The organism is Sphingobium limneticum (assembly GCF_008710165.1).
GTDB lineage: Bacteria > Pseudomonadota > Alphaproteobacteria > Sphingomonadales > Sphingomonadaceae > Sphingobium > Sphingobium limneticum.
Genome location: NZ_VYQA01000013.1, coordinates 55576 through 110356, shown reverse-complemented (window position 1 = coordinate 110356; position 54781 = coordinate 55576). Strand labels below are relative to the sequence as shown.

Below are 54781 nucleotides of genomic sequence, written 5' to 3'. Positions count from 1 at the left end.
GCGGACACACCCGGACAGGACCAGGCGGGCGAGGACTCGCGGATCGCTTCTTTGGAGGAGCGGATCGCGCAGGCCGAGCATGTCGAGAAGGTCAGGCAAGGCGCCACGGAACAGGCAGCGGACGATGGTTCGCGGCTGGGCAACCGGGTGCTGGCGGAACTGATCGGCGGTCTTGTCGGTGGTGCGTTGATTGGTTGGGTTCTTGACCGGCTGTTCAACACGACACCCTGGCTTCTGCTGGTTTTCCTCGGTCTTGGGATCGTGGCGGCCTTCAGGAACATCATCAGATTGACGACGACGAAGCCGCCCGAACGATAAGGCGCTTCGTTCCTAGTCCTAAGATATTAAGCGTTACAGGGGTCAACGTGGCAGAATCCGGCAAGATCGATCCGATGCACCAGTTCGCTATCGAACCCCTGTTCGGTACGGATCACTGGTCGCTGGGTAGCTTCAACATCGCCTTCACCAACAGCGCGCTCTATATGGTGCTCGCCGCTGTGGTGCTGTGGGTCTTCGTGATCGGCGGCATGAAGCGTGAACTGGTCCCCGGTCGCTGGCAGATGGCGGTCGAATATATGACCGGCTTCATCAAGAACCTGCTGATCGCCAATATCGGTGACAAGGGCCGGAAGTACATCCCGTATGTCTTCTCGCTCTTCATGTTCATCCTGCTGGCGAACTTGCTGGGTCTGCTGCCGCTGGGTCTGGTCGGGCTTCACCCCTTCACCTTCACCAGCCACTTCACGGCGACCGGCGTGCTCGCCATCATGAGCTTCTCGATCGTCCTGATCGTCGGTTTCTGGAAGCATGGTTTTCACTTCTTCTCGCTGTTCGTGCCGCATGGCACGCCGATCGCGATGGTGGTGCCGCTCTTCTTCATCGAACTCGTCTCCTTCATGGTGCGTCCGTTCAGCCTTGGCCTGCGACTGTTCGTCGCGATGACCGCTGGCCACGTATTGCTGAAGGTGCTGGCGGGTTTCGTCATCAACAGCGCCAACGCCTCGCCGGCGCTGGGTCTGACCGTCGGCACCGCCAGCTTCATCCTGATGATCGGCATCAGCGCGCTGGAAATGCTGGTCGCGGTCATCCAGGCCTATGTGTTCGCGCTGCTGACCTCGGTCTATCTGAACGATGCCGAGAACCTGCACTAAGTTTCACCTGAGATTTTCCTCAACTTTTATCTGATCTGACAAGGGAGTTTACGACATGGACGCAGAAGCCGCAAAGCTGCTCGGTGCTGGCCTGGCCGCAATCGGTGCGGGCATCGCCGCCCTCGGTGTGGGCAACGTGTTCAGCGCATTCCTCGAAGGCGCGCTGCGCAATCCGGGCGCTGCTGATGGCCAGCAGGGTCGTCTGTTCATCGGTTTCGCCGCGGCGGAACTTCTGGGTCTGCTGGCGTTCGTTATCGCCATGATCCTGGTGTTCGTGGCCTAACACACGAAATTAGGAGCGGGCAGGGCGGCTTCGTGCCATATCCTGTCCGCTTCCCTTATTGACCGCCCTCTGATCGGACGGACCGTATAATGCCTCAAATCGCGCAAATTGCCGAAACCTATTCCAGTCAGATTTTCTGGTTGCTGTTGACGTTCGGCTTCGTCTTCTTCGTCATCGGCCTCGGCATGGTGCCGAAGGTTCAGGGTACGGCGGACGCGCGCGACGCGAAGATCAGCGGTGATCTGGACGCGGCGAAGGCCGCCTTCGCCCGCGCCGACGAAGCGGAAGCGGATTACCGCACCCGCGACGCCGCAAACCGCGCCGCCGCTCAGGCGACGCTGGCCAAGGCCAAGAGCGAAGCCGCCAAGGCTTCCGAAGTCCGTCTCGCCGCTGCCGATGCAGAGGTCGCGACGAAAATCGCCGCCGCCGAAGCCCGTATCAAGGGTGCCAGCGACGCGGCCATGGCAGAAATCGAAACCGTCGCCGCCGATGCGGCGCGCGACATGGTGGCTCGTATTTCCGGCGTGGATGCGTCGGACGATGCAGCCCGCAATGCAGTAAAGGCGGCACTGGCCCATGGCTGAGGCAGCATCCCACAGCGCAGCGGAGGTTCCGCACTTGAACCAGGCAATTCACAGCGAAGGCATGGAACCTGTCGGTACCGTTGCCCATGAAGGGGTCGTGCCCCATACCGATCCCAAGGCGGTCGGCATGGACGCCACCGCCTGGGTCAGCCTGGCGATGGCCGCGTTCATCGTCATCCTGCTGGTCAAGAAGGTGCCCGCCCTGATCGGCGGCACGCTGGACGGCCGGATCGCCCAGATCAAGGAACAACTGGCCGAAGCGTCGAAATTGCGCGCCGAAGCCGAAGCGCTCAAGGGCGAATATGAAGCCAAGCTGGCCGCTGCGGCCGGTGAAGCCGACGCCATGCGCAAGGCGGCCGAGCATGAAGCCGAAGGGCTGATCGCCGACGCCAGGGTGAACGCCGAAGCGCTCGTCGTCCGTCGTCAGAAGATGGCGGAAGACAAGATCGGCGCGGCCGAACGCACCGCCATCGCCGGCATCCGCGCCAAGGCCGTGAACGCAGCCACGGCCGCTGCCGCCACGCTGATCGCGCAGGGCCATGATGCCAATGCCGACAAGGCTCTGGTCAACAGCGCGATCTCGGGTCTCGGCACGATCAACTGATTGGTTCGGACTGAAACAAAAAGGGCCGGTGCGCATGTCGCACCGGCCCTTTTTGTTTGCTCGGCATACCGTTCGATATCGTTCCCCGGCGAAGGCCGGGGTCCAGTTGGAAACGTGGGGCCAAACCCCGGCTGTATCCTGAAGCACTGAAAAAAATCGGGCGGCCCATTCAAGCCGCCCGCTCTTTGCCTCAACCCGCCAGCGTGGCGTTGTCGATCACGAAGCGATATTTCACATCGCTCTTCTGCATCCGCGCATAGGCGTCTTCGATATCCTGCGCCGCGATCATCTCGATCTCCGCGACGATGCCCTTCTCGGCACAGAAATCGAGCATCTCCTGCGTCTCCGCGATGCCGCCGATCAGCGACCCGGCGATCGACCGGCGCTTGAAGATCAGCGCCGCGACATTGGGCGACGGGTGCGCATGTTCCGGCACGCCCACCAGCGTCAACGTCCCGTCCCGCTTCAACAGCGCGGTAAAGGCGTCCAGGTCGTGGCTCGCCGCCACCGTGTTCAGGATGAAGTCGAAGCTGCCGGCATGCGCCGCCATCTCGTCCGCATTGCGCGACACGATGACCTCGTCCGCGCCCAGCGCCAGCGCATCCTGCCGCTTGCTCTCCGACGTGGTGAACGCCACCACATGCGCACCCAGCGCATGGGCCAGCTTCACGCCCATATGGCCCAGGCCGCCGATGCCGACGATGCCGACCTTCTTGCCGGGACCAGCCTGCCAGTGGCGCAGCGGCGACCAGGTGGTGATGCCCGCGCACAGCAAGGGCGCGACCGCCGCCAGCTGTTCCGGCGCATGGCTGACCTTCAGGACGAAATCGTCCTTCACCACGATGCTCTGCGAATAGCCGCCCAGCGTATGGCCGGGCGCATCGTCGGTCTTGCCATTATAGGTACCGACAAAGCCGGTTTCGCAATATTGCTCCAGCCCTTCGTCGCAGGAGGCGCAGCTCTGGCAGCTATCGACCATACAGCCGACGCCGACCGTGTCGCCGACCTTGAACTTGCTCACATGGTCGCCGACGGCCGTCACATGGCCGACGATTTCATGGCCCGGAACGCAGGGATATTGTGTGCCGTCCCATTCGGAACGAACCTGATGCAGGTCCGAATGGCAGACGCCGCAAAAGGCGATGGCGATCTGCACGTCATGGGCGCCAACGGCGCGGCGTTCGATGGTGATGGCTTCCAGCGGCTTGTCGGCCGCATAAGCGCCATAGGCTTTTACGCTCATTGGGTTGTCCCTCTGATGCTGATTGTTTGTGGATCGTGGAAAGGCCGCCATCTTTTGTGCGGTGCGGCATAGATAGGGCGCATCTTCTTTCCATCAACCCCGGCCATTGCGAAAGATGGCGCGCACGCTATCTCTGCCCTCATGTCCGGCCCCCAATCCCCCGATCGTTTCAACGAAGACAAGGCAAGCTTCACCATCACCGGCAGCCAGCCGGATATCGATACGGGCGTGGAGGCGATCCGCACCACGCTCAAGACGCTGCCGATCCGCCCCGGCGTCTACCGCATGCATGATGCGCGCGGTGACGTGCTTTATGTGGGCAAGGCCCGCGCGCTGAAGAACCGTGTCGCCAACTATACCCAGGTCGATCGTCTGCCCCGGCGGCTGCAACGCATGGTCGCCCAGACCCGCAGCATGACCATCGTGACTACCAACAGCGAAGCGGAAGCGCTGCTGCTGGAAGCGCAACTGATCAAGCGCTACCGCCCGCCCTACAATGTCCTGCTACGCGACGACAAAAGCTTCCCCTTCATCCTGCTGCGCGACGATCACGCCTTTCCCCGCGTGCAGAAGCATCGCGGCGCGCGCAAACATAAGGGCCGCTATTACGGACCCTTCGCCAGCGCCGGTTCGGTCACGCGCACCATCAACGCGCTGCAAAAACTGTTCCTGCTGCGCTCCTGCACCGACAGCTTCTTTTCCAACCGCTCGCGCCCCTGCCTTCTCTATCAAATCAAGCGCTGCTCGGCCCCCTGCGTCGATCGCATCGATACGGACGGCTATGCCGAACTGGTGAAGGACGCGCAGGATTTCCTCGGCGGCAAATCCACCGCCGTGCAAAAGAAGCTGGGCGCGTCCATGCAGGCGGCGTCCGACGCGATGGATTTCGAGCAGGCCGCCGTCATCCGCGACCGGCTGAAGGCGCTGACCTTCATTCAGGGCAGCCAGGCGATCAATGCCGAAGGGCTGGGCGACGCCGATATTTTCGCGCTAGCGGAAAAGGGCGGATCGATGTGCATCCAGGCCTTCTTCATTCGCGGCGGCCAGAATTGGGGCCATCGCAGCTTCTTCCCGGTTCACACCGCCGACGTCGCGACGGAGGAGGTGCTGGAAAGCTTTATGGCGCAATTTTACGAGGAAGTGCCGCCGCCGCGTCTGATCCTCACCGACCGCGAGCCGGCCGAATGTGAATTGATGGCGCTGGCGCTGGCCGAACGGGCCGGTGGCAAGGTCCGCATCGAAGTCCCCCAGCGCGGCGACCGCACCCGCCTCATCAAACAGGCGCAGCGCAACGCGGTGGAGGCGCTCGACCGCCGCCTTGCCGAAACCACCAGTCAGGGCCGGATCATGGACGACATGGTCGAGGCTTTCGGGCTGGAGGGCGTGCCCGACCGCATCGAAATCTACGACAACAGCCATATTCAGGGCGCGCACGCCTTGGGCGCGATGGTCGTTGCCGGGCCGGAGGGCTTCCGCAAGAGCGCCTATCGCAAGTTCAATATGAAAGATCCGGCGATCAGCAACGACGATTTCGCGATGATGCGCGAAATGTTCGAGCGTCGCTTTGGGCGCGCGCAAAAGGAAGATCCGGATCGCGACAGCGGAGAATGGCCCGACCTGGTCCTGATCGACGGCGGCAAGGGCCAGCTATCGGCCGCGCGCACGATGCTGGAGGAAATGGGCATAGAGGATGTCACCATGATCGGCGTGGCCAAGGGGCCGCATCATGGCCGCGACGGGCGGGAAGTCTTCCACATGCTCGACGGCCGCGAAATCAGCTTCCCGATCAACCATCCGGTCCTCTTCTATTTGCAAAGGCTCCGCGACGAAGCCCACCGCTTCGCCATCGGCGCCCACCGCGCCAAGCGCAGCAAGGCGATCACCGTATCGTCGCTGGACGAAGTCCCCGGTATCGGCCCCGCGCGCAAGAAGGCGCTGCTGATGCACTTCGGCACGGCGCGCGCGGTGCGAGACGCCGCACTGGACGATCTCGCCAAAGCGCCCGGCGTGTCGAAGGCCGTGGCGCAGCAGGTCTATGACTATTTCCATGGCTGATGGCGAGTTTGCGCAATAGGCAAACGCGATAACGCTCTCCGTTCCCCGGCGCAGGCCGGGGTCCAGTTCGGAGCGTGGGACTAGCCCCTTGATCGAAGGCACATGCCTTCCATCAACGAAGCCGGAAAACGCTTCATATCAGCAAGCCCTATTACGCACCCGCGTTAATCAGAATTTCAAGCTTGTCTGCCAGCGTCCCGGCGGGGTCTTGAAGGGGAATCATCATGCGTCGTCCGCTTGCTTTTCTGGTGCCGCTTTTGCTGCTCGCGCCCACGGCGCAGGCTCGGCAGGTGCGGGCGATCCAGCCTTTGACCCTGATCGCCGGTCAACCTGTGCGCGTGACGGGCATGGATCTGGAATTTACCGGCCAAATGCTTGCCGAGATGGTGGAAAGCGATGCCAAGGCCGCACGCAAGCGGGCTGAGGACGGTCTGCCCGCGCTAGATCCGACCAGTTACCCGGCCGGCCCGCCCGATGGTGCGCGTTACGCGACCATGCCCTTCAAGCAGATGTTTCCGCTGGTCATGCGGGATGTGACTCGCGACTGGAAATTGGATAGCGGCACGCCGATTTTCCTGCGCGTCACCATCGACCGCCTGCATACGGCCGATGCGGCAATGGCGATCATCATCGGTGCCAGTTGGGACATATTGCAAGGCAATGTGGATGTGATCGACGCTGCCAACGGCGCATCGTTGGGCTCTTTCCGGGTGGAGGTACAGAACAGCCATGGCGGTTGGGCCGGCATGCTGATCCGGGGCGGTGGTATCCGCGAAGAACTGGCCGAGGAATTCAGTCTGGAAGTGTCCCGCTATATCGCTGGCCGCAAGAAGAAGGGCTGATCCGCGCGGCGACGGGAGGGCTGAGGCCCTGGCGCCTTTTCCTGTCAAAGTAGGATAATCTCTGATCTATCCTGCACGATGACCCGCTCCGCACCGCTGCCACCCCAATCCTTTCCCCGAAAACCGGAACCTGACGGTGACCCACCCGGCGCGTCCCCGTGCCCCAATTGTCGCTTCGGTGGCGCGTTGCAGACGCGCCTTCATGGCCTGTCTGTCGCCTATCCGTCGCATCGGCGTCGATTTCCCCCATTTTTCGTTCCGATCGACGGTGTGAACTTCGCTCCCGTGACTTCGTTGTGACCCGGGAAGGGCATCCCCATATGCCTTCCCATCCCGAATCATTCCATCCGGAGCCGACCATGAAAAGCATCAACCCCGCCACCGGAGAAGAGATCGCCACCCACACGGAGCTGACCGAAGCGCAAATCGACGCCGCGCTGGACCGGGCCACAGCGACCTTCGCGACATGGCGGGAAACGGACATAGCGGAACGCACGGCGCTCCTGTCGGACCTCGCCGACGCCTATCATGACCATCGCGACCGGCTTGCCCGTATGGCCACGCTGGAAATGGGCAAGACGCTGAAGTCGGCGCTGGTCGAAGTCGACAAATGCGTCGCCGCCTTCCGCCATTATGCGAAGGAAGGCCCGGCGATGCTGGAGGGTGGCAGCATCCCGCTGGCCTCGGGCGGGAATGCCGATCTGGTCTGGCTCCCCATCGGCCCGGTGCTGGCGGTGATGCCGTGGAACTTCCCTTATTGGCAGGTCGCCCGCTTCCTCGCCCCCTGCATCCTCGCCGGCAATGTCGGCCTGCTCAAACATGCCAGCAACGTGCAGGGCGTCGGCGCGCTGATGCAGGAGATGATGGCGCTGGTCGGCGCACCCGATGGCCTGTTCCAGAATCTCCCCATCCGGTCCGGCGCGGTCGCCGCGATCATCGCCGACAACCGCGTCGCGGCGGTCACGCTGACCGGCAGCGAGGATGCCGGCCGCGCCGTGGCCGAGCAGGCGGGCCGGGCGCTCAAGAAGGTCGTGCTGGAACTGGGCGGGGCCGATCCCTTCATTGTCATGCCCTCGGCCGATCTCGACGCGGCGGTGAAGCAGGCCGTGACCGCGCGTATCCAGAATACGGGCCAGTCCTGCATCTGCGGCAAACGCATGATCGTCCACGCCGATATCTACGACGCCTTCCTCGAACGCTATGCGACGGCGATGGCGGCGGTGAAGACCGGGGATCCCTTCGATCCCGCCACCGACATGGGGCCGCTCTCCAGCGAAGAACAGCGCCGCACCGTGCAGGAACAGATTTGGAAGATGAAGGCCGCCGGTGCCACCCTGATCGGCGGCGAAACGCTGCCAGGGCCTGGCGCCTATATCGATGCCGGCATATTGACCGACGTGCCGACCGACCCGGCGCTGATGGGGGAGGAGATTTTCGGCCCCATCGCCATGCTCTTCAAGGCGGCGGACATCGACGACGCCATCGCTATCGCCAACGCCATTCCCTTCGGCCTCGGCTCCTCGGTCTGGACCACCGACCCGGCGGAAGAAGCCCGCTTCGTCCGCGACGTTCAGGCCGGCATGACCGCCGTGAACCAGATGCTCTCCTCCGCCCCCGAGGCTCCCTTCGGCGGCGTGAAGCGCTCGGGCCACGGCCGCGAACTCGGCCCCTATGGCCTCCACGAGTTCATGAATTTGAAGAGCGTCTATCGAAAATGAGCATAGCTCTCCCGCGTCACCCCGGACTTGATCCGGGGGGCCCGCTGCCTTTCAGGACAGGGATTGGTTGTAATGGGCAAGGATGCAGAAGAAGCGTGATCCCGGCTCAGGGCCGGGATGACGCAGTAAGCGTTATTTCCAGCCTTTCGCTTTCGCAGAGGGGTACCCCACGGTACAGACCTGACCCATGCCCAGCCTCACCACCACCGCGATCGTCTGCGCCGTGCGCCACCATGGCGAACATGGCGCGATCGCGCGGTTGCTGACGCCGGATCATGGCCTGTTGCCGGGCTATGTCCGCGGCGGGCGGTCCCGGACGATGCGGCCGGTATTGCTCCCCGGCAATATCGTGAAGGCCGATTTCCGGGCTCGGACCGAGGATCAACTGGCGGGCCTGACCGTCGAACTGGCCCAGAGCCGCGCGCCTTTGCTGGCCGAACCGCTCCCCGCCGTGGCGATCGACTGGAGCTGCGCCCTGACCGCCGCCGCCCTGCCGGAAGGCACGCCCTATCCGGCGCTGCATCAGGCACTGGAAGCGGTGCTGGACGCGGTGGAAGCAGCCCCGGCGGCGCGCGGCTGGGCCGTGGCGCTCGTCCGCTACGAACTGCTGCTTCTCGCAGAACTGGGCTTCGGCCTAGACCTCACCCGTTGCGCGGCGATGGGCGACGCGACCGACCTCGCCTATGTCAGCCCCCGCAGCGCCGCCGCCGTCAGTCGGGCCGGGGCATTCGGCTATGAAAATCGCCTGCTCCCTCTGCCGCCCTTCCTGCTGGAAGGCGGCATGGGCGACTGGACCCAGATATTGGACGGCCTGCGCCTCACCGGCTTCTTCCTGGAGCGCTCCGTGCTGACTGACAGGCGTGCCGACATGCTCGCCGCGCGCGAAAGACTGGTCGATCGTCTCAAAAGGGCGGTTGCGTGAAACCTCCTGTCTCCATAAGGGGCAGCCACGCAATATAAGGAGTCTCGCCATGTTGATCGCCCTGTTCCCCGGAGACGGCATCGGCCCGGAAATCGTCGCTCAGGCAAAGCGCGTACTGGATGCGTTGGCGATTCCCGGCCTCACCTATGAAGACGGCCTCGTCGGCGGCGCAGCCTATAAGGCGGTCGGCCATCCGCTTCCGCCCGAAACGCTCGAAACCGCCAAGCGCGCCGACGCCATCCTGTTTGGCGCGGTCGGCGATCCCGACTGCGACTCGCTGGAACGCCATCTGCGCCCGGAACAGGCGATACTGGGCCTGCGCAAGGAACTGGGCCTCTTCTCCAACCTGCGCCCGGCCAAGGTCTTTCCGGAACTGGCGCATGAAAGCGCCTTGAAGCCCGAAGTCGCCGGCTCGATCGACCTGCTGATCGTCCGCGAAACCAATGGCGACGTCTATTTCGGCGAAAAGGGCTTCCGCACCACCGCCGACGGCCTGCGCGAAGGCTATGACATCATGTCGTACAACGAAGCCGAAGTGCGCCGCATCGCCCATGCCGGTTTCCAGGCCGCCCGCGCCCGTCGCGGCAAGCTCTGCTCGGTGGACAAGGCCAATGTGCTCGAAACCAGCCAATTGTGGCGCGACGTGGTGATCGAGGTATCGGCCGATTATCCCGATGTCGCCCTGACCCATATGTATGTGGACAATGCCGCGATGCAGCTGGTCCGCAACCCCGGCCAGTTCGACGTCATCGTCACCGGCAACCTGTTCGGCGATATCCTCTCGGACCAGGCGAGCATGTGCGTCGGCTCCATCGGCATGCTGGCGTCGGCCACGCTGAACGGCAGCGGGCAGGGCCTGTATGAGCCGATCCATGGTTCTGCCCCCGACATTGCCGGGCAGGGCAAGGCCAATCCGCTGGCGACCATCCTGTCCGCCGCGATGATGCTGCGCTATTCGCTGAACCTGCCCGAACAGGCCGACCGGATCGAAACGGCGGTGGCCAAGGCGCTGGCCAACGGCGCGCGTTCGCCCGATCTGGGCGGTACGATGAACACGGTGGAGATGGGCGACGCCGTGCTGGCGGTGCTCTAAATTCTTCACTTCGTCGCATAAGCGACGGAAAGATTTAAGTTTTGCGTCCCCGATCCGATTTAATCGGAAAATGGGGACGCAAAAATGCAGATGATATTGACGCAGGGCCATGACGACCTGCGTGCCGCCATGCGCGATTTCGCACATGTCATGCAGGCGGCCAATGCCGATGACATGCCGGAAGTCGCTCGCCGCCGAACCCGTTTCTCGCAACTGTTCCGCGAACATATGGGGCAGGAGGATGCAATGGTCAGCGCGCTGCGCCAAAAGCCGCTGCCGCCGCATGCCGATACGATATTGCGGGACCATAGCCGCGCCATGGTCGCTTTATTCCTGTCCTACAGCGACCATATCAAATATTGGACCCCGACGCAGATCGCCCAGGACTGGCCGGGCTATCGCCACGCCGTGCTGACCCTCCAGAATGGACTCTACGACCGGATGGAGTGGGAGGAGCAGCATCTCCATCCGCTGTTCACCGGCCCCAGCTTGCGCGCCGCCTGAACGGTCCAATTTGCGGCTATCGGTCCTGTCCTACTGCCTGCCCGGCGGATAAGGGCAGATCATGACCGATTTCTCCCTCGCTTCCCTTCGCGCCGCCGCTGCCATGGTCCATGCTCAGGTGCCATCGACCCCGCAATATGCCTGGCCGCTGCTTGGTCGGCGCAGCGGTTGCGACCTGTGGGTCAAGCATGAGAACCACACGCCCACCGGCGCCTTCAAGGTGCGCGGCGCGATCACCTATATCGACTGGCTACGCCGCACCCATCCGGACGTCACCGGCATCATCACCGCTACGCGCGGCAATCATGGCCAGGCGCAGGTTCGTGCCGCCACCGCCGCCGGCCTCTCCGCCACCATCATCGTCCCCCATGGCAATGCGCTGGAAAAGAACGCGGCGATGCGCGCTTTCGGCGCGACCCTCATCGAACATGGCCATGATTTCGACAGCGCCAAAGCGGAGGCGATCCGCATGGCGCAGGAGGAGGGCCTGTTCATGGTCCCCGCTTACCATGACGAACTGGTGCGCGGCGTCGCCAGCTACGGTCTGGAACTGTTCGACGCGGTGCCCGACCTCGACACCGTCTATGTGCCGGTCGGCTGCGGATCGGGCCTGTGCGGCACGATCGCCGCGCGCGACGCGCTGGGCCTGAAGACGAAGGTGGTCGGCGTCGTCTCCGCCCATGTCGATGCGGCCAAGCGCAGCTTCGAGGCGGGCCGCCTCATCGCATCGCCCACCGCCCATACTTTTGCCGACGGCGTGGCGGTCTGCACGCCGGTTCAGGCGGCGCTCGACTATTTCGGGCCGCGCGCCGACCGCTTCGTCGCCGTGACGGACGATGAAGTGGCGGAGGCGATTCGCATCTATTGGCAGGACACGCATAATCTGGCCGAAGGCGCCGGCGCGGTCGCATTGGCCGCCTGCTTGCAGGAAAAGGCGCAAATGCAGGGCAAGAAGGTTGCGGTTATCCTCTCGGGCGGTAATGGCGATATGAGCCAGATGGCCGAGATATTGAGCGGCGCCACGCCGCGGGTAGAATTGCGGAAGGCGATATGAAGCGTAAGAGCGGTCAGAACCCGGAAATCACGAAGAATTGGAAGCCGGCGACGCTGGCCATTCGCGGCGGCACGGCCCGCAGCGAATATGGCGAGACGTCCGAAGCGCTCTTCCTGACCAGCGGCTACAGCTATGATCGGGCGGAGGATGCCGCCGCGCGCTTCGCCGGCGATCAGGTCGGCATGACCTATTCGCGGCTCCAGAACCCGACCGTGGAAATGCTGGAACAGCGCATCGCCTTGCTGGAAGGGGCGGAGGCCTGCCGCGCCACCGCCACCGGCATGGCCGCGATGACCGCTGCCCTGCTGTGCCAGCTGTCGGCCGGCGATCATGTCGTCGGTGCCAAGGCCGCTTTCGGCTCATGCCGCTGGCTGACCGACACGCTGCTGCCGCGCTTCGGCATCGAAACGACGACCATCGACGGCAGCGACACCGCCGCCTGGGAAGCGGCCGTTCGCCCCAATACGAAGGTGTTCTTCTTCGAAACGCCGGCCAATCCGACCATGGACATCGTCGATCTGGCGGCGGTCTGCGCCATTGCCAAGGCGCGCGGTATCACCACCGTCGTCGACAATGCCTTCGCTTCGCCCGCGCTTCAGCGCCCGATGGAATTCGGGGCGGATGTCGTCGCCTACAGCGCGACCAAGATGATGGACGGGCAGGGCCGCGTGCTCGCCGGCGCTATCTGCGGCACGCGCGACTGGATCGACAATGTCCTGCTGCCCTTCCACCGCAACACCGGCCCGACGCTCAGCGCCTTCAACGCCTGGGTCGTGCTCAAGGGGCTGGAAACGCTGGACCTGCGCATCCGCCGTCAGAGCGAAAATGCGCTCAAGGTCGCCCAATTCCTGGAAGGGCGCGTGGCCAAGGTCAATTATCCCGGCCTGGAAAGCCATCCGCAGCACGCCCTGGCGATGCAGCAAATGGATGCGGCTGGGCCGATCTTTTCCCTCTATGTCGGCGGTGGCCGGGCGGAGGCGCATGGCCTGCTCAACGGATTGGAGCTGGTCGATATCAGCAACAATATCGGCGATTCGCGCTCGCTCATGACCCATCCCGCCTCGACCACGCATTTTGGCATGTCGGAAGAAGCACGGCTGGAAGTCGGCATTACCGAGGATATGCTGCGCCTCAACGTCGGGCTGGAGGATCCGGACGACGTCATCGCCGACCTCGATCAGGCCCTGCGCACGATAGGGCGTTGACGCAAGAGGGGGTTAGGGCGCATTTCTGAGACATGACTGTACTTGCGCTCTTTCCCTTTCACGCGACCACGCGGGACGTCACCGTCCATGTCGCGGTGACCTTCCTGCCCGAACAGTCGGAGCCGGACCGGGGCCGCTGGTTCTGGGCCTATCATATCCGCATCGAAAATCAGGGCGACCAGCCGGTGCAGCTCCTGACCCGCCACTGGATCATCACCGATGGGCGCGGCGCTCAGCATGTGGTGGACGGTGATGGCGTGGTCGGTGAGCAGCCGGTGGTGCAGCCGGGGAAAAGCTATGACTATGTATCGGGTTGCCCTCTCAATACGCCGACCGGATCGATGAAGGGCAGCTATCGCATGATCGGTGCAGGCGGCGAGACGTTCGATGTCGCCATCCCCCATTTCGCCCTGATCGCACCGCCGGCGGTGGCCGAATGAAGCGGACTCATCTGCCGTTGAATGGTCTGCGCGTGCTGGATGCGGCGGCACGGCACCTCTCTTTCACCCGTGCGGCGGACGAACTGGCTGTGACGCCGGCGGCCGTCGGCCAACAGATTCGCGCGCTGGAGGATATGCTGGGCGTCGTCCTATTTCGCCGCACGCCCAAGGGGCTGGAACTGACGCCGGAAACCGAAGCCGGCCTGGATGCCCTGCGTGCCGGTTTCCTGGAATTTGAGGAGGCGGTTCGCGCGATGCAGGCGGGCCAGTCCAGCAATGCGTTGACCATCGCTGCCCCGCGGGACATCACCGCCAAATGGCTCCAGCCGCGTCTTGCCACTTATGCCGCCAGCCAGTCGGACCTGACCTTCCAGCTGATATCGGCCGATGAGGCACTGGATTTCACAGAAGCCAATCTGGATATCGCCTTGCGCCTGAGCGATGGCGCGGGCGAGCATGAGGGCATCAAGATCGGCGAAGCAGCCTATGTCACGGTCGAGGCGGCGGCGGGCGGTCCCGACCATCGCATCGACTGGCCCGGATGCCCGTCAGGGGACAAGCCGGCGATCATCCGCGTCGCCGATGGCGGTCTGGCGATCGAGGCGGCAGCAAACGGCTTTGGCCGCGCGCGCGTGCCGTTATTACTGGCGCAGGCCGATCTGACGGCAGGCCGCGTGCGGCAGGTGGGCGATACCGTCCCGACCCTGCTCGCCTATTGGTTGATCGCTCCGCTGCCCCAATGGCGGCAAAAGAAGGTCAAGGCGCTGGTGGAAGCCCTGACTGCATAAGGCAGCTGTAACTGGACCAGCATGTTGGCGAGCAAGACAGGCCGGCGGCATAACTACAAATTTGCATCTCGGGAATCTGATGTTTCAAGTCGATTATGATCGCACGACCAACCGGCTGACCATCAAAGTTGCGGGCTTCTGGACAGCGGATAATGTGGTCGCGCTTGCGGCGCAAGTAGGGTCGAAAGCGCGTGAAGCCAGCGCCATCCGCGACGATTTCAACGTCATAGTCGAATCGTTCGATTTCCCGGTGCAGGCAAATGACGTGGCCGACTTGCTCGCCAACATCATGCGCGGGGGCATGACCTTCACCAGCGGGCGGACTGCGGTCGTAGTGGGCAGTCAGTTGAACCGGGCGCAGGCGGAAAGAACGTTGGTCCATCCCAGAGTGCGCATATTCATGGGAATGGACGAAGCATTGGAATGGCTGAACCAGCCGCAAGCGCCTGCTATTCCGCCAGCAGGTTGAGCGCCCGCGTCATCAACGTCAGGAATTTGCCTTCCTCGACCCGCGCGGCACTGTTGTTCCAACTGCCGCTGACCGCATACCAGGCCCCGTTTCTGCCCTGCGCCAGCATGTTCATCGCCATGACGCCAGGCTCGCTGCCGCCTTTATAGCCCAGATAGCGCCAGCGTTTGGCATCGGCCGGCGCGATGCCGGGATTGACGGCCATGATGGGCAGGGCATCGCCACCATGGCGCCGCAACCAGTCGAGCAGGCCGATCATGTCCTGTGACGAGGCAAACCATTCGATACTGTCGATCGCGGTCGGCATTTCGGCGACGCTGCCCACATCGACCTTGTCTGCGGTCAGCCGCGCCGCCGCCGTGCGCAGCAGCGTCCGGCGCATGGCTGGCGCGGCTTCTTCATAACGGCGGCGCAGGTCCGCATTGGCCGGCATCTTCAACGCAAACGCTTCGGCGGTGGTCAGGATCGGCAGCGCCTTGTCCACATCGGCATGGCCGGTCGCCGCCATCATAGCATCGACCTTCGCCCGGCCGAGCGCGAAGAGCAGCGTGTCGCTGGCACTATTGTCGCTTTCGGCGATCATCGCCGTGGCCAGACTGTGCAGCGTCATCGGCGCATGGTCGGGCCAGCCCATCAAACGCCCGGAAAAACTTTTCGGGCCAAGCGGCACGACATCGCCCCAGCGCCGTTCCCGCGCCGCCGCCGCGCGGGCGATTTCGGCGAGCAGATAAAGTTTGAAGCTGGAGCCGGTCGCCATCTGCACATCGGCCCGATGGGCGTGCAACAATGCAGGCGCTCCGTTGCCCAGCCGGGCAATGGCAAAGGCAGTGGTGCCAGGCAGGGCCGCGATCTCCGCCATGACTTTGTCAAAACTGTCATCGGCGGTGCGTGCGCCGACGATATGCAGGCCAACGACCAGATTGGGCGCTTGCGGCGCAACCACCAAAGTAAAGCCCACCGTGGCGCGCTCATAGCGTATCTCGACTTGTCCTGCGGTCGGACTGTCGGTCCGCACAGCGCCCAGGCTCAGCGGCGCGCCATGTTGGGTGCGCAAATCCGCGGCAATGGCGCGCCAGCGATCCACCGGCACCGCATCCAGGAAGAGGGTGGAGAAGAAATCCGTTTCTCCACCGGGCGCCGCGAGCATATGCAGCAATTGTGCGGCACGGCTTTGATAGGGCGGGGTGGTGCCGGCGGATGTCTGCATGGGTATTGCCGTCAGGATCAGGCTGAGCAGGATCGACCAGAGGCGCACATCTACATCCGTTCGGTATGGATCGTCATGCGTCGATCGCTTCCTCGTCCACTGCCGCCGCATTTTCCTGGATGAAGGCGAAGCGATGCGCCGGATTGGTTCCCATCAACCGGTCCACCAGATCGCGGACCTGCTGCCGATCCTCGATATCGTCGGGCAGGGTGATGCGGATCAGCATGCGCGTCTTGGGGTCCATGGTCGTTTCGCGCAACTGCATCGGGTTCATTTCGCCCAGGCCCTTGAAGCGGCTGATATCGACCTTCTTGCCCTTGAACTCCTTGCGCAGCAGCTCTTCGCGATGGGCGTCGTCCTTGGCGTAAAGGCTCTTGCCGCCCGCCACCAGGCGATAGAGCGGCGGCTGGGCGAGATAGAGATGCCCGCGCCGCACCAATTCCGGCATTTCCTGGAAGAAGAAGGTCATCAGCAGCGTGGCGATATGCGCCCCGTCGACATCGGCGTCGGTCATGATGACGATACGCTCGTAGCGCAGATGATCCGGGTTGCAATCCTTGCGCGTGCCGCAGCCCAGCGCCAGGATCATGTCGGCAATTTCCTGATTTGCCAATATCTTCGCGTTGTTTGCTGAGGCGACGTTGAGGATCTTGCCACGCAGCGGCAGGATCGCCTGGGTCTTGCGATCGCGCGCCTGCTTGGCCGAACCGCCGGCGGAATCGCCTTCGACCAGAAAAATTTCAGCACCTTCCGGGTCGTCGTTCGAACAATCCGTCAGCTTGCCAGGCAGGCGCAGCTTGCGGCTGTTGGTCGCGGTCTTGCGCTTGACCTCCTTCTCCTGCTTGCGCTTCAGGCGCTCGTCCATCCGGTCCAGCACATAGGCGAGCAGCGCCTTGCCCCGGTCCATATGGTCGGTCAGATAATGGTCGAAATGATCGCGTACCGCATTTTCGACAAGGCGCGCGGCGTCCGGGCTGGTCAGGCGATCCTTGGTCTGGCTCTGAAATTGCGGATCGCGGATGAAGACGGACAGCATGATCTCCGACGACGTCATGATGTCGTCGGCGGTGATATCCTTGCCCTTTTTCTGCCCGACAAGGTCGGCAAAGGCGCGGATACCCTTCACCAGCGCCGCGCGCAGGCCCGCTTCATGCGTACCGCCATCGGGCGTCGGAATGGTGTTGCAATACCAGCTATAGCTGCCGTCTGACCAGAGCGGCCAGGCGACAGCCCATTCGACGCGCCCGGCTTCGCTCGGAAAATCCTGATTGCCGGAGAAGAAGACGCTGGTCGCGCAATCGCGATCGCCCACCTGTTCCTTCAGATGGTCGGCCAACCCGCCGGGAAATTGGAAGACGGCTTCGGCGGGCGTATCGTCGCTGATCAGTTCCGGCGCGCATTTCCAGCGTATCTCGACGCCCGCGAACAAATAGGCCTTCGACCGGGCCAGTCGATGCAGCCGCGCAGGCTTGAATTTCTGTTCCCCGAAAATTTCTGTATCGGGCACGAAGCTGACCAGCGTACCGCGCCGGTTGGGCGCCGCGCCGACCTTCTCCAGCGTCGTGACGGGAAGTCCCTGCGAGAATTTCTGCCGGAACAATTCCTTGTTCCGCGCCACTTCGACGACAGTGTCGGTCGACAGCGCGTTGACCACCGAAATGCCGACGCCATGCAGGCCGCCCGAGGTGGCATATGCCTTTCCTTCGAACTTGCCGCCCGAATGGAGCGTGGTCAGGATAACCTCCAGCGCTGACTTTCCGGGAAATTTGGGATGGGGATCGACCGGAATACCGCGGCCATTGTCGGTGATGGTCAGCTTGTTGCCGGCCTCCAGCGTCACCTCGATCCGGGTCGCATGGCCCGCCACCGCTTCGTCCATGCTGTTATCCAGCACTTCGCTGGCCAGATGATGCAGAGCGCGCTCGTCGGTGCCGCCAATATACATGCCGGGGCGGCGCCGGACCGGCTCCAATCCTTCCAGCACCTCGATGGTCGAGGCGTCATATTGCGTCGTGGCGGGGGTGTTGGCAGCGAACAGGTCTTCGGACATGTTTCAAGCTATAAGCGGACGGGCGGCGGGTGCAAGCGTTGCACAAGAGCCACAGCCGCAATCATATGTAACAAAGTGCGCTGCAACAAAGTGGAGGTCCGGGTCGTTACTGCCGGGAATGTGGAGCGTATCTCTCCACATCTGGTGAGGAGACATACACTTGAAATTGACCCTGATCGCGCCGCTTGGCGCCACCCTTGCGCTCGCCCTGGCGATGCCGGCCGCCGCGCAGGACAGCGCGCCCGTCGATTGGACCGGTCCCTATATCGGCGGTTCGTTCGGCTATAATTGGCAAAAGAAGGATGGCGGCGAACATATGCGTTTCGACGCTGACGCCGATGGCGATTATGACGATGTCATCCGCACCTCAACCGGCGCCAATGCCTTCTCGCCCGGCACTTGCGGTGGGGCGGCCCGTGGATCGACCCCGGCCAGCGGTTGTAAGGGCGACAAGAATGCGATCGGCTGGATGGGCCATGTCGGCTATGATCGCCAGTTCGGCAACATCGTTGCGGGCGTCGTGGCCGAAGCAGGCCAAGCCTATATCGACGACAAGGTGACCGAATATTCGACCACGCCGGCTTTCTACACCATGCGTCGCAGCATCGACTATAATGCCAATCTGCGCGCACGGCTCGGCTACACCACCAGCGGCGGCATCATGCCCTATATCACTGGCGGTCTGGCCTATGCGAAGGTGAAGAATAATTTCAGCACCAGCAACGGCGCCAACAGCTTTACCGAGGTCGATCGGAAGGAAGATGGCTGGGGCTACACCATGGGCGGCGGCATAGAAGCCAAGGTGTCGAACAATTTCTCGATCGGCGCTCGCTATCTGTGGACCCGCTATAATGTCGGCGACTATCGCGTCGATGTGGGTGCGGGCACCGCGCCGGCCACCAATCCCTTCCGCCTCACGCCGTCGGGCGGCGCCAGCATCAATCGCGGCGACAAGTTCGATACGCAAAGCGTGATGGTCACCACCAGCTTCCGCTTCTAACAAAAAAGGCCCGGTTTCCAGAAGGAAACTGGGCCTTTTTTTATCTGTTCGAAGCTGTCAACGCACGCGCGGGCCACCGAAGGGCAGCGGCGGGGGCGGGCGGCGCGTGCCGCGCGGCAGTTGGGCCTGATAGGCGCGGCCGCAATGCTCCACGCAATAGGGGAAGCCGGGGTTCACCGTTTCACCGCAGAAATGGAAATCCGCTTCGCCCGGATGACCCATCGGCCATTTGCAAATCCGCTCGGTCAGGTCGAGCAGGCTGGTCTTGTCGGCAATCTCGGCGCTCGGCTTGGCCGGCACCAGGCGGCGCGGCGGCGCGGGCGGGATCGGCGCCTGCTGATCGCCCGGACCCTGGCGCAGGAAGCCGCCGGGACCGACCGAAATGATACGCGGCTGGGGTGCAGGCGTCGGCGCGTCGTCGCCAGCAGCTGCGGCCGGTGCGGGCGCCGGAGCGGCAGGTGCGGCCGGCGCAGCGGCAGCGGGTGCGCGAACAGGTGCGGCCGGCGCGGGCGCCACCGGTGCGGCGGCGCGGGGCGCCTCCACTTCCGGCGTCGGTGCGGGCTTGCGCGGGGCAGGGGCGGCCGCCTTCTTGGGCGTCTCATTCGCCTTCACGGGCGAAGGGCGGGACTGCAGGCCCAGGCGGTGCGCCTTGCCGATCACCGCATTACGGCTGACCCCGCCCAGTTCGTCGGCGATCTGGCTGGCGGTCAGTCCGCGCTCCCACATCCCCTTGAGCTGGTCGATACGCTCGTCGGTCCAGGACAATGAAAAACTCCTCACAAATCTCGTCTGGCTTCCTATATGGGAAGCGAGCGCCGCAGGTTCAAATCCTTGGACCTTTCCCCTTGCAGCACAACGGACCAGCCGATAGTCGATCCGACCATGAACGACCAGCCCAAAATTCATGCCGCCCCTGCGGTTCAGCCCCCCTTTGCCGAACCGGGCGTGCCGCAGATCCGCAATATCAACTGGGCCGGCACCTGGGCGCTCTATGCCAAGGAAGTGCGCCGCTTCATGAAGGTGCAGCTTCAGACGGTCTGGGCGCCGGCCATCACGACGCTGATGTTCCTCATCATCTTCATCGTTGCGCTGGGCGGCAGCGGGCGGACGGTGACGTTGCGTGGGGAGGCGGTGCCTTTCGCCGACTTCATCGCGCCCGGCCTCATCATCATGGGCATGATCAACGCCTGTTTCGCCAATGCCAGCTTCGCGCTGATGGTGGGCAAGGTGCAGGGGACGCTAGTCGATTATCTGATGCCGCCTATCGCCGTGGGCGAATTGCTGTTCGCGCTGGTCGCCTCGTCAGTGACCCGAGCAGTGTTCGTCGGCTTCGCACTATGGGGCGCCATGGCGCTATGGCCAGGCGTTCATGTGACGCCGGCGCATCTGTGGGCGGTGCTGTGGTTCGGCCTGCTCGGCACCAGCTTCATCGCCTTTCTTGGCGTACTGACGTCGATCTGGGCGGAGAAATTCGATCATGGCGCGGCAATCACCAATTTCGTGATCAGCCCGCTCGCCCTGCTGTCGGGTACCTTCTATTCGATCGACCGCCTGCCGCCGCTGTTTCAGGCGATCAGCCACGCCAACCCCTTTTTCTACATCATCTCCGGCTTCCGCTATGGCTTCGTCGCGGCGGCGGACGTGAACGTGCTGGCGGCCAGCAGCGTGCTGCTCGGCCTCAACCTGGTGCTGGGTGGTCTGTGCTACACGCTGTTGCGGCGCGGGTGGAAGATCAAGGCCTGATCTGCGGTCGTCAGATGAAGGCGGCGAACAGCGGGACGATGATCCCCATCAGAAATAATATCGCCGCCGCGATCAGCCAGTGATGCAGGCGGGGGCGGGCTTTGATGATATTGTCGTTCATGCGGCCTTCCTTCCGTCAACGCACCGTCACTTTATCCTGCCACATCGTTTAAGGGCTGGTCACCAATTTCTGTCACAGGCGGGATGAAGGGTTCAGGCAAAGGAACGCATGTGAAGGTAGCGCTGGTATTCGGGACACGGCCCGAAGCGATCAAGATGTTCCCGGTCGTCCATGCGCTGCGGGCGCAGCCGGGCATCGAGACGCGGGTCATCGTGACGGCGCAGCATCGCGGCCTGCTGGATCAGGTGCTGGCGATCGCCGGCATCGTGCCGGACATCGACCTGGACGTGATGGTGCCGAACCAGACGCTGGACGGGCTGACGGCGAAGCTGATCGTCGAACTGGGCAAGGCGTTCGATGCCGAAAAGCCCGACCGCATCGTCGTCCATGGCGATACTCTGACCACCATGGTCGCCAGCCTCGCCGCTTATTATCGCAAAATCCCCGTCGCCCATGTCGAGGCCGGTTTGCGCAGCGGTGACATTCACCATCCCTGGCCGGAAGAAGTGAACCGCCGCGTCGTCGCCTGCATCGCCGACATGAATTTCGCTCCCACGCAGGCAGCTGCCGATGCGCTGCTCAAGGAAAGCCGTGATGCCGCGAGCATCCATATCACCGGCAATACGGTGATCGACGCGCTGCTCGCCACTCGCGACCGGGTGCTGGCGGAGCCGACGTTGGCCAGTGGCCTTGATGATCTGGCGGCGCGCTTCGCGGGCAAGCGGATCGTCGCTGTCACCAGCCACAGGCGCGAGAATTTCGGCGGCGGCATGGAAGCGATCGCCCGGTCCATCGCCGATATCGCCGCACGTCCCGACGTTGCGGTAATCTTCCCCGTCCATCCCAATCCCAATGTTCGTCCGGTGATGGACGCGGTGCTGGGCGACCTGCCCAATGTCGCGATGATAGAGCCGCTCGACTATCCCCATTTCGTGCGTCTGCTCGATCTGTGTCATCTGGTGCTGACCGACAGCGGCGGCGTGCAGGAGGAGGCGCCCTCGCTCGGCAAGCCGGTGCTGGTCATGCGCGAAACGACCGAGCGGCCCGAAGGCGTGGAGGCCGGAACCGCCAAGCTGGTCGGCACCGATCGCGCGCTCATCGTCCGTGAAGTGTTGGGCTTGCTGGACGATGAGGACGCCTATCAGGCGATGGCGCGCGCGCATAACCCGTTCGGCGATGGGAAAGCGGCAGCGCGAATCGCGGCGGTCATCGGGGCGGAGCTAGGCGGGGAATAAAAGCCGCGACGGTCCGGCGGCCATCTGCTACGGGGTGGCATCGCCGCGAAATCTGCCCGCAAGCATTCGCTCCGACCGAGAGACATATTCGCGCTCCCGCTTGCCAAGCAAGGAGCTTGTCTCATGACCATTTCGATCGCCTCCATTTCATGCAGCCTGTCCGCATGAGCCGCGCCATCAACCTCAATGCGTCGCAGGCCGATGTGACGGCGCTGTGCACGAAACATGCGATTGCCATTTCCACCATCGAAACGCTGACGTCGGGCGGTACGCGCGTGGTTCTGCTCAATCCCGATGGCGCGGAACGCATCCGCACCCTGATGAAGACCAAGATCATCACCACCCCCGTCGTGCGTTCGCCCATGCACATGGCGCGCCAGCCTTCGCCGCGTTACCGCTAAGGCCGGACAAGCGACCGGTTTCGCCCAGCGTTACCGAAATCTTCAGCATTATCGGGCAGAAATGCGGGCAAATTCACCGTTACAAGGATTGCCCGCCTTATGCCCGTTGATGCCAAGCAGAAGGTTTCCGTCATTGGCCTGGGCTATATCGGCCTGCCGACCGCCGCCCTGATCGCCCGTGGCGGCGCGCAGGTGGTGGGCGTGGACGTCAGCGCCCATGTGGTGGAAACGGTCAATTCGGGCCGCGTCCATATCGAGGAAGTCGATCTGGACGGCCTGGTGCAGGGCGTGGTCGCGCGCGGCAATCTGCGCGCCAGCCTTGAGGTCGAGGAAAGCGATGTGTTCATCATCGCCGTCCCGACCCCCGTGTCGGAAGATCGCGCGCCCGACATCAGCTATGTGTTGAAAGCCGCCCGCACCATCGCCCCGGTGCTGAAAGCCGGCGATACCGTCATCCTGGAATCCACCTCGCCGGTCGGCACGACCGAAGCGATGCGGGACGTGATCGGCACGATCCGCCCGGACCTCAAAATGCCCGGCACCGGCGTCGCTGGCGATATCGCCATCGCCTATTGCCCCGAACGGGTTCTGCCCGGTCGCATTCTGGTCGAACTGATCGACAATGATCGCTGCATCGGCGGCATCACGCCCCGCTGCGCGCGCAAGGCGCTGGGTTTCTACCGCCAGTTCGTGCGCGGTGCCTGCATCACGACGACTGCCCGCGCGGCCGAAATGGTCAAGCTGGTCGAAAACAGCTTCCGTGACGTCAACATCGCCTTCGCCAACGAATTGTCGGTGATCGCCGAAAATATGGACATCGACGTGTGGGAGGTGATCCGCCTCGCCAATCGACATCCGCGCGTCAACATCCTGTCGCCCGGTCCCGGCGTCGGCGGCCATTGCATCGCGGTCGATCCCTGGTTCATCGTCCATGGCGATCCGGAAAATGCCCGCATCATCCGCACTGCGCGCGAAGTGAATGACGGCAAGACCGATTATGTCGTGGCCAAGGCGTCCGACCTGATCGACGAATTTGGCGATCAGGACATCGCCTGCCTCGGCCTCGCCTTCAAAGCCAATATCGATGATTTCCGCGAAAGTCCGGCGGTGAAGGTCGCCGCGCGTCTGGCCCGCCGCTATGGCCGCCGCATCAAGCTGGTCGAACCCTATGCGCGCGATCTGCCGATGGAATTTGCCGGAACCGGCGCCGAACTGATCGATCTCGATACGGCTCTGGAACAATGTGGCGTCTTCGTCATTCTTGTGGATCATGACATGTTCAAATCTGTCCCCGTCGACGAACGCGCCGGCAAGGCTGTCTATGACACCAGGGGAATCTGGCCCGATCAACCGCGCCGCGTGGCACAGCCAGCGCCCGGTCGCCTCGCGCTCTGACGCGCCCTCTGGTGCAGGGGCGGGGTGTTCGAACCATCCCGTCTTCGGTTGCCATCCCCGCGCTGCCCCGTTAACCCCCGGCCTCGACTGGGTCTTGACGGGGCAAAAGCCGGGATGAAGCGCAAAAACAGCATCAATCGATCGATCAGCGCGCTTGCCGCCCTTGGGCTGCTGGGCGCCTGCTCGACCGTCGAGGATGCGCCGCGGGGCGAAGCCGCCTATGCCGCCATCCCACCTGCTCCGGCCATCGGCATGGATTATCGTATCGCGCCCGACGATGTGCTGCGCATCCAGGTCTATCATGAGCCCGACCTGTCGTTGGAAGATGCGCAGGTAACGGCTACCGGCATGGTTCGCATGCCGCTGGTGGGCGACATATCGGTTGCCGGCCTGACATCGGGCGAAGCGGCGGACGTCGTCGCCGGGCGCCTTGGCCAACGCTATCTCGTATCGCCGCAGGTCACGCTGTTCGTGAAGAAGGCAGTCGGTCGCCGCGTCACGCTGGACGGCGAAGTGCGCGAACCGGGCCTTTATCCTGTCGAAGGGCGGCTGACCCTGTTGCAGGCTGTCGCACTCGCCAAGGGGCCGACACGGCTCGCCGGCCTCAATCAGGTGGTGGTCGTGCGTCAATTGGATGGCCAGCGGCAGGCCGCCCTGTTCGACCTTGCCGCCATTCGCAAGGGCAAGGCGCCCGATCCCGAAATCCTGCCGGGCGACCGGGTCATCGTCGGCCTGTCGCGCGCCAAGGCGATATTGGGCGGCGCATTGCTGGCCGTGCCGGCGCTCGCCACCGGCTTCATCGCGCTGGACGGAGGACGATGATGGCGCCCCTTACGCTTCCTGCCGATGATGGCACGGGCCTGAACGCCCGCTTGTCCGCCGCGATCCGATATGGCTGGCTGGTGCTGCGGCGCCATCGCATCATCCTGTTCGTCACTTTGGCGCTCAGCCTGCTGGCCGGTGCGATCGTTATCCTGACGTCGACACCAGATTATCGCGCCACCGCATCGGTCGAGGTGGAGGATGTGCCGGCAGGTGCCGCAGGCGCTCCGGCAGCGCAGCGCGCCGGTGCCGCCAACGACACCGAGAGCCTGATGCAGACGGAATTGGAAGTGCTGCGCAGCCGTGCCCTGGCCGAAGAGGTTTCGCGATCGCTGGCGCTGGTCGGCACGCCGACCTTCTTCAAGGGCATGGATCGCGAACGCCCGACGCAGGGTGTTGGCACCCTGTCGCAGCGCCAGGTGGAGCAGGACATGGTCGTGCGCCTGCTGCGCGAAAATCTGGAGGTGCAGCTGCCCGGCAAGTCGCGGGTGTTGCGGATCAGCTTCGTCAGCGCCGACCCGGTCCTGTCCGCGCGCATCGCCAACAGCTATGCCGACAGCCTGATCCGTGCCGACCTCAAGCGCGGTTTCGAATCCGGCGTGCAGGCGCGGCGTTTCCTGCTTGGCGAACTGGATGGTGCGCGCAACGACCTGTCGCGGGCGGAGCGGGATCTGGCCGTCTATGCGGCTCGAAACGGCGCCGCTCTGCCTTCCGAAGAAAAGGAAGGCGAGAACGACAAGCGCGCCAAGGCACCCGCAAAGCCGGCATTGCCCGACGGATCGGTTGCGACGCGGCTTGCACAACTCAACGGTTATCGTGCGCAGGCCGTGGCCGATCGGATCGCTGCGCAGAAGCGCTGGGAAAGCGCGCGTCAATCCAGCGCGGACACCTTGCCCGAAGTGCTGGGCAATGGCGCCATGCAGCAGATTATCGCGGAACGGGCACAGGCCCGCGCCGTGATTGCCGAGGAGCGGCAGTTCCGCAAGGACGCGCATCCCGAAATGCGCGAAGCCCGCGCGCGATTGGTGGCGCTGGACGAGCAGGCCGACAGCATGGCCAACAGCATCCGAGCGTCGCTGCGTGAGCAATATAATGTGGCCAAACGCGGCGAGGATCAGATCGCCAAGGAAATCGCCCAGTTGGAGCAGTTGGCGCAGGCGGAGCAGGGCCGCGACGTTCAGGTCGGCATCATGGAACGGTCGGTCGATACCTATCGCATGCTGCATGATAGCCTGTTGCAGCGCTATCGCGACATGGCATCGCAGGCGGGTTTCCAGGCCGGGCGTATCCAGCCGCTCGATCGCGCAGCGGTGCCGACCAAGCCTTTCTCCCCGCGCATCGGCCGCATCCTGCTGCTCGCATCGCTGGGCGGCATGGCGCTGGGCCTGTTGCTGGTGGCGGCGCGTCATATGTTCGACGATGCCGTGACATCCGCCGACACGCTGGCCGAACGGGTCGGCTTGCCGCTGTTGGGCGCCGTACCGGTGACGGGCGATAACCCGCAACCGCCGGAGATCTTCACGCCCATTGCATCGTCGCTGTTGCTGGCGTCGGCCGATGGCCTGCCGCGCTCCATCCTCGTCACCAGCGCGCAGGAGGGGGAAGGCAAGTCGCTGACCCTGCATGCCCTGGCGCTGGCGCTGGCGGGGCTGGGCAAATCGGTGCTGGTCATCGATGGCGACATGCGGCGCCCGGCCCAGCATCGCCTGTTCCGCCTGTCGCCCGCGCGCGGCATCAGCGAAGTGCTGACGGGGCAGGCGCTTGCGCAGGACGTGATCGTGCCCACCGGCGTGACCGGCGTGGCGCTGCTGCCCTGCGGCACATTGCCGCCCAACCCCTCCGAACTTCTGTCCACCCCGGCGCTCGACGGGCTGCTGGCGTCGGTCCGTGACGGCTATGATACGGTATTGATCGACGCGCCGCCGCTGCTTGGCACAGGCGAAGCGCTGTTGCTGGCGGCCAAGGCGCAGAGCAGCCTGCTGGTGGTCGAATGGGGCCGCAACCATCATGGCGGCCTGCGCGCAGCGGTGGAGCGTCTGCGGCGCAGCGGCGGTGCGATCATCGGCGCCATATTGACCAAGCAGCAGGGTCGCGCGGTCGACTATGATTATCATCGTGGCGGCTGATAGGCTGCCACGGCCGCTGTAGGACATAAAAAAGAGCGCCTTCCCGAAGGAGGCGCTCTTTTTTGTCTCGATCAGAAAGGGCCGGTCAGGCGCGTGCCAGCAGTCCTTCGACGATTCCCTTGAAAAGGCGCTGGCCGTCGGTCTTGCCATGGGCCGCCTCGATCACGCGTTCGGGATGGGGCATCATGCCCAGCACATTGCCCGCATCGTTCAGGATGCCGGCGATGTTGCGGGCCGATCCGTTGACGCTTTCCGCATAGCGCAGCGCCACGCGGCCTTCGCCTTCCAGCCGGTCGAGCGTCGCGTCGTCGGCGAAATAATTGCCGTCATGATGCGCCACCGGATAGGTGATCGCTTCGCCCGCATCATAAAGGCTGGTGAAGGCGCTCTGGGCGTTCTCGACCGTCAGGGCGACGTCGCGGCAGACGAAATGGCCGCCGGCATTGCGCAACAGCGCGCCGGGCAGCAGGCCGCTTTCGGTCAGCACCTGAAAACCGTTGCAGATACCCAGGACGAAGGCGCCACGGTCGGCGGCCTTGGCCACGGCCTGCATCACCGGCGAGCGCGCAGCCATCGCGCCGGAACGCAGATAGTCGCCATAGGAAAAGCCGCCGGGCACGCCGATCAGGTCGATGTCGTCGGGCAGGTCGGTGTCGCGGTGCCAGATCATCTCCGGCTTGCTTCCGGTCGCAGCCTCGAACGCCACCGCCAGGTCGCGGTCGCAATTGCTGCCCGGAAAGACGATGACGGCGCTCTTCATGGCTCAGGCCACCTTTTCGATGCGATAATTTTCGATCACCGTGTTGGCGAGCAGCTTGCGGCACATGGCGTCGATATCCTCGTCGCTGGTGCCATCGGCCAGGTCCAGTTCGATCAGCTTGCCGGCGCGCACGTCATTGACGCCGTCAAAGCCCAGGCCGCTCAGCGCATGCTGGATCGCACGACCCTGCGGATCGAGGACACCGCCCTTGAGGGTGACGAAGATGCGGGCTTTCATGAGAGGCGGACTCCTTGGAATCGACTGGCGCCGGGCGATCGCGCACGGCCAAACTTTGCCGCACCCCCTAGTCGCGGCGACGCGCGGAGGCAAGCCATTATGACTTTCTTAGCCACCATGTCGCTATGATGACGGGCAGGTTCGAAAAAGGAAACAGGCAGGATGTCCGGGCTGGCACTGGCGATGTTTGTCGGGCTGTTCGCCTGGGGAGAGCAGGCGGTGGGCTATCATGACCCGGACGGGAAAGTCCGGCTGGCCCTGCTCGCATCCTTCGCCTTCGGCCTGCTGATCGGATATCGCGCGCAGCGGTGAGGCGGCCGGCGTTCTGCATGCATGGCTGAGTCGCTGCTTCAAGGTCATTGCAGGGTCACGGTCGCAAGGCGCGGCAAAGTTCACACCGTCACTGGGACCGGAAAACTGCCCGAAAAAAAGACGAACTGCGCCGCCCATGCCACAGGGCCGCACCTGCGGCGCGGCTGGCACGCGTCAGTGACGCGCCACATAGGTCACAACAGCGCGACGAACATGCGACGGGTGGGTCACGGCGACAGGGTACATTTTCGCCGGGATGGCATGGCGTGGGGTGGTGCGGGACGGTCATCCGACAGGATAGATCAGATAAAATCCTACATTGGTAGCGGCGTGTCGCGTGTGCGGCGCGATGGCGGATGTCGATCAATCTGGACGGCCCTTCTCCCCTAGGGGAGAAGGATATGCAGCCTTGGCGACGAAGGAGCCTAGGCGAAGTTGGATGAGGGCGACTGGCACAAGACTGGCATATTAGCGTGAGGTTTTCCCCCTCACCCAGCTTCGACTAGGCAGCAGGCTGCCAAGTCTGCGCAGCCCTCTCCCTCAAGGGAGAGGGGTAAAAAACTGCGGGGAACCACCCAATTCCCCCATTCCCACTCGCCTGCCCATCCCCTAGATGAGCGGGATGAACCCGGACCTGCTCTATTTTACCTGCGCGATCGTCGCCGTCGTCATATCCGGCCTGGCCAAGGGTGGCTTTGCCGGGGCGGGCGCGTTGGCGATGCCGATCATGGCGCTGGGGGTCGATCCGGTGCGCGGGGCGGCGATCATGCTGCCGATCCTGATCCTGCAGGATGTGGTCAGCGTCTGGGCGTTCCGCAAAAGCTGGGACGCGCATATCCTGAGGGTCATGCTGCCCGGTATGGCCGTCGGCGTGGGGCTGGGCTATCTTTTCGCGGCGCAGGTGTCCGAAAGCACGGTGCTGGGCGCGCTCGGCGCCATTTCGATGCTGTTCGGGCTGCAACGGCTCTGGGTCGAGCGGGGCGGGGCGATCGTGCTGCCGTCCAGTTCGCCCGACTGGATGGGCTTCCTCTTCGGCATCGGCAGCGGCTTTACCAGCCAGATCGCCCATGCCGGGTCGCCGCCCTTTCAGATGTGGGTGCTGCCAAAGCGCCTGCCGCGCGACATGCTGGTCGGGACCACGGCCGTGGCGTTCGCAGCGATGAACTGGATGAAGGTGCCGGCCTATGCCGCGCTGGGGCAGTTCACCACGCGCAACCTGATGGCGACGGCGATGCTGGCGCCGGTGGCGATCGGCGCGACCTTTGCCGGCGTGGCGCTGGTCCGCCGGGTGGACGCGGCGCGCTTCTACACGCTCATCTATGTGCTGATGGTGCTGCTCGGCCTCAAGCTGATCGTCGATGCGCTGATGGCTTAGGTCATAATCAACCCACGTCCGTTCGCTTCGAGCTTGGTCGAGAAGCGGATAGCGCGCTTTGCATGTTTCTCGACTTCGCTCGAAACGAACGGAGGTCGTTAGATATAAAAAAGGCCGGCGCTGTGGCCGGCCTTTTTATTTTCAGTCCTTTTCGCGCTTCTTGCGATGCGTGTCGAGGTCGAGAACGGTGGTGTCCAGCCCTTCGGGCAGCAGGCCAAGACGGCGCGCAACTTCCTGATAAGCCTCAACTTCGCCGCCCAGATCGCGGCGGAAGCGATCCTTGTCCAGCTTTTCGTTGGTCGCCATGTCCCACAGGCGGCACCCATCGGGGCTGATTTCGTCGGCCAGGATGACGCGGCTGTAATCGCCGTCATACAGACGACCGAATTCCAGCTTGAAATCGACCAGGCGGATGCCGATGCCGGCGAACAGCCCGCACATGAAATCGTTGATGCGGATCGCCATGTCGGCGATGTCGTGCATCTCTTCCTGCGTGGCCCAGCCGAAGCAGGCGATATGCTCTTCGGAGATCAGCGGGTCGCCCAGCGCATCGTCCTTGTAGCAATATTCGATCAGCGTGCGGGGCAGTTGCGTGCCTTCCTCGATGCCCAGCTTCTTGCTGAGCGATCCGGCGGCGACGTTGCGCACCACGACTTCGATCGGCACGATTTCGACCTGGCGGACCAGCTGTTCGCGCATGTTGAGGCGGCGGATGAAGTGGGTCGGCACGCCGATCTGACCGAGCAGGGTGAAGATATGCTCGGAAATCCGGTTGTTCAGCACGCCCTTGCCGGAAATCGTACCCTTTTTCTGGGCATTGAAGGCGGTGGCGTCATCCTTGAAATATTGGATGATCGTGCCGGGCTCGGGGCCTTCATAAAGGATCTTTGCCTTGCCTTCGTAGATCTGGCGGCGACGGGCCATGCGCGTTCCTGTCTTATCTTAGAAAACATTACGCCCCGGCAAACGCGAATCGGAGAGGATCAGCGGGTGCCGGGGCTGCTTGGCCGGCCCATAGAGCAAAGTAGGCGGGGGTGCAATTGTGCCCTGCTCCCTGTCCCCAGAGGAGGAGAGGGATGCGAAGGCTTCACAGCGTGCTGCCTTGGCCGAAGCTGTGAAAGAGGGATGGCGCAGCCTGGCCCGCTCTTCCAGTTTCGCTTAACTCGCTGCGCTCGTAAGGCTCCATATCCCTCTCCCCCAAGGGGAGAAGGGGCTCAGGCGATGCCCTTTATCTTCCGAAATTCGTCGTACAGGCCCAGAAAGCGGTCGATATCGGCCTTGCTGAGGAAATAGGGGGTCGCAAGCCGCAATTTGCTGGGGTTGCCGCCGCGAATGCGCACCTTGTGGTGGGTCCACAGCCAGTCCTGCAATTCCATCCGCTGCACCGGGGGCACATTGACCGTGGCGATCGCGCCGCGCAGCGCCGGGTCGGGCGAGGTCCAGTCTTCAGCCCCACGCTTCATCATCTCGGCATGGATATAATCGCACAGCATCCGGCCGCGTGCCTCGATCCGATCCATGCCGATGTTGTTGGCCAGATCGACCGCGGCATTGAGGCCCATCAGCGTCGGGATGCAGGAGGATCCGATCTGCATGTAGCGGTCGGCCATCCGTGTCGGATCGTCGTAGCCGCCGGTTGCGATCGTGTTCCACACCCGGTCCATGATCGATTTGTCGCGCAGATAGAGGAAGCCGGTGCCCTTCGTCGCGAACAGCCATTTATGCATGGATCCGGTGTAAAGGTCGCAGCCTATGTCGTTGAGATCAACCTTGATCATGCCCGGCGCATGGGCGCCGTCGAACGCCGATACGATGCCCTTCGACCGGGCCAGCGCCGCAATCTCCTTGGCCGGCAGGACGACCCCGGTCGATGTGCTGATATGGCTGACGAAGATGATCCGCGTCCGGGGCGTGATCGCGTCGTTGATCCGGTTCAATATTTCCGCGGCATCTTTGGGCGGCTTTGGCATGGCGAACTTTTTTACGACCACGCCATAGCGGCGTGACCGCAGCATCCATGGCATTTCGCCCGACCCATGTTCCTCGTCGCTGATCAGTACCTCGTCGCCGGCCTTCATGTCGCAGCCGTTGGCGACATAGCTGTTCGCCTCTGTACAATTGCGCAGGATCGCCATCTGCTCGACCCGTGCGCCCATGAAATCGGCGAAGGGCCTGCGATACTGGTCCCATGATCCATAGCCCCAGATCGGATAATCCTCCGATCCGGGTTGCGTCATCTGTTCGGTCTGCGCGAAACCATCGAAAATCGCCTTCAGCACGGGGCGCGGCGATGATCCGACCGTGCCGACATTCAGGTTGACGACGTCGGACGGGATCAGGAACTGCGCCCGCAGCGCCTTCCAATAGGCGTCCTCATCCCGGCCATGCAGGTCGGCGGCTGGTAGCGGCACGGCCTTGAGCGCCTGCGCGCCTACCGGATGGGAGATGGACGCGGCGACGGCGGAACCGAGGAAATTGCGACGATCGAACATGGGCGCCTTTCCGGGCCAGAACGGCCTCTCCAAACTCTGCCCGATGTTCAACGATGCTCGGTCGGAAATCCGCCCCTACAGCACGTCCCCGAACATGAACCAGATCATCGCGCACCAGCCGATCAGGCCAATGACGCCCAATATGACGCCGGATTGGGCGCGGATGGCGGGCAAGAGGCCGCGCGGTTCGTCTTCATCGTCGCTATGCATGGCGGCTGCCTAAACGGAGCGGCGGCAACACTCAACCGACGCCTTCATCTTCCAGCAGCGCCTTGAGCCGGTGGAGGTCGGCGATCACCGCCTGCGCGTCCGCCTCGAACGCGGCATCGTCCATGGCCGGCTGGCGCAGCAGGGTGAAGATCACTTCCGTGCCCGTGCCATGGGCGATCATCCGCAGCGGAATATAGATATCCTCTTGCCCCGCGATACGCACATGATGGTCGAGTATGCCGAAATCATTGGGCGGCGTGAACAGCACCACCGCCTGTCCCTGCGGCGTATCCGCCACCCAATGGTCGCCGTCATGATGGAGGGCCGTGGACATACCGGCCGCCCAGCGCGGGAAATTGTCCGGCTGCCGGGCGAAGGCATAGGCGCGCGCGAAGGGCGCGGCGATGCTGACGCTCAGATGCCGGACCTGCTGGCTCATTCGGTCACTTCCTCGACCTCCGCCGCTTCGCCCTCACGCCCGACCGCCATCAGCCGGCCGGTGAAACATTGGCGCCACCAGCTGATATCCTGCTGCTCCACGCTGTCCATCATCGCGCGCCAGCGCCGCTTGCGCTCGTCCAGCGGCATGGCCAGCGCGCGCAGGATCGCGTCGGACATTTCCTCCGGGCTGTAGGGATTGATGAGCAACGCATCCTTGAGCTGCATCGCCGCGCCGGCGAAGCGGGACAGGATCAGCACGCCGGGGTCTTCGGGATCCTGCGCCGCGACATATTCCTTGGCTACCAGGTTCATGCCGTCGCGCAACGGCGTCACCAGTCCGATCTTCGCGCCGCGATAGATGCCGGCCAGCTTGTCGCGCGGATAGCCCTGATTGACGTAGCGGATCGGGGTCCAGTCCACATCGCTATATTCGCCGTTCAGCCGTCCTGCGAGCGAATCCAGCGTGGCGCGGATCTGCTGATAGCTCTCCACTTCGCCCCGTGACGGCGGCGCGATCTGGGTCAGCACGACCTTGCGATGATGTTCGGGATGATCCTTCAGGAAGCGGGTATAGCCGTTGAACCGTTCTTCCAGACCCTTGCTATAATCCAGGCGGTCGACGCCGACGATCATGGTGCGGTTCTGCAACGACGCGCGCACCAATGTGCTCATTTCGTTGGCCGCGTCGCTGGTCGCGGCCTGCGCGAATTCCTGCGCGTTGATGCCGATGGGGCAGGCGACCGCCTGAATGGTGCGATCGCCCACGGTGACGAAATCGCCGTCCACCTTGCCGCCCATTTCCCGCTCCACATAATGGCGGAAGGATTCCAGCCATTCCTCGGTATGGAAGCCGACGACGTCATAGGCGAAGAGGGTGCTGACCAGCTTGCTATGATGGGGCAGCGATACCAGCAGCCGCGTGGGCGGCCAGGGGATGTGAAGGAAGAAGCCCATGCGGTTCTTCAACCCCTTGTCGCGCAGCATCTGGCCCAGCGGGATCATGTGATAATCATGGACCCAGATGACGTCTTCCGGCTCGATCAGCGGGCTCGCCGTCTCCGCAAAACGCTTGTTGACGCGATTATAGCCGCCCTCGAAATCGCGGGCATATTCTGCCAGGTCGATGCGGAAATGGAAGAGCGGCCACAGCGTCTTGTTGGCATAGCCATTATAATATTCGTCGACATCCTGTTCTTCCAGGTCGATCGTCGCCGTCTTGACGCCTTCATCTTCGGCAAAGCCGATATGGCCGGTGAAATTGTCGGTCACTTCGCCCGACCAGCCCACCCAGATGCCCCGGCTTTCGCGCAGGGCCTGAGACAAAGCGACGGCCAGGCCGCCCTGGTTGCCGGTCTTGCTGGGTCGACTGACCCGGTTGGATATGACGATCAGACGGCTCAACGCATGGCGCTCCACGGTTTGCTCAGCAAGACGGCGCAGTTGATGATGCCGACCAATGAGTAGGTCTGGGGATAGTTCCCCCATAATTCCCCACTGACGGGGTCGATATCTTCGGACAGCAGCCCGGCCGCGGTGCGGCGGGACAGCATTTCCTCGAACAATTCGCGCGCTTCCTCACGCCGGCCGCTGCGATGCAGCGCCTCGACCAACCAGAAGGTGCAGACGTTGAACGCCGTCACCGGCTCGCCGAAATCGTCCGGCGCGCTGTAGCGGAGCATGTCGTTGCCCCGGCGCAGATCCGCCTCCAGCGCGGCCAGCGTGCCGATGAATTTCGGATCCTCGGCGGTCAGGAAGCGCAGGTCCAGCAATTGGAGGAGCGAGGCGTCGCGCGCGTCATCCTCGAAATTGGCGGAGATCGCCTGGCTATCCTCCCGCCAGGATGCTTCCAGGATACGCGTCTTCATCGTTTCGGCGCGGTTTTCCCAATGGGCGGCGCGCAGCGGCAGGTCGAGCGCGACGGCGGCATGGGCCAGGCGATCGCACGCCGCCCAGCACATCACCGCGCTATAGCTGTGGACATGGGCGCGGGTGCGCAATTCCCACAGGCCTGCGTCAGGCTGATCATAGACCGCCCAGGCGCGTTCGCCGACCGCCTCCAGCGCCTCGAAATCGGCATGGCCAGCCATGCGCAGCAGCCGCTGGTCGATGAAGCCTTGCACGGAAGACAGCACGATCTGACCGTAGGCGTCATGCTGTATCTGTTCATAGGCCGCGTTGCCCACGCGCACCGGGCCCATGCCGCGATAGCCGGGCAGGCTTTCCGCCTCCCACTCGGTCAGGGTCGCATTGCCGCGCACGTCGTAGAGCGGCTGGATATGCCCGCCCTTGGCACCGTCCACGATATTGCGGAGGTAGACGAGATAGGATTCCAGCACGTCCAGCGCGCCCAGCCGATTGAGCGCCTCGACGGTATAATAAGCGTCGCGCACCCAGCAGTAGCGATAATCCCAGTTGCGGCCACTGTCGGCATGTTCGGGGATGGAGGTGGTGAGCGCAGCGACGATCGCGCCGGTTTCCTCATGCTGGCACAGTTTGAGCGTGATGGCGGACCGGATGACGGCTTCCTGCCATTCGGCGGGAATGGCCAGGCTTCGGACCCACAGCTGCCATTCGTGGATCGTGTCGTCCAGCATCCGCTCGATCGCGGGGCGCAACGCATCGGAAAAGCCTTCGTCCGGTCCCATGAAGAAATGGGCGTCCTGCTCCAGCCGGAACCAGCTTTCCTGGCTGATCAGGCCGATCGGCGCATTGGTGGACACGCGCATCGCCATGTAGGACAGGACGACGCGAATATGGTTGGAACCATAGCTGATCGGCACCTTCTCGCCATTCCAGCTGGTCGTGGGGCGGAATTTGACGCGGATGCGGGGGGAGCCTGCCACCGGCCGCACGATGCGGATGAAGGCGACCGGCCGGTACATGCGGCCCTTGTGCCGGTGGCGGGGGCAGAAATCCAGAATCTCGATCGCATTGCCCTGCGCATCGCTCTGGCGCGTGACCAGGATGGGGGTGTTGCGGATATAATGTTGTTCGACCGCGACGCAATTTTCCAGCTCTATGGCCCAGAAGCCGCGCGATTGCGGATCGTCCCATGGCTTGTCGTCCAGCAGGGCGGAAAAGACCGGGTCGCCGTCCACACGCGGGACGCAGGCCCAGACCATGCGGCCCATGCGGTCGATCAGCGCGGACGCCTGGCAATTGCCGACGGGCCAGAGGTCGAGCGTGCGCTCTGATCCGGCCAGGATGGATTCGCTTGCTGCTTGGATCGGTCTGCCCCCAATTTGTTGGTCACAAAAAAGGGCTCCGGAAATCTATCCGGCCGCCCCCTCCATCAGATAATGCCTGACGGCGGCAACCTGTTCCAAAGAGAATGACGCCAATGTCGGGCGCGGCGTGCCGACCAATATGCCGGCGCCGCCCAAATGCGCCGCTGCGGCAAAGCCTTCTTCATCGGTGACGTCGTCGCCGATGAAGACGGGGATGCCGCCGGCCATCGGCGCTTCCTGCATCAAAGCGGTGAGCGCGCTGCCCTTATCCGCGCCGCCGGGACGCAATTCGTAAAGCATCTTTCCATGTTGCAGCGCCAGTCCATGATCGCGCGCCAGCAGGTCGGCGAGCGCGCCCGCCGCTTCGCCCCAGATCGGCGCGCCACGGAAATGCAGGCCCACGCTGATCGATTTGCGTTCGACCAGCAGGCCCGGCTTGTCGGCGACGAAATCGTTGAAAGCGGCCTCCACCGCGTCGATCGCGGGCAGGCGGGGCGGGGCCTTCACGTCTTCACCGGGATGCGCGAATTCCAGCCCATGGGTGCCGGACATCAGGAAATCGCCAAAGCCCAGGTCACGCAACGTCGCGATCGACCGGCCGCTGACGATCGCCAGCCGCCCGTCCAGCCGGTCGCGTAACCGCACGAGCATGGACAGCAGATCATCGTCGACATGGACGGCATCGGGCGTGTCGGCCAGCGGCACCAACGTCCCGTCGAAATCGAGGAACAGCGCCGCGCCGTCCAGCAGCGCAGTGGGAGGAGCGGGAAGGGCGATGGAGGTAAGAAGGGTATCGGTCACGCCTTTAAGAGTGGCGTGTCCGGGCGAAACCGCAACCCCTCTTCTCGCAATCGCAGCAAATTCCTAATATCGGCAGGTGCGGTCGCTGGTGCGGCTCTCGCTCCAGGGTGATGTCCATTGTACGCGATGCAGTGCCCGGAAGGCCTGCATGATAGCGGCGATCAGTTGATCGATGCCACGGTTGGCATGTTCGCGACCGTCATTCCACAGCCGGTCGTCATATTCGTCACGCATGATGCCGTCCTTTCCGAAACGGGGGCGGACGTTGAACATCATGTCCGCGCTCTGGCTTTTGCCGGATCGGGTCCGGGTTCGCCAACAAAAGGCTGGACGCTCCAGATAAGCTCAGCTTATTGAATGACCCCATGTCCACCCTGCCGCCCCTGTCCGCCATTCGTGTATTCGAAGCCGCCGCGCGGCTGGAAAATTTCACCGTCGCCGCGCAGGAACTGGGCATGACCCAGGCGGCGGTCAGCTATCAGGTGAAGCTATTGGAGGAGCGGCTGGGCATCAGCCTGTTCCAGCGCGTCGGGCGCAAGGTGATATTGACCGAAAAGGGGCGGGAGATCGCGCCGATCCTGACCCGCGCCTTTGACCAGATGCGCGCCGGCTTTGCCGCCCTGACGCAGGATCATTCGGCGGTGCTGACGATCAGTTGCACCAACAGCTTTGCCCATCTGTGGCTGGCGCCCCGGATCGGCGCGTTTCAGATGCGCCATCCCCATCTGGCCGTGCGCATCCAGGCGAATGACACGATCGTCGATCTGGCCCGCGACGGCGTGGACCTCGCCATTCGCGGCGGCAAGGGGGAATGGCCGGGGCTGGAGGCGAAGCTGCTGACGCACAGCCGGCTTGTGCCCATGTGCAGCCCCGGCTGGCTCGCGCGCCATAGCCCCATCGCGGACGCCGGCGCCTTGCTCGCTTTGCCGCGTCTGTCGCCGGAGGATAGCTGGTGGCATGACTGGCTGACGGCGATGGGCGTGGAGGCGAGCGATCAGGACGGGCCGCCCGCCATCGCGCTCGACAGTCAGGTGATGGAGGGGCGGGCGGCCATGGCGGGGCAGGGTATCGCCATCCTGACCCATCTCTTCTGGCGCGCGGAGGTGGAAGCGGGCCTGCTGGTCGAAGCCGTGCCATCCTATGTGCGCGACAAGGCCAGCTACTGGATCGTCTACCCGCCCCACGCTCGCAATACGCCCAAGGTAAAGGCCTTTCGCGACTGGATCAGCGCGGAATTCGCTGCCGAGATCGCCGCCGATCCGGATGGACGCTACTTGCCGCGTTGATGCGTCATGCGTATATTCATGCGCATATCTGATGCGGGAGTCGATTATGACCAAGCACGAACATATTGCCACGCGCAAGGCGACGAACCTGTCGCTGGACGTCGATCTTGTGGCCGATGCCAAGGCATTGGGCATCAACCTGTCGCGTGCCTGCGAAGAGGCGCTGCGCAAGGAAATCGCAGCGGAACGGGGGCGGCGCTGGCAAGAGGATAATAAGGAAGCGATCGCGGCCTGGAATGTTTGGGCGGAAAATAATGAGTTGCCGCTCGACAAATACCGGCAATTTTGATGGCGCGGTTCGGCGTATATCGTCTGCCGGATGACAGCTTGGTGCTCGACTGCCAAAGCGATTATGTCGATCATCTGGGAACCCGGCTGGTAGTCCCATTATTGCATCCAGGTACTATGCCCGCGGCTTTGCCCGCACTGCATCCTTGTTTTGACATAGATGGGGAGCGCCTGATGATGGCCACGCACTTGGCCGGCGCGGTACATTCTCGCCTGCTGAAAAATCCCGTGACCATGCTGCATCATCATCATCATGCCATCATGCGCACAATCGACACCCTTCTGACCGGCTTCTGATCCTGCGCAATTCCCGTTTCCGTTCACCTTCCGTCCTGCTAAGCCGTCCGCAATGACCGACTATCGCGAACCGTTCGACGCCATCAAGGATCACCCGTTCGATGATGCGCTCCAGCAGCGCTATCTCGTCTATGCGCTATCGACCATCACGGCGCGATCGCTGCCGGATCTGCGCGACGGGTTGAAGCCGGTGCATCGGCGCCTGCTTTGGGCGATGCGCCTGCTCAAGATGGAGCCGGGCGGCGCGAACCCGGACATATTGGTCGCCAACCCGGCGCGTAACACCACCAGTTACAAGAAATGCGCCCGCGTCGTCGGCGACGTCATCGGTAAATATCACCCGCATGGCGACGCGTCGGTCTATGACGCCATGGTGCGTCTGGCGCAGGACTTTTCGCTGCGTACGCCGCTGGTCGACGGGCAGGGCAATTTCGGCAATATCGACGGCGATAATGCTGCGGCGATGCGCTATACCGAAGCGCGCCTGACGCAGGCGGCCGCCGACCTCATGTCCGGGCTGGACGAAGGCACGGTCGATTTCCGCCCCACCTATAATGGCGAGGATGAGGAGCCGGAGGTTTTCCCCGGCCTCTTCCCCAATCTGCTCGCCAATGGCGCCACCGGCATCGCGGTCGGCATGGCGACCAGCATCCCGCCGCACAATGTCAGCGAATTGATCGACGCGGCCGGCCTGCTGATCGACAATCCCGATGCCGATCATGCCGCGCTGATGCAGATCGTGCGCGGGCCGGACTTTCCGACCGGCGGCGTGCTGGTCGATAATGCCGCGATCATATCCGAAGCCTATGCCACCGGGCGCGGCGCATTCCGCACCCGTGCGCGCTGGCACAAGGAAGAGGGCGGGCGCGGCACCTGGATCGCGGTCGTCACCCATATTCCCTATCAGGTCCAGAAATCGAAGCTGATCGAGCAGATCGCCGCGCTCATCAATGATCGCAAGCTGCCGATCCTGGCCGATGTGCGCGACGAGTCCGATACGGAAATCCGCATCGTCATCGAACCGCGCGCGCGTACCGTCGATCCGCAGATGCTGATGGACAGCCTGTTTCGGCTGACCGATCTGGAAAACCGCTTCCCGCTCAATCTCAACGTGCTCGACGCCAGCCGCACCCCGCGCGTGCTGGGCTTGAAGCCGCTGCTGATCGAATGGTTGAAGCATCAGATCGACGTGCTGGTCCGGCGGGCGCAGCACCGGCTGGAGAAGATCGCGGCGCGCCTTGACCTGCTCGAAGGCTATATCATCGCCTATCTCAACCTCGACCGGGTGATCGCCATCATCCGGACGGAGGATGAGCCCAAAGAGGTGATGATGGCCGAATTCAGCCTGAACGATCGTCAGGCCGAAGCGATATTGAACATGCGCCTCCGCTCCCTGCGCAAGCTGGAGGAGATGGAGTTGCGGCGCGAACATGCCGATCTGGTCAAGGAAAAGGACGAGCTGGAAAAGCTGGTCGAAAGCCCGACCCGGCAGCGCACGCGCCTGAAGAAGGATCTGGCCGCGTTGCGCAAACGCTATGGTCCCGAAACAGATCTGGGCCGGCGCCGCACATTGGTGGAGGAAGCCGCCCCGGCGCGCGAAATCCCGCTGGAGGCGATGATCGAGCGCGAGCCGATCACCGTCATCCTGTCCGAACGCGGCTGGATCCGTGCGATGAGCGGCCATCGCGATCTGGCCGCCGCCGATACGCTCAAGTTCAAGGAAGGCGATGGGCCGCAATATGCCTTCCACGCCTACACCACCGACAAGCTGCTGATGGCGACTGCCACCGGGCGGATTTACACGCTGGCGTCGGACAAGCTGCCGGGTGGCCGTGGCTTTGGCGATCCGGTCCGATCGCTGGTCGATATGGATAATGAAGGGGCGATCGTCGCGTTCATGCCAGCGCGGGCGGGCACGGAGCTGCTGCTGGCCTCATCCGACGGACGTGGCTTTATCGCGGCTGTGACGGACCTGATGGCCGAAACGCGTAAGGGCAAGCAGGTGGTCAATGTCCGCGCCGACGCGAAATTGAGCATCATTCGCCCGATCCCGGCCGAGGCGGACAGTGTCGCCGTGATCGGCGAGAACCGCAAACTGCTGGTCTTCGCCCTTACGGAAATGCCGAAGATGACGCGCGGGCAGGGGGTGCAGATGCAGCGCTATCGCGATGGCGGCCTGTCCGATGCGATCGCGTTCAAGCTGTCCGATGGTCTTAGCTGGACCATGGGCGGCGAGTCGGGCCGTACCCGTACGGAAAGCGACATGATGCCCTGGAAGGTCGCCCGCGGCGCGGCCGGGCGCATGCCGCCGACAGGCTTCCCGCGCGACAATCGCTTCTGATTTCAGCTTTTTATCCTTTGGTCTGATTTCCTGCGGGTCTGCGTGTAGCGTTTCCCGAAAATTTACTCCTTCTGGATACAGCGGGGGCATGGAATCGACGTCAGTGCATAATTTGCCGGTCACGCAGACCAGCGGCACGCCCCTCGTGGGGGGTGATGACTCGCATCCTGACTGCGCCATCCATATTTCGGAATGGCTGGCTGCCCTGCCGCAGCTTGCAGCGATTTTTTCGTACGAAAACAGCGAAATACATTTCAAGCAGGGCAATGCCCGCTTCATCACCGTGTTTCGCTCCAGTCCAGAACGTGGCTATGTTCAGGAACGGGTCGCGAAGGAATGGCGGGAACGGGTCATTGGCTTCATTCAGTCGGGCCGCGATTCGGAAAGTTTCGAACTGCGCCGCGACGGCAAGCTCGGGCCGGAATATTTCATGTGTACGCTCGGCCGGCTGCCAGCGGCGCAAGGGCGTGCCGAACATTATCTCTTCACCGCGATCGACCGGACCAGCGAACGGACGATCGAAAAGAATTTGCGGCGTGAGCTGCTGTCCGACGGCCTGACCGCGCTGCCCAACCGCACCGGTTTTGGCGAGGAAATCGACGATCGGCTGGCCAATGGCTCCTGGTCCGATACATCGCAATTCGGCATCATCGCCATCGATCTCAGCCGTTTCAGCCGGGTGAATGAATCGCTGGGGCCCATGGCCGGCGACGAACTGCTGATCACGGTTGCCAAGCGGCTGAAATCCAGCCTGCGTCAGGGCGATGTGCTGGCCCGCATCGGCGGTAATGACTTTGCTATATTTGCGCGTCTTAACAATGGCTTGTCGGACGCTCTTCATATCGTTCAGCGGATCAAGGAAGCACTCAGCTCGCCCATTCGCCTGAGCGACCTGCAAATCCGCGTCGATTGCGCGATCGGTTGTGCGCTGTCGCTCAATCTGGACGACGATCCGGATGATGTCGTGCGCAAGGCGCAGGCAGCGGTGAAGATCGCCAAGCGCACCGGCAAGGTCGAAATCTATCGCAACGGCGTGCTCAAGGAAGCGCAGCGTCGCTTCTCGATCGAAAGCCGTTTGCGCGACGCGCTGGCGCAGGGGGGGCTGACGCTCGCTTTCCAGCCGCTCATCCATCTCCAGACCGGCGAAATTACCGGGTTCGAGGCGCTGGCCCGCTGGAATGATGAAGAATTGGGCGACGTGTCCCCGGTGGAATTCATCGCCGTGGCGGAAGAAAGCGGCCTCATCACGCCGCTGGGCCGTTGGGCCGCCTATGAAGCGGCGCAGGCACTGTCGCGCTGGGACGCGAAATTCGGCCAGGCGCTGCCCGTGGGCGTCAACGTGAACCTGTCCCCGATCCAGATGGCGCGGGACGATGTCGCGTCGATGTTCGAGGAAGCGCTGCGCTATGCCGGGATCGCGGGCAACCGCCTGACCGCCGAACTGACCGAAAGCGCGATCATCGCCGATCCGGACAAGGCGCGCAAATTGCTGGTCGCGCTCAAGGGGCTGCAGATGCCGATCGCGATGGACGATTTCGGCACCGGCTTCTCCAACCTCGCCAGCTTGCACAGCCTGCCGATCGACATCCTCAAGATCGACCGCAGCTTCGTGTCCACCATGTTGGAGGATCATGACAAGGCGGTGATCGTCCGCACGATCCTGTCGCTCGCCGAATCGTTGAACCTGAAGGTTACGGCCGAGGGGATCGAGACGCAGGCGCTGGCCCTGGCGCTTCAGCAAATGGGCTGCTGGCAGGGGCAGGGCTATCATTTCGCCCGACCGATGGGCGAAAATGACGCGTTCGATTATTGGCGCGCCCGCTGGAATTTCGAGACGATCTGATCGGCGATCGCCGCGACGCGATCCGCGTCGGGGAAATCCTCCGCCACCCATAGCGCCTGCACCGCCTGCAAGGCTTTCGCCACATCCGGCCCGGCCGGCAGGCCGCGCGCGATCAGCGCGCCGCCACCGATCGGCAAGGCCGGCGGCGTCCAGTCCGCCAGCGCCTCCAAGGCTGTCAAAGGCTGGTCGACATCGAGCAGCAAGCGGTCGATCGCGCCCTCTACGCCCACCCGATAGGCAAGTGCGCGGGGCGTTTCCGTTGTCGCGGCACTCGGCTCCAGCGCCACGACCAGCCGCTTGCGCGCCTTGTTCGACAATTTCAGCCGAGCGCCCACGCCATCGGCCAGCACCGGGTCCGCTGGCAGCAAGGCCGCCAGACGGCGCAGGCCCGATCCGCCGATCCCACTTTCGGCCTCGCGCGCCATCAGCGCCTCGACCCGTGCCACGCCGTCCATATCCACTTCCGGCAAAACGGGGCGCAATATGCCGCCTTCGACCATCAACCGCAGCGCGTGGACGGGGGACGCGACCCCCAGCAATTTCAGCAATTCGTCCGCAATCCGTTCGCGCGACAAGGCCATCAGGCTGTTGGCCGCAGCAACGCAGGCGTCGTACGCCTGACTGTCCAACTCGTTGTCGCCATAGCGCGCCAGGAAGCGGAAATAGCGCAGGATCCGCAAATGATCCTCGGCGATCCGCGCCGACGCCTCGCCGATGAAGCGCAGCCGCCGTGCCGCCAGATCAGCCAGCCCGCCGAAATAGTCGCTGATCTCACCGGTCAGCGGATCGGCATAAAGGGCGTTGATGGTGAAGTCGCGCCGCGCGGCATCCTCGCGCCAGTCGTCGGTATAGGCGATGGTCGCGCGCCGCCCGTCGGTGCTGACATCGCGGCGCAGCGTGGTGATCTCCACCGGGCCATCGGGCAGGATGGCAGTGATCGTGCCATGGTCGATGCCGGTCGGCACCGCCTTGATCCCGGCAGACTTCAGCCGATCGACCACATCATGCGGGTCGAGCGTCGTGGCGACATCCAGATCGTTGACCGGCAGGCCCAGCAGGCCGTCGCGCACTGCGCCGCCCACGAAGCGCGCCTTACCCTGTGCCACATCCAGCGCGGTCAGCAATCCGTCCAGGCCGGAACGGTGGCGCCAGTCGGCGTCAGACGGCAGGACGGTCATGGCCCAGCCTCCGCGACAAATTGGTCAGGATCGCCGCCGTGATGCCCCAGATACGCCGGCCCTCCCAGAAAATCTCGTAATAATGGCGCGTGACGCCGGCAAATTCCGCCTCCCGCCGCATCCGGTTGGCCGGATCGAGCGCATAGGCCAGCGGCAGTTCGAACCAGTCCGCCACTTCGCTTTCCTGCGCGCGCAGCGGCAGATCGGGCGGAATGACACCCAATACCGGCACGATATCGAAACCGGTAAAGGTGCTGTAGCGATCGGATATGCCCACCACCTGAACCTGATCGGGCGACAGGGCGATTTCTTCCTGCGCTTCCCGCAGCGCGCCGGCAATCTCGTCGGCATCGCCATCGTCCACGCGGCCACCGGGAAAGGCGATCTGCCCTGCATGTTTGCGCAGCGTCGTCGCGCGCTCGGTCAGGATCAGGCCGGGTTCGGGCCGGTCGGTGATCGCCACCAGCACGGCAGCCGGCGCCAGCGCGATCTCGCCTTGGATGCGCGGATCGCGCCTGTCGACCAGTGCGATGTCGGTCCGTTTGTGCCCGTCTTCCAAGGCTGCGCGCAGCCGCTGCGCCAGCGTCATGCGGCGCCGTCCAGCGGGAAGAAGGCGCCCTCGCTCCACAGGCCGACCCGTTCGCCCTCTTCGCCCATCGCCAGGTTCATCAGCTCATAATAGACGCTGCGCCCGACCAGCGCCTCCAGCCCGCCGCGCACATGCAGATAGGGATGCGGCCCGTCCGGCGTTTCCCGCACGGTCAGTCCATGGTCCGGCCCGGCGGTCACGATATCCCCGCTGTTCAGGCGGAAGGCCAGGCTGCGCGTCCGCCCTTCGCCCTCGCTCTTCAGTTCGACCGCGACGAAGGGGGCGTCCTCCACTTCGATGTCCAACTTCTCGACCGGCGTGACCAGCACATGGCTGCCGTCCGGCTCGCGCCGCAGGATCGTGGAAAACAGCCGGACCATCGTCTCCCGCCCGATCGGCGACCCCTGATGATACCAGGTGCCGTCGCGCGCGATCCGCATCTCGCTGTCGCCGCAATGGTCGGGATTCCATTTCTCGACCGGAGGCAGGCGCTTTTCGGCGGCCAGCCGCGCAATATCGGCCAGCGAAAGGGTGGACAGGTCGGGCAGGGGTTCCATCGGCATGGGGCGGAGATAGGAGCCCGAGGCTCGCAGGCAAAGAGTTAATCAGGCCGCGACGGATATTCTGGGGCTGAGCATGCCCGTGCCGCCGACCGGACGGCCATCGACCGACAGGGCGAGCAGCCGGCGCGGCTCGAACGGGCCGGGCGCCTCCCATCCCGCCGTGCCGTCGGCGGCAAAGCCCCAGAAACGGCCATAATATTCCGGATCGCCGATCATCATCAGCGGTTCGCAACCCATCGTCCGAGCAGCGGCGACCACCGCGTCCATCATCGCCCGGCCATGGCCGCCAAATTGATGCGCCGGCGCGACTGCGACCGGGCCGACCATGATCAGCGGCATCTGCTGCCCATCCGCGTCCGTCAGCGCCACCGGCCAGCTTTGCAGCGATCCGATCAGCGCGCCGTCGGCATCCACCGTGGCGAAGGAGAGGGCGGGCAGCCAAGGCATGTCCTGACGGATGCGATAGGCGGTGCGGCCATGACGGTCCGGGCCGAACGCCGCGTCGAGCAGTTGCTCGATGGCCGCTTCGGGCTGACTGTTGAGGGGCACAATGTCTGACACGTCTTGCCGATCCGCCATCAATGGCGCATGGGGCAGCGCCGGAAGCGGGGCTTTAGCGCCCGCTTCGCAAAATGAAAGACTAAATAGGCCATGGCCCGCACCATCTTGTGGGGCGGACACGGCCTGGATGTGGCAAGGCTATGCAGACTGGATTTGACGATTTTCTGACGCTGGAGGTCAACGACCTGCATGTCGACGTGCTGACCGGCATCTATTCGGAGGAGACGCATCTCCCCCAGCCGTTGCGCATTTCCATCCGCGCGCGCCTGCGAATCGCCGATCATTATGAGCCGGAAACGCCGCTGACCGCGTCCAAAAACTATATGGACCTCAAGCATGCCGCATCGACAGCGCTGCCCGAAGGCGTGCATTTCACGCTGATCGAGGCGGTGGCCGATCATATCATCGACACCATCCTCCTTCAGGACGACAAGGTCAGCCATGTCGAAGTGAAGATCGTGAAGCTGGCGCTGAGCGAGCGGGGCGAGGAAATCGGCATCACCCTGGGGCGTGGGCGCAGGTAAGGCGGCGATCCCCGTTCGTTTCGAGCTAAGTCGAGAAACCTGTCTCAACTAAAGCCCAACGATGTGAACATTCTGTTCCCCGGCGCAGGCCGGGGTCCAGTTCGGAGCGTAGGACTGGACCCCGGCCTGCGCCGGGGAACGATCCGAGAGGCAGTCGCAGCGCGCTTCGCCTTTACCCCTTCTTGATCAGCCCGATCTCGATCAACCGCTCCGTCAGATAATCATGCGCGCTGATCGGCGGATCGCGGCGCGGATTGTCCTCGCTTACGCATTGCGGCAGGGCGTCGATCATGAAATCGGGGCGCAGGTGCAGGAAGAAGGGCATGGAATAGCGCGAATGGCCGCGCCGTTCCGGCGGCGGGTTGACCACGCGGTGGCTGGTCGATGGCAGCAGATGGTTGGTCAGCCGTTGCAACATATCGCCGACATTGATCGCCAGCGCGCCGGGTGGCGGCACCACGGGCAGCCAGTTGCCGCCCCGATCCTTCAACTCCAGCCCGCCTTCTTCCGCGCCCAGCAACAGGGTGATGAGGTTGATATCCTCATGCGCGCCCGCGCGGATGCCCGGCGCTTGCGGCGATACCGGCGGATAATGGAGCAGGCGCAGGATCGAATTGCCATTTTCAATGGGGCCGTCGAACCAGCGTTCGGGCAGGCCCAGATAGAGGGCGATCGCCGACAGCAATTCCGCGCCCACCCGATCGAATTCGCGATACAGTTTCGCAAAGACCGGCTCGAACTCCGGCATTTCGCTCGGCCACACATTGGGTGGCATCGTCTCGGCCAGCGGATCGCCTTCGGGCAGGTCGCGGCCGACATGCCAGAATTCCTTCAGGTCATTCTCGCTCGCGCCCTTGGCGATCTCGACGCCGAACGCGGTATAGCCGCGCTGACCGCCATTATATTTCGCATCATAGGCGCGCTTGGTTTCCACCGGCTGGTCGAAGAAGCGACGCGCTAGCGCCCAGCCATCATCGACCAGAGTCTGGTCCATGCCATGGTCCTTCACCATGGCGAAACCGAAGCGTTGGAAGGATTGGCCGAAGGCTGCGGCAAAATCCGCCTTGCTCATTTCCGCCATGGACAGGACAGACACCTGATCCAGTACCGCTTGCGACACTTATTATCTCCAGTTTCGTTCAGATGGGGCCGTGTCTCATCCTATAGGCGTAGCCCGCGCATGACGCATCCTTGATCGCGCCGGGGCGCTGTTGCAAGGAGGCAGAATGAACTACTGGCTGATGAAATCGGAACCCGATGCCTTTTCCTATGACGATCTGGTCAAAAAGGGGAAGGCCGAATGGGACGGTGTGCGCAATCATGCGGCCCAAGGCCATATGAAGGCGATGCGCAAGGGCGATCTGGCCTTCTTCTATCACAGCAATATCGGGGTCGAGGCGGTCGGCATCATGACCATCGTGGAAGAAGCCGCGCCTGATAGCACGGACGATACGGGCAAGTGGATCGCGGTCCATGTCGCGCCGGTCGAACGGCTGGCCAAACCCGTGACGTTGAAGGCGATGAAGGCTGATTCGGCGCTCGCCGACATGGTCATGTTGCGCCAATCACGCCTTTCCGTCGCGCCGCTGACGAAGGCCGAGTTCGACCATGTGGTAGCGCTATCAAAGGCTTAGTGCGCAAAATGGAATACGGTTGCACATGATGCAATCGGATCGTCATTTTTTGCGATTGTCGCTATGACGCACTGCAACATAAGACGGTGTTCAACAGAACAAGAATATAAGAGGTGTTTGATCGGCATTCACAAGGAGTTTACCCATGCGAATGCTGTCCAAGTTCATTGTCGCCGGCGCCATCAGCGCCATTGCCGCCACCGCCGCTCAGGCTGAAGATGCCGCTGCCAAGCAGCGCTTCACCCACGAAGGCTACACCTATGTCTATCAGGTGAAGGACACCAAGACCGGCAAGGTGATTTCGGGTCGTCGTTTCCCCGACGCCGTCGCTTTCAACCTGGCCGTCAAGAATGGCAAGGTTTCGGGCGTGTCGGGCGGCCAGCAGGTTGCCTTCAAGGTCGAAGACGCGCGCGGCGCTGCTTCGGACGCTTCCGCCGACTGATCGGCAGACGCTGCACAAAGTTAGGGACGGCATCCGACGGGATGCCGTCCCTTTTTTGTTGCCATCCAGCGGGGCCAGCCGCTGAAAGCCGGCGCGCGCTCCTGACACGCGCCGGCTTGTGGCATCAACGGCAAGTACGCTTGCTGTCGATCGACTTGCCGAGCAGCGCGCCACCGGCCGCGCCCAGGATCGTGCCGGTGGCGCGGTCGCCACGGGTATCGATCGCACGGCCGACCAGCGCACCGCCGACGCCGCCGACGATCAGGCCGGTCGTGCCGTTCGACTTGCGGCAATAGGTCCGGCCGTCGCGGCCACGCCATTCCTTGTAGCGATAATTTTTGCGGGCCTGGGCACCGTCGGTCGGAACGGCCATGGAAACCGGAATGGCCAGTGAAATGGCGGCCAGGGCGAGCAGGGCATTACGCATGATATTCTCCTCCGAACTGCGTGATTTGTCGCTTCAACCCATCTACATTGATCCAGGTTGCATGAACGTCAGGCAACAATTTAAGTGACTGTTTCCCAAGCAATAAAATTTGAGGCAAACGGATGCAAGGCGGCGACGAACAGGCAGGGCGGGCGTTGATCGAGGCGTTGGGCCTGACGCCTCATCCCGAAGGCGGATGGTATCGGGAGACATGGCGCGCCACGGCCGCGCCGGGTGAGCGCGCTGCCGGCACCGCGATCCTGTTCCTGCTGGAGGCGCATCAGCGATCGCACTGGCATCGGGTCGATGCCGACGAACATTGGTTCTGGCACGCCGGTGCGCCGCTGATCCTGTCCATCGCCGCGCCGGGCGAGGGCGCCCGCGACCTGCTGCTGGGGCAGGATGTTCTGGCCGGGCAGATGCCGCAAGGCTGGGTGCCCGCGCATCACTGGCAGGCATCGACGCCGCAGGGTGGCTGGACGCTGGTCAGTTGCACCGTGACGCCGGGCTTTGATTTTGCAGGCTTTTCGCTGGCGCCACCGGGTTGGTCGCCGCCCGGCTGAAAACTTATCCACACTTATCCACAGCTTTCGATGGCCGCCTGTCAAAAATCTGACCGAATTCGCTTTGAACGACTCGGGTGCAGTGACACCATCGCTCTATCGGAACGGTGGAAACGGAGCGATCCAATTCCAGAAATTGCTGAGAAATCAGGGATTTGAGCCGTGAAGGCAGTCCATCGGCAGGCAATATCCGCAAGGGTGGAGCCGGGCAGAGGGACGGGATGCTTGAAGCCCTTGCCGGGTACGCGCGAAAGTGAACGTCGGGCAAGGAAAGCGGGCATTTGAGCCTCGATGGGCGGCCTTTGGCCAGAAGTCGGAGCAAAACCTGAGCGGCGCCTTCGCCCGAAGGATGACGCACAGGATCGGCGGGTCGATGATCGCATCTCTTCGTGAGACGCGGATCGCCTTATCCATCTTCGAACATGCCGGTTTGGGCCGACGGTTCGAAAAATGTATGAGGAGCAGTCCGACGGAAGTGGGGACCGGCAGCAATGTCGGCCCCCATTTTGCGTTTGGCCCCATTTTGCATTTGGGCGCGCTACATCTGTAAAGGGATCTGGTGCAGATGCGATCGGCCGGACGGCGATCTGCTGGACTGGGATCTGCCCGAAATGGTGCCGGATGAGGGGATCGAACCCCCGACCTTCGGTTTACAAAACCGCTGCACTACCGCTGTGCTAATCCGGCGCGCCGTTTCGGGTGCGACGCCCTTACTATCAGTTCACGCCAAAGGTCCAGCCCTCAGTGCGCGCTATTTGCGGCGTGAGGGCAGGTGGCGCCCATAAGGCCGGGCGTAACGCCGCCTGCCGCATCCAGGCGGCGGTCACGATCGCATCCGCGCCATGATCGTCGGGCATTGCGCCGTCATAGGGCTGCGACCCCAGCGCCAGCAACGCATCGTTCAGAGCCCCCTTGTCGCGCATCTTCGTCCGCCCCTTGGGCCGCCCGGCGGCGCGGGCGGCGATGCTGGTATAGATTTCCACGACCAGCGATCCTGCGACCGGCAGTGGATCGAACGGCCACACCGGCACATGGGGCCGCACATGATGGAGCAGCCGCATGCCGGCAAAGCTGGCCTTTGCCACCTGCGCCGCGCCGATCGCGTCATAGACGGTGGACGGCTTGCCGCCGCCGCCCGCATTATACTGCGCCTCGCACGCGCGGTTGTGCATGTAATCGGCCTTCACCCCATCCGCCTTGCCGAAATAGAAGTGGCGGCGATGGGCGACCTCCAGCAGGCTCGCCGCACCGAGATCCACATCATCGCAGATCGCATCGACATAGGCCCAGAAGGCCGGCGCGTCCTGGGGCACCACATCGCCAGGCAGATAGCTGCCCCGTGCGACGAAAGGCGGCGCAAAGCTGAAATCGAAGCCGTACAGGGTCGGAATTTCCCGCGCCGTCGCCATCAACCAGTCCGCCACGCCCTGCCGCGACCAGACGCCGGTCGGCGCCGTGACCAGTTCCGGCACGGCGTCGCCACCTTCGCACAGCGCCACGGCAATCCCCTTGTGCCGCGCCCCCTTCGCCCCGGACCAGTCGATCGCCGCGAACCGCGCGAAGCGGGGTGTCACTGGCCGCTACGCTCCGCCCGCAAACGGTCCCAATGGGCGATCCGCTCGGCGATCCGCGCCTCGAACCCGCGATCGGTGGGGGCGTAGAATGTCTGCGGCGTCATTTCCTCCGGCCAGTAATTGGCCCCGGAAAATCCCTCCGCCGCATCATGATCATATTGATAATTCTTGCCGTAGCCGACCTGCTTCATCAGCTTGGTCGGCGCGTTGACGATGTTCATCGGCGGCATCAGCGATCCGGTATCGCGCGCCGATTTGAACGACGCCTTCATCGCCACATAGCCCGCGTTGGATTTGGGCGCGGTCGCGCAATAGATGCAGGCCTGCACGATCGCCAGTTCGCCCTCCGGCGACCCCAGGAAATCATAGGCATCCTTCGCCGCCAGACATTGCACCACCGCCTGCGGATCGGCGAGGCCGATATCCTCGGTCGCAAAGCGCACCAGCCGCCGCAGAACGTAGAGCGGCTCTTCCCCCGCCGTCAGCATCCGCGCCAGATAATAGAGCGCCGCCTGAGGGTCCGACCCGCGCAGCGACTTATGCAGGGCGGAGATGAGGTTATAATGCCCCTCCCGATCCTTGTCATACACCGCGACCCGGCGGTGGAGCAGGGCGGACAGGCCGGCCGGGTCGAGCGGTTCTGGCAGGTCGATCGAATAGAGCGTCTCGACCTGATTGAGCAGAAAGCGCCCGTCGCCATCCGCGCTCGCCACCAGCGCCTCGCGCGCGGCGGCGTCGATCGGCACGGGCCGTCCGGTCAGCGCCTCGGCCCGGTCCAACAACTGTTCCAGCGCGGCGGCATCCAGCCGGCGCAGGATCAACACCTGCGCCCGCGACAGCAAGGCCGCGTTCAGCTCGAAACTCGGATTTTCGGTGGTCGCCCCGACCAAAGTCACCGTGCCATCCTCGACGAAGGGCAGGAACCCGTCCTGCTGCGCCCGATTGAAGCGATGGATTTCGTCCACGAACAGCAATGTCTTCTCGCCGCGCCGGGCATGCTCCTTGGCGCTGGCGAACAGTTTCTTGAGGTCCGCCACGCCCGAAAATACAGCGGATATCGGCGCGAACCGCATCCCCACCGCATCGGCCAGCAGCCGCGCCGTTGTCGTTTTGCCGGTGCCGGGCGGCCCCCACAGGATGATGGAGGATAGCCGCCCCGCCGCCACCATGCGCCCGATCGCGCCGTCCGGCCCGGTCAGATGTTCCTGCCCCACCACATCGGCCAGGGTGCGCGGACGCAGCCGGTCGGCAAGGGGGGCGGTATCGGCCGGCGCATCGGCGCCGGCCATGTCATCGGGAGCGAAAAGGTCGGCCATTGCCATCGATATAGGCGATCGGACGGATTATGGAACCGGGCTGGATTTCGGCGCCAGACCCTGCGCCCGCTGCCGAATGACGCGCAGATAGGTGTCGACCAATGCCTGGTTCACCTGATCCCAGCCATTATGCTCCGCCCGCGCCTGCGCGGCAGCGCCGGCGGCATGGCGCGCGTCCGCATCGATGCAATAGGCCTGCAACGCGTTGGCAAAGGCACTGATGGCGCCCGGACGGATCAGCCGGCCGGTCACGCCTTCCGTCACCAAACTCTCGCTACCCGTCGCGCGCGCCGCCACCGTGGGCAGGCCGCATGCCATCGCCTCCAGCGTCACATTGCCGAATGTCTCGGTCACCGACGGGTTGAACAACATATCCATGCCCGCCACCGCGCGGCCCAGATCCTGTCCCTTTTGGAAACCGGTGAACACCGCGTTGGGCAGGCGGTTCTGGAACCATTCGCGCGCCGGGCCTTCGCCGACGACCAGCACCTTGTGCTGCACCTGCCGCGCGGTCAGCTGGTCGATCGTGTCGGAAAAGACGTCCAGCCCCTTTTCCATCACCAGCCGGCCGATAAAGCCGATCACCGGCGCGTCATCGCCTATGCCCAGCGACTGCCGCCATGCCATGTCGCGCCGGCCGGGGTTGAAGATTTCCCGGTCGATACCGCGCGTCCAGATGCCGACATCATAATTCATGCGCTGATTGCGCAGCAGTTGCGCCATCGATTCGGACGGCGCGACGATCGCATCGCAACGCCGGTAGAAGCGCCGCAGGATGGATTCGATCAGCGGCTCCAGAAAGGCCAGCCCATAATAGCGCGGATAGGTTTCGAACCGCGTATGCACCGACGCGACCGTCGGCAGGTTGCGCGCCCGCGCCCAGCTGAGCGCGCGATGGCCCAGCGGATCGGGGCTGGACAGATGGACGATATTGGGCGCGAACGCCTTGAGATCGCGGCGGACCTGCGCCGACATGCGATAGGGCACCCGATATTCCTTGCGCCCCGGCACCGGGAAGGAAGGGGTGCTGACCAGATCGCCGGCCGGATCGAAGGCGGGGGTGTCGGTGGTCGGCGAATAGACGCGCACCGACGCGCCCTGCTTCAGCAGATAGCCGACGAAGCGATTGAGCGCCTGGTTCGCACCATCGCGGACATAATTATAATTGCCGCTGAACAGGGCAACGCGCAGGCCGGTAGAATCCATCGGCGCGCCTTATATCAACCTGTAAAAAAACCCAAGGGAACCAGTTGGCTTTCCGGGAATTTTGCTCTTCGCTGACGACGAGTAACGGCCGGCGCAGCATGGACCCAAAAAAGGAGAGGATGCCCATGACCGAGACATTCCGTAAGGGAACGCGGGTCAAGTGGAATTGGGGGCAGGGCGTCGGCCGAGGGCGCATCGCGGAACGGTTCGACCGCCATGTGGAGCGGACGATCGAGGGTTCGCGCATCCGCCGCAACGGATCGACCCGCGACCCGGCTTTCCTGATCACCGCCGACAATGGCGGCGAAGTGCTGAAACTCCGCTCGGAACTGAGCGCCGGCTGATCCTTCGCAGAGGGGCGATCTGCTTAAAGGCCGCTCACCACAAACCGGCCATCGCCTGCCGCGTGCAACCATGGCAGGATAGGGCCATGACCACGCCTTCCATGACCATCGATGCGCTGCTGATCGGCAAGCCCATGCCCTTTCGTGGCCAGGATTATAGCGCGATCGCCAAGAAGCCGGTCACAGGCCCGGTGCGTATCACATGGGAAGGGTTCGCCGACGATGCCGTCGCCGACCGCGTCCATCATGGCGGGCTGGACAAGGCGATCCATCTCTATCCGCAGGATCATTATGGCTGGTGGCGGACACGCAAACCCGACCAGAGCCTGCTCGACGCGCCCGGCGCCTTTGGCGAGAATATCGCATCGCGTGGCCTCACCGAAACTGACATCTGCCTGGGCGATCGCTTTTCGCTCGGCACCGCGATCGTGGAGGTCAGCCATGGCCGCCAGCCCTGCTGGAAGCTCGATCATCGCTTCGGCGCGCGCGACGTCATGGCGACCATCGTCAAGACCGCGCGCAGCGGCCTCTACCTCCGCGTCGTGCGCGAAGGGGAGGTGGAGGCCGGCACCAGCATGGACCTGCTGGACCGCCCCTTGCCCGACTGGCCCGTCGCCCGTGTCTTCCACCTGCTGATCGGCGGCGGACACAAGAGCGACCTGCAAGGCGTCCGAACCCTCGCCGACACCGCCGTGCTGGCCACCACCTGGCGCGAACGCGCCCGCAAGCTGGCGGGGTAGGGGACGGGCGGCTTTCGACCAGAAATTGCCGTTCTAGAGGCAGAAAGTCGTTCTGAATTTCGGTCATCCAGTAATCGCGGCAAGACAAGTTTAGTCGATTAGCGAGGGGCCTTGGGCAGAAGGAAAACCGCATGTTTGTATATCTCGTCGAACAC

The 54781-nt window shown here is 63.6% G+C and carries 61 protein-coding genes and 1 tRNA gene (2 of these 62 running past the window's edge); 37 read left to right on the top strand and 25 right to left on the bottom strand.

Annotated elements, in window-relative coordinates:
* The 5 genes from F4U95_RS17005 to F4U95_RS16985 all read left to right on the top strand — a co-directional run.
* A protein-coding gene (locus F4U95_RS17005; RefSeq protein WP_150426522.1) for an AtpZ/AtpI family protein crosses the window boundary here: on the top strand, positions 1-318 show its 3' portion. It extends 6 nt beyond the left edge of the window; only the last 318 of its 324 coding nucleotides appear in the window; its start codon lies off the left edge, out of view; it ends in the stop codon at positions 316-318.
* A gap of 74 nt (positions 319-392) precedes the next feature.
* A complete protein-coding gene (locus tag F4U95_RS17000; RefSeq protein WP_484588293.1) occupies positions 393-1151 on the top strand; it encodes a F0F1 ATP synthase subunit A in 759 nt (252 codons plus the stop codon).
* A gap of 55 nt (positions 1152-1206) precedes the next feature.
* Entirely contained in the window at positions 1207-1434 is a 228-nt protein-coding gene (locus tag F4U95_RS16995) for a F0F1 ATP synthase subunit C (RefSeq protein WP_006961951.1), read from the top strand.
* Between the two features lie 89 nt (positions 1435-1523).
* Positions 1524-2018: a F0F1 ATP synthase subunit B family protein gene (locus F4U95_RS16990; protein ID WP_150426520.1), complete on the top strand. Its 495-nt coding sequence runs from the start codon at positions 1524-1526 to the stop codon at positions 2016-2018.
* Entirely contained in the window at positions 2011-2622 is a 612-nt protein-coding gene (locus tag F4U95_RS16985; protein WP_150426519.1) for a F0F1 ATP synthase subunit B family protein, read from the top strand. Before F4U95_RS16990 ends, F4U95_RS16985 begins: the two co-directional genes overlap by 8 nt.
* Before the next feature lie 190 nt (positions 2623-2812).
* Here the strand turns inward: F4U95_RS16985 and F4U95_RS16980 are convergent, their stop codons facing one another.
* The gene (locus tag F4U95_RS16980; RefSeq protein ID WP_150426518.1) at positions 2813-3865 is read right to left on the bottom strand and encodes an NAD(P)-dependent alcohol dehydrogenase; all 1053 of its coding nucleotides are present in this window, start codon (positions 3863-3865) and stop codon (positions 2813-2815) included.
* Positions 3866-4006: 141 nt separating this feature from the next.
* Between F4U95_RS16980 and uvrC the strand changes: the two genes are divergently transcribed.
* The 11 genes from uvrC (at position 4007) to F4U95_RS16925 (ending at position 14955) form a co-directional block, all read left to right on the top strand.
* Entirely contained in the window at positions 4007-5920 is a 1914-nt protein-coding gene (gene uvrC, locus F4U95_RS16975) for an excinuclease ABC subunit UvrC (protein WP_150426517.1), read from the top strand.
* A 224-nt stretch (positions 5921-6144) separates the two neighbouring features.
* Entirely contained in the window at positions 6145-6762 is a 618-nt protein-coding gene (locus F4U95_RS16970) for a hypothetical protein (protein WP_150426516.1), read from the top strand.
* A gap of 359 nt (positions 6763-7121) precedes the next feature.
* The gene (locus tag F4U95_RS16965; RefSeq protein ID WP_150426515.1) at positions 7122-8480 is read left to right on the top strand and encodes an NAD-dependent succinate-semialdehyde dehydrogenase; all 1359 of its coding nucleotides are present in this window, start codon (positions 7122-7124) and stop codon (positions 8478-8480) included.
* A gap of 187 nt (positions 8481-8667) precedes the next feature.
* The gene (gene recO / locus F4U95_RS16960; protein WP_150426514.1) at positions 8668-9402 is read left to right on the top strand and encodes a DNA repair protein RecO; all 735 of its coding nucleotides are present in this window, start codon (positions 8668-8670) and stop codon (positions 9400-9402) included.
* A gap of 49 nt (positions 9403-9451) precedes the next feature.
* On the top strand, positions 9452-10495 hold the full coding sequence (gene leuB, locus F4U95_RS16955; RefSeq protein ID WP_120249933.1) for a 3-isopropylmalate dehydrogenase: 1044 nt from the start codon (positions 9452-9454) through the stop codon (positions 10493-10495).
* Positions 10496-10579: 84 nt separating this feature from the next.
* A complete protein-coding gene (locus F4U95_RS16950; RefSeq protein WP_150426513.1) occupies positions 10580-10999 on the top strand; it encodes a hypothetical protein in 420 nt (139 codons plus the stop codon).
* Positions 11000-11060: 61 nt separating this feature from the next.
* Positions 11061-12053 carry a threonine dehydratase gene (locus F4U95_RS16945; protein ID WP_150426512.1) on the top strand — a complete coding sequence of 331 codons (993 nt, stop codon included), beginning with the start codon at positions 11061-11063 and terminating at the stop codon, positions 12051-12053.
* Complete coding sequence (locus tag F4U95_RS16940; RefSeq protein WP_150426511.1) at positions 12050-13258, top strand: trans-sulfuration enzyme family protein; 1209 nt, start codon at positions 12050-12052, stop codon at positions 13256-13258. The genes F4U95_RS16945 and F4U95_RS16940 overlap by 4 nt, the downstream gene beginning before the upstream one ends.
* A gap of 32 nt (positions 13259-13290) precedes the next feature.
* Positions 13291-13698 (top strand): Co2+/Mg2+ efflux protein ApaG, encoded by a 408-nt coding sequence (gene apaG, locus F4U95_RS16935; protein ID WP_120249937.1) that lies wholly within the window; start codon positions 13291-13293, stop codon positions 13696-13698.
* The gene (locus F4U95_RS16930; RefSeq protein WP_120249938.1) at positions 13695-14486 is read left to right on the top strand and encodes a LysR family transcriptional regulator; all 792 of its coding nucleotides are present in this window, start codon (positions 13695-13697) and stop codon (positions 14484-14486) included. Before apaG ends, F4U95_RS16930 begins: the two co-directional genes overlap by 4 nt.
* 79 nt (positions 14487-14565) lie before the next feature.
* Positions 14566-14955: a hypothetical protein gene (locus F4U95_RS16925; RefSeq protein WP_150426510.1), complete on the top strand. Its 390-nt coding sequence runs from the start codon at positions 14566-14568 to the stop codon at positions 14953-14955.
* On the opposite strand, the gene F4U95_RS16920 is transcribed toward F4U95_RS16925, so the two are convergent.
* Together F4U95_RS16920 and parE are read right to left on the bottom strand one after the other, a co-directional pair.
* The gene (locus tag F4U95_RS16920; RefSeq protein WP_246171632.1) at positions 14936-16210 is read right to left on the bottom strand and encodes a serine hydrolase; all 1275 of its coding nucleotides are present in this window, start codon (positions 16208-16210) and stop codon (positions 14936-14938) included. The two genes, F4U95_RS16925 and F4U95_RS16920, sit on opposite strands and share 20 nt — an antisense overlap.
* Positions 16211-16235: 25 nt before the next feature.
* Positions 16236-18212 carry a DNA topoisomerase IV subunit B gene (gene parE, locus F4U95_RS16915; RefSeq protein WP_150426509.1) on the bottom strand — a complete coding sequence of 659 codons (1977 nt, stop codon included), beginning with the start codon at positions 18210-18212 and terminating at the stop codon, positions 16236-16238.
* A 160-nt stretch (positions 18213-18372) separates the two neighbouring features.
* Here parE and F4U95_RS16910 point away from each other — a divergent pair, with 160 nt between their 5' ends.
* Positions 18373-19212: an outer membrane protein gene (locus F4U95_RS16910; protein WP_120249941.1), complete on the top strand. Its 840-nt coding sequence runs from the start codon at positions 18373-18375 to the stop codon at positions 19210-19212.
* A gap of 57 nt (positions 19213-19269) precedes the next feature.
* Here F4U95_RS16910 and F4U95_RS16905 read toward each other — a convergent pair whose 3' ends face one another.
* Entirely contained in the window at positions 19270-19977 is a 708-nt protein-coding gene (locus F4U95_RS16905; RefSeq protein WP_150426508.1) for a GcrA family cell cycle regulator, read from the bottom strand.
* Between the two features lie 117 nt (positions 19978-20094).
* On the opposite strand from F4U95_RS16905, the gene F4U95_RS16900 reads away from it, so the two are divergent.
* Positions 20095-20955 (top strand): ABC transporter permease, encoded by an 861-nt coding sequence (locus F4U95_RS16900; RefSeq protein WP_150426507.1) that lies wholly within the window; start codon positions 20095-20097, stop codon positions 20953-20955.
* 10 nt (positions 20956-20965) lie between these two features.
* Here the strand turns inward: F4U95_RS16900 and F4U95_RS25605 are convergent, their stop codons facing one another.
* Positions 20966-21076 carry an FXYD domain-containing ion transport regulator gene (locus F4U95_RS25605; protein WP_484588292.1) on the bottom strand — a complete coding sequence of 37 codons (111 nt, stop codon included), beginning with the start codon at positions 21074-21076 and terminating at the stop codon, positions 20966-20968.
* A gap of 110 nt (positions 21077-21186) precedes the next feature.
* Between F4U95_RS25605 and wecB the strand changes: the two genes are divergently transcribed.
* The 5 genes from wecB to F4U95_RS16875 all read left to right on the top strand — a co-directional run bounded on the left by wecB (position 21187) and on the right by F4U95_RS16875 (position 27055).
* Positions 21187-22311, top strand: coding sequence for a non-hydrolyzing UDP-N-acetylglucosamine 2-epimerase (wecB, locus tag F4U95_RS16895; protein ID WP_150426506.1), 1125 nt, complete (start codon positions 21187-21189; stop codon positions 22309-22311).
* 149 nt (positions 22312-22460) lie between these two features.
* A complete protein-coding gene (locus tag F4U95_RS16890) occupies positions 22461-22712 on the top strand; it encodes a hypothetical protein (RefSeq protein WP_425505077.1) in 252 nt (83 codons plus the stop codon).
* Positions 22713-22811: 99 nt separating this feature from the next.
* Complete coding sequence (gene wecC, locus F4U95_RS16885) at positions 22812-24107, top strand: UDP-N-acetyl-D-mannosamine dehydrogenase (RefSeq protein ID WP_120249945.1); 1296 nt, start codon at positions 22812-22814, stop codon at positions 24105-24107.
* A 114-nt stretch (positions 24108-24221) separates the two neighbouring features.
* Positions 24222-24929 (top strand): polysaccharide biosynthesis/export family protein, encoded by a 708-nt coding sequence (locus F4U95_RS16880; protein ID WP_150426505.1) that lies wholly within the window; start codon positions 24222-24224, stop codon positions 24927-24929.
* Positions 24926-27055 (top strand): GumC family protein, encoded by a 2130-nt coding sequence (locus F4U95_RS16875; protein ID WP_150426504.1) that lies wholly within the window; start codon positions 24926-24928, stop codon positions 27053-27055. Before F4U95_RS16880 ends, F4U95_RS16875 begins: the two co-directional genes overlap by 4 nt.
* An 85-nt stretch (positions 27056-27140) precedes the next feature.
* Here the strand turns inward: F4U95_RS16875 and purQ are convergent, their stop codons facing one another.
* Positions 27141-27815, bottom strand: coding sequence for a phosphoribosylformylglycinamidine synthase subunit PurQ (purQ, locus tag F4U95_RS16870; RefSeq protein WP_120249948.1), 675 nt, complete (start codon positions 27813-27815; stop codon positions 27141-27143).
* Positions 27816-27818: 3 nt separating this feature from the next.
* Entirely contained in the window at positions 27819-28052 is a 234-nt protein-coding gene (gene purS, locus F4U95_RS16865) for a phosphoribosylformylglycinamidine synthase subunit PurS (RefSeq protein ID WP_056694119.1), read from the bottom strand.
* A gap of 162 nt (positions 28053-28214) precedes the next feature.
* On the opposite strand from purS, the gene F4U95_RS24825 reads away from it, so the two are divergent.
* Together F4U95_RS24825 and F4U95_RS16860 are read left to right on the top strand one after the other, a co-directional pair.
* Entirely contained in the window at positions 28215-28364 is a 150-nt protein-coding gene (locus F4U95_RS24825; protein ID WP_170267502.1) for a hypothetical protein, read from the top strand.
* 622 nt (positions 28365-28986) lie between these two features.
* Positions 28987-29739 carry a sulfite exporter TauE/SafE family protein gene (locus F4U95_RS16860; RefSeq protein WP_150426551.1) on the top strand — a complete coding sequence of 251 codons (753 nt, stop codon included), beginning with the start codon at positions 28987-28989 and terminating at the stop codon, positions 29737-29739.
* A 141-nt stretch (positions 29740-29880) separates the two neighbouring features.
* On the opposite strand, the gene purC is transcribed toward F4U95_RS16860, so the two are convergent.
* The 8 genes from purC to F4U95_RS24820 form a co-directional block, all read right to left on the bottom strand.
* On the bottom strand, positions 29881-30663 hold the full coding sequence (gene purC / locus F4U95_RS16855) for a phosphoribosylaminoimidazolesuccinocarboxamide synthase (protein WP_120249950.1): 783 nt from the start codon (positions 30661-30663) through the stop codon (positions 29881-29883).
* A gap of 290 nt (positions 30664-30953) precedes the next feature.
* Positions 30954-32231: an aminotransferase class V-fold PLP-dependent enzyme gene (locus F4U95_RS16850; protein WP_150426503.1), complete on the bottom strand. Its 1278-nt coding sequence runs from the start codon at positions 32229-32231 to the stop codon at positions 30954-30956.
* A gap of 75 nt (positions 32232-32306) precedes the next feature.
* Positions 32307-32441: a hypothetical protein gene (locus F4U95_RS25405; RefSeq protein WP_269462528.1), complete on the bottom strand. Its 135-nt coding sequence runs from the start codon at positions 32439-32441 to the stop codon at positions 32307-32309.
* A gap of 31 nt (positions 32442-32472) precedes the next feature.
* A complete protein-coding gene (locus F4U95_RS16845; RefSeq protein ID WP_150426502.1) occupies positions 32473-32880 on the bottom strand; it encodes an SRPBCC family protein in 408 nt (135 codons plus the stop codon).
* Positions 32877-34283: an alpha,alpha-trehalose-phosphate synthase (UDP-forming) gene (gene otsA / locus F4U95_RS16840; RefSeq protein WP_150426501.1), complete on the bottom strand. Its 1407-nt coding sequence runs from the start codon at positions 34281-34283 to the stop codon at positions 32877-32879. The genes F4U95_RS16845 and otsA overlap by 4 nt, the downstream gene beginning before the upstream one ends.
* Positions 34280-36085, bottom strand: coding sequence for a glycoside hydrolase family 15 protein (locus F4U95_RS16835; RefSeq protein WP_281347240.1), 1806 nt, complete (start codon positions 36083-36085; stop codon positions 34280-34282). The genes otsA and F4U95_RS16835 overlap by 4 nt, the downstream gene beginning before the upstream one ends.
* 69 nt (positions 36086-36154) lie before the next feature.
* The gene (otsB, locus tag F4U95_RS16830) at positions 36155-36910 is read right to left on the bottom strand and encodes a trehalose-phosphatase (RefSeq protein WP_211364006.1); all 756 of its coding nucleotides are present in this window, start codon (positions 36908-36910) and stop codon (positions 36155-36157) included.
* 63 nt (positions 36911-36973) lie between these two features.
* Complete coding sequence (locus F4U95_RS24820) at positions 36974-37144, bottom strand: hypothetical protein (protein ID WP_170267501.1); 171 nt, start codon at positions 37142-37144, stop codon at positions 36974-36976.
* Between the two features lie 131 nt (positions 37145-37275).
* On the opposite strand from F4U95_RS24820, the gene F4U95_RS16825 reads away from it, so the two are divergent.
* The 5 genes from F4U95_RS16825 (at position 37276) to F4U95_RS16805 (ending at position 42965) form a co-directional block, all read left to right on the top strand.
* The gene (locus tag F4U95_RS16825) at positions 37276-38196 is read left to right on the top strand and encodes a LysR substrate-binding domain-containing protein (RefSeq protein WP_211364005.1); all 921 of its coding nucleotides are present in this window, start codon (positions 37276-37278) and stop codon (positions 38194-38196) included.
* A 46-nt stretch (positions 38197-38242) separates the two neighbouring features.
* Positions 38243-38485 (top strand): type II toxin-antitoxin system CcdA family antitoxin, encoded by a 243-nt coding sequence (locus F4U95_RS16820; RefSeq protein WP_120249955.1) that lies wholly within the window; start codon positions 38243-38245, stop codon positions 38483-38485.
* Positions 38485-38781: a CcdB family protein gene (locus tag F4U95_RS16815; RefSeq protein WP_150426500.1), complete on the top strand. Its 297-nt coding sequence runs from the start codon at positions 38485-38487 to the stop codon at positions 38779-38781. Before F4U95_RS16820 ends, F4U95_RS16815 begins: the two co-directional genes overlap by 1 nt.
* A gap of 52 nt (positions 38782-38833) precedes the next feature.
* Complete coding sequence (gene parC / locus F4U95_RS16810) at positions 38834-41122, top strand: DNA topoisomerase IV subunit A (RefSeq protein WP_150426499.1); 2289 nt, start codon at positions 38834-38836, stop codon at positions 41120-41122.
* Between the two features lie 88 nt (positions 41123-41210).
* Entirely contained in the window at positions 41211-42965 is a 1755-nt protein-coding gene (locus F4U95_RS16805) for a putative bifunctional diguanylate cyclase/phosphodiesterase (RefSeq protein ID WP_120249958.1), read from the top strand.
* Here F4U95_RS16805 and F4U95_RS16800 read toward each other — a convergent pair.
* Genes F4U95_RS16800 through F4U95_RS16785 form a run of 4 tightly spaced genes read right to left on the bottom strand, consistent with a single transcriptional unit; the run spans position 42929 to position 45874 of the window.
* Complete coding sequence (locus F4U95_RS16800; RefSeq protein ID WP_150426498.1) at positions 42929-44143, bottom strand: CCA tRNA nucleotidyltransferase; 1215 nt, start codon at positions 44141-44143, stop codon at positions 42929-42931. The genes F4U95_RS16805 and F4U95_RS16800 overlap by 37 nt on opposite strands.
* Positions 44124-44732, bottom strand: a complete 609-nt coding sequence (locus F4U95_RS16795) for a CoA pyrophosphatase (protein WP_150426497.1) — start codon at positions 44730-44732, stop codon at positions 44124-44126. The genes F4U95_RS16800 and F4U95_RS16795 overlap by 20 nt, the downstream gene beginning before the upstream one ends.
* Entirely contained in the window at positions 44729-45295 is a 567-nt protein-coding gene (locus F4U95_RS16790; protein WP_150426496.1) for a DUF1285 domain-containing protein, read from the bottom strand. The genes F4U95_RS16795 and F4U95_RS16790 overlap by 4 nt, the downstream gene beginning before the upstream one ends.
* A 42-nt stretch (positions 45296-45337) precedes the next feature.
* On the bottom strand, positions 45338-45874 hold the full coding sequence (locus F4U95_RS16785) for a GNAT family N-acetyltransferase (protein ID WP_211364004.1): 537 nt from the start codon (positions 45872-45874) through the stop codon (positions 45338-45340).
* 122 nt (positions 45875-45996) lie between these two features.
* Between F4U95_RS16785 and F4U95_RS16780 the strand changes: the two genes are divergently transcribed.
* Positions 45997-46380: a dihydroneopterin aldolase gene (locus F4U95_RS16780; protein WP_150426494.1), complete on the top strand. Its 384-nt coding sequence runs from the start codon at positions 45997-45999 to the stop codon at positions 46378-46380.
* Positions 46381-46552: 172 nt separating this feature from the next.
* Here F4U95_RS16780 and F4U95_RS16775 read toward each other — a convergent pair whose 3' ends face one another.
* Entirely contained in the window at positions 46553-47500 is a 948-nt protein-coding gene (locus F4U95_RS16775; protein ID WP_150426493.1) for an isopenicillin N synthase family dioxygenase, read from the bottom strand.
* Positions 47501-47606: 106 nt separating this feature from the next.
* Here F4U95_RS16775 and F4U95_RS16770 point away from each other — a divergent pair, with 106 nt between their 5' ends.
* Both F4U95_RS16770 and F4U95_RS16765 read left to right on the top strand, forming a co-directional pair.
* Complete coding sequence (locus F4U95_RS16770; RefSeq protein ID WP_150426492.1) at positions 47607-48014, top strand: EVE domain-containing protein; 408 nt, start codon at positions 47607-47609, stop codon at positions 48012-48014.
* A 151-nt stretch (positions 48015-48165) separates the two neighbouring features.
* Positions 48166-48456, top strand: a complete 291-nt coding sequence (locus F4U95_RS16765) for a hypothetical protein (protein WP_120249965.1) — start codon at positions 48166-48168, stop codon at positions 48454-48456.
* 124 nt (positions 48457-48580) lie between these two features.
* On the opposite strand, the gene F4U95_RS16760 is transcribed toward F4U95_RS16765, so the two are convergent.
* Positions 48581-48883 carry a glycine zipper 2TM domain-containing protein gene (locus F4U95_RS16760; RefSeq protein WP_150411868.1) on the bottom strand — a complete coding sequence of 101 codons (303 nt, stop codon included), beginning with the start codon at positions 48881-48883 and terminating at the stop codon, positions 48581-48583.
* A 122-nt stretch (positions 48884-49005) separates the two neighbouring features.
* Here F4U95_RS16760 and F4U95_RS16755 point away from each other — a divergent pair, with 122 nt between their 5' ends.
* Positions 49006-49446 carry a cupin domain-containing protein gene (locus F4U95_RS16755; RefSeq protein WP_150426491.1) on the top strand — a complete coding sequence of 147 codons (441 nt, stop codon included), beginning with the start codon at positions 49006-49008 and terminating at the stop codon, positions 49444-49446.
* 612 nt (positions 49447-50058) lie between these two features.
* On the opposite strand, the gene F4U95_RS16750 is transcribed toward F4U95_RS16755, so the two are convergent.
* The 4 genes from F4U95_RS16750 to F4U95_RS16735 form a co-directional block, all read right to left on the bottom strand.
* A tRNA-Thr gene (locus F4U95_RS16750) sits at positions 50059-50133 on the bottom strand.
* Between the two features lie 29 nt (positions 50134-50162).
* Complete coding sequence (locus tag F4U95_RS16745; RefSeq protein WP_150426490.1) at positions 50163-51020, bottom strand: hypothetical protein; 858 nt, start codon at positions 51018-51020, stop codon at positions 50163-50165.
* Positions 51017-52336 (bottom strand): replication-associated recombination protein A, encoded by a 1320-nt coding sequence (locus F4U95_RS16740; protein ID WP_150426489.1) that lies wholly within the window; start codon positions 52334-52336, stop codon positions 51017-51019. The genes F4U95_RS16745 and F4U95_RS16740 overlap by 4 nt, the downstream gene beginning before the upstream one ends.
* Positions 52337-52363: 27 nt before the next feature.
* Positions 52364-53542 (bottom strand): glycosyltransferase family 4 protein, encoded by a 1179-nt coding sequence (locus F4U95_RS16735; protein WP_150426488.1) that lies wholly within the window; start codon positions 53540-53542, stop codon positions 52364-52366.
* Between the two features lie 125 nt (positions 53543-53667).
* On the opposite strand from F4U95_RS16735, the gene F4U95_RS16730 reads away from it, so the two are divergent.
* The 3 genes from F4U95_RS16730 to F4U95_RS16720 form a co-directional block, all read left to right on the top strand.
* Positions 53668-53886: a hypervirulence associated TUDOR domain-containing protein gene (locus tag F4U95_RS16730; RefSeq protein ID WP_150426487.1), complete on the top strand. Its 219-nt coding sequence runs from the start codon at positions 53668-53670 to the stop codon at positions 53884-53886.
* A gap of 86 nt (positions 53887-53972) precedes the next feature.
* Positions 53973-54626, top strand: coding sequence for an MOSC domain-containing protein (locus F4U95_RS16725; RefSeq protein ID WP_150426486.1), 654 nt, complete (start codon positions 53973-53975; stop codon positions 54624-54626).
* A 131-nt stretch (positions 54627-54757) separates the two neighbouring features.
* On the top strand, positions 54758-54781 hold the start of the coding sequence (locus tag F4U95_RS16720; protein WP_120249972.1) for a DUF7336 domain-containing protein. 201 nt of this gene lie beyond the right edge of the window; the window shows 24 of its 225 coding nt (coding positions 1-24); the start codon lies at positions 54758-54760; its stop codon lies off the right edge, out of view.

What these genes read in the sequence shown, in the direction of transcription:
- F4U95_RS16940 (WP_150426511.1), top strand. Translation starts at nt 12,050, where the DNA reads ATGAAGCGTAAGAGCGGTCAGAACCCGGAAATCACGAAGAATTGGAAG.
- F4U95_RS24825 (WP_170267502.1), top strand. Translation starts at nt 28,215, where the DNA reads ATGTCCGGGCTGGCACTGGCGATGTTTGTCGGGCTGTTCGCCTGGGGA.
- F4U95_RS16945 (WP_150426512.1), top strand. Translation starts at nt 11,061, where the DNA reads ATGACCGATTTCTCCCTCGCTTCCCTTCGCGCCGCCGCTGCCATGGTC.
- F4U95_RS16880 (WP_150426505.1), top strand. Translation starts at nt 24,222, where the DNA reads ATGAAGCGCAAAAACAGCATCAATCGATCGATCAGCGCGCTTGCCGCC.
- F4U95_RS16740 (WP_150426489.1), bottom strand. Translation starts at nt 52,336, where the DNA reads ATGGCCGACCTTTTCGCTCCCGATGACATGGCCGGCGCCGATGCGCCG.
- F4U95_RS16770 (WP_150426492.1), top strand. Translation starts at nt 47,607, where the DNA reads ATGAACTACTGGCTGATGAAATCGGAACCCGATGCCTTTTCCTATGAC.
- F4U95_RS16995 (WP_006961951.1), top strand. Translation starts at nt 1,207, where the DNA reads ATGGACGCAGAAGCCGCAAAGCTGCTCGGTGCTGGCCTGGCCGCAATC.
- F4U95_RS16725 (WP_150426486.1), top strand. Translation starts at nt 53,973, where the DNA reads ATGACCACGCCTTCCATGACCATCGATGCGCTGCTGATCGGCAAGCCC.
- F4U95_RS16790 (WP_150426496.1), bottom strand. Translation starts at nt 45,295, where the DNA reads ATGCCGATGGAACCCCTGCCCGACCTGTCCACCCTTTCGCTGGCCGAT.
- F4U95_RS16900 (WP_150426507.1), top strand. Translation starts at nt 20,095, where the DNA reads ATGAACGACCAGCCCAAAATTCATGCCGCCCCTGCGGTTCAGCCCCCC.
- F4U95_RS16785 (WP_211364004.1), bottom strand. Translation starts at nt 45,874, where the DNA reads ATGGCGGATCGGCAAGACGTGTCAGACATTGTGCCCCTCAACAGTCAG.
- F4U95_RS16735 (WP_150426488.1), bottom strand. Translation starts at nt 53,542, where the DNA reads ATGGATTCTACCGGCCTGCGCGTTGCCCTGTTCAGCGGCAATTATAAT.
- F4U95_RS16765 (WP_120249965.1), top strand. Translation starts at nt 48,166, where the DNA reads ATGCTGTCCAAGTTCATTGTCGCCGGCGCCATCAGCGCCATTGCCGCC.
- F4U95_RS16730 (WP_150426487.1), top strand. Translation starts at nt 53,668, where the DNA reads ATGACCGAGACATTCCGTAAGGGAACGCGGGTCAAGTGGAATTGGGGG.
- F4U95_RS16780 (WP_150426494.1), top strand. Translation starts at nt 45,997, where the DNA reads ATGCAGACTGGATTTGACGATTTTCTGACGCTGGAGGTCAACGACCTG.
- F4U95_RS16825 (WP_211364005.1), top strand. Translation starts at nt 37,276, where the DNA reads ATGTCCACCCTGCCGCCCCTGTCCGCCATTCGTGTATTCGAAGCCGCC.
- uvrC (WP_150426517.1), top strand. Translation starts at nt 4,007, where the DNA reads ATGTCCGGCCCCCAATCCCCCGATCGTTTCAACGAAGACAAGGCAAGC.
- F4U95_RS16965 (WP_150426515.1), top strand. Translation starts at nt 7,122, where the DNA reads ATGAAAAGCATCAACCCCGCCACCGGAGAAGAGATCGCCACCCACACG.
- F4U95_RS16930 (WP_120249938.1), top strand. Translation starts at nt 13,695, where the DNA reads ATGAAGCGGACTCATCTGCCGTTGAATGGTCTGCGCGTGCTGGATGCG.
- F4U95_RS16950 (WP_150426513.1), top strand. Translation starts at nt 10,580, where the DNA reads ATGCAGATGATATTGACGCAGGGCCATGACGACCTGCGTGCCGCCATG.
- purC (WP_120249950.1), bottom strand. Translation starts at nt 30,663, where the DNA reads ATGGCCCGTCGCCGCCAGATCTACGAAGGCAAGGCAAAGATCCTTTAT.
- apaG (WP_120249937.1), top strand. Translation starts at nt 13,291, where the DNA reads ATGACTGTACTTGCGCTCTTTCCCTTTCACGCGACCACGCGGGACGTC.
- F4U95_RS16805 (WP_120249958.1), top strand. Translation starts at nt 41,211, where the DNA reads ATGGAATCGACGTCAGTGCATAATTTGCCGGTCACGCAGACCAGCGGC.
- F4U95_RS16845 (WP_150426502.1), bottom strand. Translation starts at nt 32,880, where the DNA reads ATGAGCCAGCAGGTCCGGCATCTGAGCGTCAGCATCGCCGCGCCCTTC.
- F4U95_RS16985 (WP_150426519.1), top strand. Translation starts at nt 2,011, where the DNA reads ATGGCTGAGGCAGCATCCCACAGCGCAGCGGAGGTTCCGCACTTGAAC.
- purS (WP_056694119.1), bottom strand. Translation starts at nt 28,052, where the DNA reads ATGAAAGCCCGCATCTTCGTCACCCTCAAGGGCGGTGTCCTCGATCCG.
- F4U95_RS16990 (WP_150426520.1), top strand. Translation starts at nt 1,524, where the DNA reads ATGCCTCAAATCGCGCAAATTGCCGAAACCTATTCCAGTCAGATTTTC.
- F4U95_RS16890 (WP_425505077.1), top strand. Translation starts at nt 22,461, where the DNA reads ATGCAGCCTGTCCGCATGAGCCGCGCCATCAACCTCAATGCGTCGCAG.
- F4U95_RS16980 (WP_150426518.1), bottom strand. Translation starts at nt 3,865, where the DNA reads ATGAGCGTAAAAGCCTATGGCGCTTATGCGGCCGACAAGCCGCTGGAA.
- recO (WP_150426514.1), top strand. Translation starts at nt 8,668, where the DNA reads ATGCCCAGCCTCACCACCACCGCGATCGTCTGCGCCGTGCGCCACCAT.
- F4U95_RS16970 (WP_150426516.1), top strand. Translation starts at nt 6,145, where the DNA reads ATGCGTCGTCCGCTTGCTTTTCTGGTGCCGCTTTTGCTGCTCGCGCCC.
- F4U95_RS24820 (WP_170267501.1), bottom strand. Translation starts at nt 37,144, where the DNA reads ATGCGTGACGAATATGACGACCGGCTGTGGAATGACGGTCGCGAACAT.
- F4U95_RS16925 (WP_150426510.1), top strand. Translation starts at nt 14,566, where the DNA reads ATGTTTCAAGTCGATTATGATCGCACGACCAACCGGCTGACCATCAAA.
- F4U95_RS16860 (WP_150426551.1), top strand. Translation starts at nt 28,987, where the DNA reads ATGAACCCGGACCTGCTCTATTTTACCTGCGCGATCGTCGCCGTCGTC.
- F4U95_RS17000 (WP_484588293.1), top strand. Translation starts at nt 393, where the DNA reads ATGCACCAGTTCGCTATCGAACCCCTGTTCGGTACGGATCACTGGTCG.
- F4U95_RS16800 (WP_150426498.1), bottom strand. Translation starts at nt 44,143, where the DNA reads ATGACCGTCCTGCCGTCTGACGCCGACTGGCGCCACCGTTCCGGCCTG.
- F4U95_RS16760 (WP_150411868.1), bottom strand. Translation starts at nt 48,883, where the DNA reads ATGCGTAATGCCCTGCTCGCCCTGGCCGCCATTTCACTGGCCATTCCG.
- F4U95_RS25605 (WP_484588292.1), bottom strand. Translation starts at nt 21,076, where the DNA reads ATGAACGACAATATCATCAAAGCCCGCCCCCGCCTGCATCACTGGCTG.
- parE (WP_150426509.1), bottom strand. Translation starts at nt 18,212, where the DNA reads ATGTCCGAAGACCTGTTCGCTGCCAACACCCCCGCCACGACGCAATAT.
- F4U95_RS16850 (WP_150426503.1), bottom strand. Translation starts at nt 32,231, where the DNA reads ATGTTCGATCGTCGCAATTTCCTCGGTTCCGCCGTCGCCGCGTCCATC.
- F4U95_RS16815 (WP_150426500.1), top strand. Translation starts at nt 38,485, where the DNA reads ATGGCGCGGTTCGGCGTATATCGTCTGCCGGATGACAGCTTGGTGCTC.
- F4U95_RS25405 (WP_269462528.1), bottom strand. Translation starts at nt 32,441, where the DNA reads ATGCATAGCGACGATGAAGACGAACCGCGCGGCCTCTTGCCCGCCATC.
- wecC (WP_120249945.1), top strand. Translation starts at nt 22,812, where the DNA reads ATGCCCGTTGATGCCAAGCAGAAGGTTTCCGTCATTGGCCTGGGCTAT.
- F4U95_RS16875 (WP_150426504.1), top strand. Translation starts at nt 24,926, where the DNA reads ATGATGGCGCCCCTTACGCTTCCTGCCGATGATGGCACGGGCCTGAAC.
- F4U95_RS16820 (WP_120249955.1), top strand. Translation starts at nt 38,243, where the DNA reads ATGACCAAGCACGAACATATTGCCACGCGCAAGGCGACGAACCTGTCG.
- F4U95_RS16755 (WP_150426491.1), top strand. Translation starts at nt 49,006, where the DNA reads ATGCAAGGCGGCGACGAACAGGCAGGGCGGGCGTTGATCGAGGCGTTG.
- F4U95_RS16795 (WP_150426497.1), bottom strand. Translation starts at nt 44,732, where the DNA reads ATGACGCTGGCGCAGCGGCTGCGCGCAGCCTTGGAAGACGGGCACAAA.
- purQ (WP_120249948.1), bottom strand. Translation starts at nt 27,815, where the DNA reads ATGAAGAGCGCCGTCATCGTCTTTCCGGGCAGCAATTGCGACCGCGAC.
- parC (WP_150426499.1), top strand. Translation starts at nt 38,834, where the DNA reads ATGACCGACTATCGCGAACCGTTCGACGCCATCAAGGATCACCCGTTC.
- leuB (WP_120249933.1), top strand. Translation starts at nt 9,452, where the DNA reads ATGTTGATCGCCCTGTTCCCCGGAGACGGCATCGGCCCGGAAATCGTC.